The organism is Streptomyces sp. NPDC050997, from assembly GCF_040660135.1.
Taxonomy (GTDB): Bacteria; Actinomycetota; Actinomycetes; order Streptomycetales; family Streptomycetaceae; genus Streptomyces.
Genome location: NZ_JBFAGK010000012.1, coordinates 114,849 through 172,519, shown reverse-complemented (window position 1 = coordinate 172,519; position 57,671 = coordinate 114,849). Strand labels below are relative to the sequence as shown.

Here is a 57,671-nt window from a genome sequence, read left to right as displayed (position 1 = left end):
GGTTGCCCCAGCCACCCGCCACCTCACGGATGGCCAGCCCCGCAAGGTCTGGATGTTGCTCCTGCAGCAGGTCGCGGACCAGGTCTGCGGTGATCTCGATCTCGGTGTCGGTCATGCGAAGTCACAGTACTGAGACGGCAGGGGCGTAGTGGAACGCACACTCCCGCCACAACCAGCGCAGCGCCGCCAGTTTCCCGTGACCGACCACCAGTCTGGTCGCCGACAGAGTCGAAGCCGATGCCCGGTGCCAGCCGCGTTGCCGGGGTGGATCAGTGTCAGCACGCGGCTGGAGGCCGCACGGATCCGCACGGCAACGGCCCCGGCCCTTCAGAGTGCCTGCAGGAGCGCGTGCTTGAGTGCCTCAGCCGATGTGCCGGGCAGGCGCGGACTGTCCACCAGCGTGGCGTCGATCACCGCGGCGAGCCCGGGTGGGATCGAGGAGAGGCGTTCACGGATCGGCACCGAGGGCTCGCGCAGCACCACGGCGACCGGGTCCGAGCCGACCGGGAAGTCCCGCGGGGCATGTCCGGTGAGCATCCAGTAGAGCGACGCCGCGGTCGCCCAGATGTCGACCTCGGGCCTGGCGAACTTGTAGTTCACGATCTGGGCACGCGGCATGAAGGCGACACTGCCACCCACTGCCCCGGTACGGGTGAGGCCTGAGAATCCGGCCCGGTCGAACGCCTTCGCGAGACCGAAGTCCGCGAGTTTCACCACCGGCGCGTCGCCCGGCCCGGACAGCAGGATGTTCTGCGGTTTGATGTCCCGGTGCACCAGTCCACGGCCGGAATCCACGGAACCGTCCGCCAGTTGAACGCTGGGGATCGCGGCGTGGTGCGCGTACACGAGCGCGTCGAGCACCTGGGTGGCGATCGCGACGGCTTCCCCGGGCGGCAACGGGGTGCCTCGCCGCGCGATCAGCCGGTCGACACTGCCGCCCTCGCAGTACTCGCAGCAGAAGAACAGTGCCTCTCCGGTGGTGCCGCTGCCACGGAACTCGACCACGTTCGGGTGCCGGAGGGCCCTGGTGTTCTCTATCTCACGCAGGAACTCCCGTCTGGCCTCCGGCTCCGTGGCGACCTCGGCGGTCAGCAGCTTCACGGCGATGAGCTCCCCGGTGTTCTTGTGGCGCGCCAGGTGGACGACGCCCTGCCCCCCGCGGCCCAGCTCCCTGAGCAACTCGTAGTCGTGGACGGCGAAAGGCGCGTCGTCGCCAGGCGCTGTGACGGACACGAGCAGCTCCATGCGGCCGACGCGCACCACGTCGCCGTCGGACAGCACCACGTCGCCGTCGAACAGCGCCAATTCGCCCTCGGCCAGCGCCAGTTCGCCGTCGCCAAGCCGCGGCCCCGGCTGCCGGCCACCGATCTTCATGCCGTTGACGTAGGTGCCGTTGAGGCTCCCCAGGTCGCGGACCCGCACCTCGGGCGGATCGATGTCGAACCGGCAGTGTCTCCGCGAGACCCGCACGTCGTCATCCGGCATTCGCAGCTCGCAGTCACGCGCCCGGCCCGCGACGAGCGTCGTCGGGCGCGTGTACTCGTACGTCTTCCCAGCGGTGGGGACAGCCCCCCTCACCGTCAGTATCACCGTCGTCGGCATGGTCTCCGCTACTCCCCCTCACGCCGCCGGGTGTCCTCGTAGAGGCGGCGGGCGATGCGGGCCTCCTCCAGGCGCCCCAGCCGTTCGAGGGCGTAGGCCTTGTTGTGGTAGTTGTGGGCGAGGTCGGGGCCGATGCTGATGGCTGTGTCGATGGCCGCCACCGCTTCCTCGTACCGGCCGAGCTTGATCAGCGCGGCCCCCCTCGCGGCGTGGGCGTAGCCGATGGCATCCGTGCCCCCGGCGGCCTCGTTCACGGCGTGCAGCCGGACGGCCTCGTCCAGGTCGGCGAGCGCCTCGGCAGGCCGGCCCAGGTCGGACAGGGTGACCCCTTTGTTGACGAGCGCGTTCACGTAGCGGGGCTCGATTCTGACGGCCTGGGCGTAGGCCTCAACAGCGTTCTCCGGCTGCCGGAGCTTCAAGAAGACGTTGCCGCGGTCGAACATCGCCTGGACGTGGGCCGGATCGCGACGATTGGCCTCCGCGAAGGCATCAAGGGCTTCCGCGAGTCTGCCCAGTTCCACCAGCGCGATTCCACGATGGAAGTGGGCGGCGGCATACCCCGGACGCAACCGCACCGCCTCGTCGAACGCGGTCAGTGCCCTGTCGGCTCGGCCCGCCTCGCCAAGCGCCTTCCCCCGGCGGTAGTAGGCGGTGGCGTCGGAGACGGGACGGTCGGAGGCCTGCTGTCCGGGGCGAGCCCTGTCCAGCCTGCCGCCGCAGGAGCCGCAGCTCTTCACGACGGCGAATGTGCGCCCGCGTCGATTCGCGGCACACCGGTCACAGAAGGCCTCACCGCACTCCCTGCAGAAGAAGTATTCCGTCGACCAGTATTCCGGCTCCGCCGCGGCGACAGGATTGCCGCCGGGAAGACCGGACACCGAGATCAGCCGCTCGCAGGCCCAACCGGAGCAACCAAGTACGGCCACAGGTGTTCCCCCCGCTCATCGCATCCTCCGGGGCAGCCCCGGCCGGGGCTGCCCGCTGTCGCTGCCGGGCCCTCGCATCCGCTGCAGCTGCGCGCGTACGCCGTCGGGCCGCAGCCATCCGAAGCCCGCATCCGCCAGTGTGTCCAGCAGTCGTCGGAAGTCCTCCTCCGTCCACGCCGGTCCACCGCGCACGCCGGGCGTCAGGAAGACGTCCAGGTAGGGGCGTGCGCCCTCGTCCCAGTCAGCGGGCGCGGGGAAGTCGTACTCCCAGTCGAGCTCCCAGACCCGCATGATCTTGTCGGCGCCGCAGGTCAGCAGGGTGCGGCCGTCGGAGCTCAGCCCAGCCAGCCGGGTTGTCGCCTTGCTCCCCTGGATGACGTGCCGGTATGTGCCCGACGACAGGTCCCATGCCCGGACCACGCGGTCCTCGCCGGTGGACAGCAGGAAGCGGCCGTCGCCGGTGGCGAGCGCCTGCTCGGCTCCGGCGTCGGTCAGCTCGTGCAGGCAGTCGCCGCTCCTCGGATCCCAGACGCGGATCACCCCTTCCACGTCGATCGCGAACGCGATACGCCCGTCAGGGGTCACCTCCAGCGAGGTGACGCGATCCAAGGTGATGTGACCGGTGGCGGCACTTCTCAGCAGTGGTCCATCCCGGCCCGTCGTCAAGTCCCACGTGGGGATCACGCTGTTCACACACACCAGCCCTGTGCGGCCGTCGATGCTCATCGCGCACAGGAAGGCACTGTCGGTGCATCCCATCAGGGTGTGCGGGCTGCGCCCGGTCGCCAGATCCCACACCCGAATGTGGTTGTCGGCTTGGCCGGACACGGCGATCCGGCCGTTGGTCCGCAACGTCACCGGCCTGAGGCTCTGCGGGCGCCGCCAGGTCCGCGGTCCCAGCCTGCGCAGGCAGCGGCCTTCGAGGAGGTCCCACACGCGCAGTTCCCGGTCCCCGCTGCCGGAGACCGCGATCCGTCCGTCAGGGCTCACCTCCACCGCCTGCACCTCATGGCGGTGACCGGTCAGAGTATGGAGGCAGGCACCGGTCCCCGTGTCCCACACCCGGACCGTCCTGTCATCACTGGCCGTCACCGCACGTCGGCCGTCGGGGCTGAACACGAAAGCGTTGACGGTGCGTATGTGGCCGTCCAGCGTGTGCAGTGGGCGCCCGGTCCGTACGTCCCATATCCGCAGGCCCTCGATGCGGTGGTCGGACAGCGCGAGGCGGCCGTCGGGGCTCAGGACCGCGTTCTCCGCGTCGATGGCGACTTCGAGGATCTCCCAGGCGGCCCGCAGGCCGCTGCGCCGGCCGCGGCGGCCGACCCGGGCCCACTGGTCGAGTACATCGCGGTTGCGCTCGTGGCCGGGTACCCTCCGGGCGGCACGGAGTTCCTCGGCGGCGGCGTCCGGCTGACCGTTTCCGAGGAACCGGGCCGCCCGTTCCAGGGCCAGTCCCACGACGTCCGCTTCCCTGACCAGTTCGACGGCGGTCCTCGGCCTGGGATGGCTCCACGGCGACGGCGGACCACCGGGCACCAGGTCGAGCACCTGCACGGTCCCCTCGGTGGTGGCGATGACTCCGGTACGGCCGTCGCTGCTCAACGCGGTTCCATGCGCGAACCGCGGACCGCCCAGCGTGCGCAGGCTGCGTCCGGTCCGCGGTTCCCACAACCGCATGACGTGGTCGGAACCCTGAGACAGCACCCGGCTGCCGTCACCACTGACCGCGAGATAGCTGCCCAGGCGCGCCCGCCCGTTCGCCACACTCCGCGGGCGGCCCCTCTCCAGGTCCCAGACCTCGGTCATCCCGCCGTCCTGAACGGTCAGGGCGACCCGCCCGTCGGCGCTGAAGACCGCGCGAGCGCGCCGTAACTGTACGGAGTGCAACAGATGACCGGTGGCGGCTTCCCACACGCGCAGTCGCTGCGTCGCCGCCTCGAAACGCAGCACTCGCAGACCGTCGGGGCTGACGGCGACGGCCCCGCCAAAGCCCTCTGACCGGTCGTGCCGACCCTCCTGCAAGGTCCGGGCCAGGCGCCCGGTGCCGGTCTCCCAGACCAGCACCGCCCCGTCGGGGCTCGCCGACACCAGCAGACGGCCGTCCGGGCTCAGGGCGACCGACTCGATCTTCGCCGCGTGATCCGCGAGCCGGTGCAGACGGCGTCCGGTGGCCACCTCCCACACGAGTACGGATCCGTCCGGGCCGCCGGAGGCGACCAGCCGGCCGTCCGGGCTCAGCGCGACCGCGTCGGTTCTTCGTTCGTGGCCCCGCAGGGTGCGCAGGCAGTGTCCCGTGGCCAGGTCCCACACCCGTACGGTGCCGCCTTCGCTGCCCGGCGGCGACGGGCTCCTGTTGTCGGAGCCCCCTGACACGGCCAGCCGCCCGTCCGGGGTCAGCGCCACGGCTTCCACCCAATTGAGGTGGCCTTTCAGTTCCAGGGGCGGGCGGGGCCCGGGCATGCGCTGGGCGAGTGCCAGGGCTTCGGCGACTCCCGGCTCATGTCCTGCCTGCCTGACCACTCCCCGAAGGGTCGTCAGGGCGGCTTCCGGATCGCCGCGTTCAAGGTGGACCAGGCCGAGGAGGTACTCGTCGGTCCAGTCGTGGTCGTGGCCGGCCTGGATGTCCCGCAGTTCGGTGATGAGCTGTTCGTCGGTCAGCCCGCCCTCGCGCCAGCGGTACAGACCGCGGTTGTAGACCGTGTGCGGGTGGTGCGGATCGGCACGCAGGGCCCGCTCCCACAGGGCTGCCGCGCGCTCCGGGTGCCCGAGGTCGAGCATCGACAGCGCCTGGTTGGACAGTCCGTCGGCGAGCAGCGTCGCCGCCGTCGGCCGCTCACGGGGGTAGGGTTCGCCGGTTTCCCGGGCATAGACGCCCATCAGCTCGTCGGCCAGTTCGTCCATCCCGGCGGAACGGGCGGCCGGATCCTGGCGAAAGCACCGTCTCAGCAGCTCCACCAGCCCGGCGGGCATCGGCGGAGCCGACAGACCGTCAGTCCCTGCCCGGTCCCGGTCCCGGTCGATTAACTCCTCGAACACCTCGGCGGCGGCCTGGCCGTAGCGAGTCGGCGGATGCCCGGCGAAGAGCTCCAGCACGCTCACCGCCCAGGACCACACATCCGTGGCACGCGTGAGGCGCACGGGCGCTCTCCTGGCGGCCAGTGCCTGTTCGGGTGAGCAGTACGCGGCGGTCATCCCGGCGAAGCTGACCGTGGGTTCAGCCGACGGTCGGGAGGCGGTGGGCTCTCCCGCCGCGGCCCGGACCTTGGCCAGACCGAAGTCGGTGACCTTGACCGTCCCGTCCCGGGTCAGCATCACATTGGCGGGTTTGACGTCCTGGTGCACCAGCCCTTGCCGGTGCGCGTGATCGAGTCCCCAGGCGAACTGGATCGCTATGTCGAGAATCCCGCCTAGCATGCGCCGCGGGCCGCCCCGGTAGATACGGCGGCTCCGGACCGCCTCCGCGAGACTGCCGCCGTCAACCCACTCGGCGAATACCCGGGGCACGTCGTCGAGCCGGCGAACGTACGCGCAGTGCACGGTGTGCGGATGGAGGCCGAGGTCGACCCATGACTGGGCCTCGGCCTCGAAGTGCCGCAGCCTCTCCGGTGACGAGACCAGTTCCTTTCGAGGCACCTTGACGGCCAGATCCACGTTCCAGCCCCGGTGGCGGACCCGGTAGACCAGTCCCATTCCTCCGCTGCGTACGACGTCGAGAACCTCGTAGAGCCCGAGGATCACCTCGCCGCGCTGCCATTCGTCAACGACGCCCCGCTCGCCGTCCATCCGGCGCCCTCAGTCCACGAGCGCGACGTACAGCGGGGACCCCAGCAGCACCGTCATGCCGTCATGGGAACCGGATTCGGAGGAGGGGATCGGCCCGTGCAGCAGCCGTTTGGCGAGGAACTCGACTTTCTGCGCGGGCGCTCTCAGCAGGGTGGTCGCCCGTTGAACGGCCCTCAGCGGGACCAGATTCGGGTCGAGGGGCGCCTGACCGGCGTCCTCGAAAAGTTCCTCGATCTCCGGGTGCTCGGCGAGCCCGTCGAGGAGCGAGGGCATGAGGGAACGCGCGAGAACCGCGTTGTCGCCGTCCGGTGCGGAGAGCGGCGAGCCCAGGACATGCCGGCTGGAGCCGCCCAGCCCGAGGACGGTGCGTTCGGTGCGGCCGCCGAAGTAGACCAGTGACGACCCGGCGCCGGTGGCGAACGGCCCCCACCGCATGTCCATCAGGCCCCTGAAGAACTGTCCCGGCTCGTCGACCGTGCCCACATCGCCGACTTCGTCGAGATGACGGACGACGCGCTCCAGCCGGGTGATCGGGTCGGTGCCTTCGGACACCTCCGTGCCCCGCTTGGCGCCGACGACCTTGAGACCGACGCTGACCTCCGACGTCCGCTTCCGGGTGAACGCGGGATCGATCTGCTGGAGCAGCATGTCGACCTTGGTGTCGCTTACGTAGAGGTAAAAACGAAAGGACAACAGACTCCCCCGAATCAGCTCTCGCCCGTGCGCAATCCGCGGCCGCCCGGATGCGCGCCCCGCCGCCCGCACGTCCGCCCCTCGGGCGGTCTGGCCGCGTGAACGCCGGTATCCATGAGGCTACACCGCGCCTCAGAGCCGGGAGTAGGGAAGAAAGGCCAAATTCAGAGGGCGAGAAACGACCGCCGCCGTGAGCTTGGAGGCGGGTCCGCGCGGCGATGTGCCACGTTCCGACGTGGGTGTTGGAGACCGGCCGAGGATGACCTGGTGCCCCGTACGTACGAGCGAGTGGCAGCGGACTGGGCTGCCACACGCGCATGGTGGCTGCGGACTTCGAGGCGGAGGCCGCCCTGCGCAACCTCTTCCACCGGATGCTCGGCCAGCTCTGTCGCTGCCTGCGGGAGCACGAGCTGTTCGCTGAACAGACGGCATTCCCTGTCGAAGCACGTCACGTGCAGCGAGTCATCGGACTCCCGCAGCCGCTGGACCGTCGACGCCGGCCCAGCATCACGGATGATCGCAGTTGTGCGGCTACCAGTTGTGCGCCACGTCCACCACCAACCGGTCGGGAAGCACCATCACCCGGAACGGCAACGTGGCCCGGACACCGAGTCCGATGTGGGTCCCCCCGTCGTAGTGGCCGCCGAACTTCGCGTCCCGGAAGGTCCGGTATCCGCTGAAGTCCAGTCCCGGCAGCGGATCCGCGAGCCCGACGTCGTACTGCGAGTCGTCGACCGGCGCGGTGAACTCGATCTCGATGACCGCCCCTCCCGCGACCGGGATACCGGTCTGGGACGGGGGATGGGCGAAACCCGGGACGTACTGGACCCAGTACAGGGCCGGGTCTGCCGTCGTCATACCCGGAATATCCAAAACCATCCGGTCGTAGCAGGCGTGCCGGCCGGTCCTGACATCCGTCAGGGAACCGGTCATCGCCATCGATCCCGGCGCGGCCTTCGCCATACTCCCCCAGCCCGTCTCGCAAGCTGTGGTCTGCGGCGCGGCAGCGGCAGTCGACACTGTGCCCGCTCCCGTCAGTACCAGCGCCAGCACTGCCAGCACGGTTGCCCAGCGTCTCATCGGCGAGCAACTCCCTTCCATTTTCTGCGAATTGCGCATCTACGCCATGTGAGACAAAGGGGAAAGGGAAATGGTTGGAGACGACGACAGTCACGTTTCGGACATTCCCGCCGGACTGCCGGAGGTTGAGACGCTCAGCGCCCGCGGCGCACAGTCGGCCACCATGGCCCTGCTCGTCGAACGCGGCTTCGTCTTGCGAGGGCGATCAGCAGCGGTCCCACCACCACTCATCTCTGCTCCTTCACCGGCATGCGGCAGAAACCCGCCCTTGGTGGCGAGCGGGTCATCTGTCACGATCAAGCCGTGGTCAACCTTTCGAAGTTCGCGCGGCAGGCAGACATCCTCCTCGACCTGATGGGCGCGGCGGTTGGCGCGATGTTCTTGCTGGTGGGCATCGAGACCTACCGCGACGGTGGATCCTTGGGCTGGCTCATAGCCGGATCAGTGCTGTTCTTGATCAACCTCTGGGTGGCCTGGCGTCGATTCGCCCGGCGCAGGAAGCCGACTCCGTCGCAGTAGCGGCACACAGACAGTCGCCCGTGCCCCATAAGCGCCCGATGGGGCCGGAATCTCGTACGACTGCCGAATACCGCGACCTCACCCCGGAGAACTTGACTGCGGACTGCCCCCCCCTTCGGGCGCACGCCCTCACACGCGAATGGGCCGCCCGGGTGAATGTTCTACCGACGGGTCCCACTGGAAATCCTGTCGGCCAAGCGGATCGGCATACTGTGTGAATGCGGATGCAGAAGAAGATTCCCGCCTTGATTCACCAGACTTGGAAAGACGCTGATGTGCCCGACCAATGGAAAAAATGGGCCGATTCATGGCGTCTGCACCACCCCGGCTGGGGATACCGTTTGTGGACCGACTCCGACAATCGCGCTTTTCTCCAGGAGCACTATCCATGGTTCCTGCCGGTCTACGACGGCTATGCGGAACCAATCATGCGGGCCGACGCAATTCGCTATTTCCTGCTCGACCATTTCGGCGGGCTCTACGTGGACCTGGACTTCGAGTGCCTGAGTCCGGTCGACGGAATCCTTGAGGGTCGCGAACTCGTCCTCGGCTGCGAGCCCGAGGTGCACACGCAGATGCTGCTGGCCCGTCAGCGCGGATTCAGCCGTATCGTCGGCAACGCGTTCATCGCGTCACGGCCGGGCCACCCCTTCTGGGCCCATGTGCACCGACAGTTGGTCGGCGCCCACAGAATTCCTGGAGCTCTGGACGCCACAGGCCCCTTCTTCCTCAGCAGAGCGATCGACCGCGCCCCGGAGCCCGACTCGATGACGATCCTCGGACCGGAGATCCTGTACCCCGAGGTGAGCCCGTACGCGACAGAGCTGTTCGGCCCTCAGAAAGCCGACTACGAGCGCGCCTACGCCGTGCACCACTGGTCCGGCAGCTGGGTGCGCGACGCCCCCGGGACTCCGCGGACGTCGGTCGGCAAACGGCTTCCGTTCTGGGCGAGCCAGGAGCTGCAACCGCTCGCCGACGGCCTGCTCAACCTGGACGCGCAACGTCGCCGCTGGGCCACGGGCACGCCCGCGCCGATGGTGTCATGCCTGATGGTGACGAAGGACCGCTCGTCGACGGCCCGTCGCGCGATCACGTGCTTCCGTACGCAGACCTACCCTCGTCTGGAACTGGTCGTCGTGGAGGACGGCACGGACGACGCCCTTGAACAGCACATTCGCGAGCTGGACGACCCGAGGATCCGCCATCACCGACTCCCCCCGGAGGGGCGGCCGTTGGGCGAACTGCGCAACGAGGCGGTGGACCGGGCCACCGGGCCCTACGTATGCCAGTGGGACGACGATGACCTGTACGACCCGGAGCGGGTCGAGACACAGATGGCGGCGATTCTCGCGCTCGACGCCGAGGCCTGCTTCCTCGCACGCGAACGGCTGTGGTGGCCGGCTCGCCACAAGCTCGCGATCTCCTGCGCGCGTGTGTGGGAGGGGTCAATGGTGTGCGCCAAGGCCCGCCTCCCGCGCTACCCGGCACTGCGCCGGGGCGAGGACACCCCGGTTGCGGAAGAGGTGGTCCGCACCTGCCGGGTGGTGTCGCTCGACGCACCGGAGCTGTACACGTACGTGTGTCACGGCAGCAATACGTTCAACGAGGCCCATTTCGCGGAGCACTTCGACGTGGCGACCGAGATCTGGTCCGAACCCGGCGCATACGCCGAGCGGTTGCTCGCGATGGCGACCCGCCTGCCGATCGGGCCGGACGACATCGCCCACGCCGAGACCGGCGCTGCCGCCCGAGCCTCCGAGCGAAGACCACGGACGGCTCTTGAGCCCGCCCCGGGTCCGGCGAGTGAGCGACCCCTGGTGCTGGTGCTCACCCCTCTCAAGGACGCAGCGGCGTTCCTGCCGGGCTATCTGGAGAACCTTCGCGCCCTGGACTACCCGCGCGAGGCGATCTCACTGGGCCTGCTTGAGGGAGACAGCACGGACGCGACGCCGGAGCTGCTCCGACAGGTCCTGCCCGGCCTTGAGGCGGAGTACCGGCGGGTCACCCTCGTGCACCGTGACTTCGGCCTCCAGTTGGCCGGACCCCGTTGGGAGCCCGGCGTCCAGCGTGGGCGCCGATCGGTGCTGGCCAAGGTACGCAACCATCTGCTCTCCCAAACCCTCGCCGACGAGGAGTGGGTCCTGTGGCTCGACGCGGATGTCACCGGCTACCCGGCAGACCTCGTCCAGCGCCTGCTCGGAGCGCGCAAGGACATCGTCGTCCCGCACTGTGCCACAACGACCGGTGGACCCACCTACGACCTCAACACCTTCGTCCTGCACCCCAGGGCCGGCACGCTCAACTGGTCCCAATGGCTGCGCGACGGCATTCTGCAGCCGCCCAGGGGGTTCGGCCGGACGTACCTCGACGAGTTGCGCGGGCAAGGGCTCATCCGCGTCGACTCGGTCGGCGGCACCGCACTGCTGGTACGCGCCGACCTCCACCGGGACGGTCTGATCTTCCCCTCCTTCCCGTACCAGCACCTCATCGAGACCGAGGGTCTGGCCGCGATGGCCCGGGACATGGGCACGGCCTGCTGGGCGCTGCCCGACCTGGAAGTGCTGCACCCGCACCACGCCACGGATCTGGCGGACATCGGGGCCATGTCCCCGTCGTGACCGATCGGGGCCGGGCGTTGGGTGCCGGACCGCGAGTACACCACATGGAGTAATCACGATGGCACGGTGAGTAATGAAATCCTACGGTGGTGCCACTGCCCCTTCCGTGAAGTTCACCCACCGTAGTGGGGCAGCTCCCAGTCCCGAGAGAAAGGCATCACCGTGAAAGCCCGTGTCATGTCCTCCCTGGCCCTCCCTGCCGCACTGGCAACCGCCGGACTGCTCAATACCGCGGAGGCGGCCTACGCGACCGCCCTCGGTCCGGAGACGCTGACAGCGTCCGCACCATACGCGCACCAAGGACAGCTGATAGGCGGCGACGTCACCCTCGCCTCCGTGGACGGGCGCCCCTGCGCCCCCATCGGGAACGTCACCATCACCGACTACGGGCACTGCTGCACGCCCATCGGCAACATGACCATCACCGACTACGGGCACTGCTGCACGCCCATCAGCAACGTGACCATCTGCGACTACGGGCACCATCAGGAGCACGGGCACAACCACCACCACCTCGTGCCTGGGCGTCAAACGCTCTCCAGCTAGCACGCGGTCCGGCTGGTCCGCTGCGACGTGGTCCTCGAACAGGGCCGGGGGGGGCGTCGGCGCCCGACGTCGCGGAATCCTGCCGACCGTACCCGCGGATCCCCTCCATTCCATCCCGTTCCGTTCCGTTCCGAAGCGAAAGATGGCGCATGTCCCACAGATCCGACCCTGTGGTCTCGGTGGTCATCCCCTGCCACAATTACGCCCGCTATCTGCCCGAGGCGGTGTCCAGCGTCCTCGGCCAGACGTTCCGCGCCTGGGAACTCGTCATCGTCGACGACGGCAGCACCGACGACACCGTCGAGGTGGTCCAGGAATTGGTTGCCCGCCACCCCGACCGGCGCATCAGGCTGCTCCAACAGGCCAATGCCGGGGTCTCCGCCGCGCGCAACACCGGAATCGAGGCCAGTGCCGGCCGTTACATTCTTCCGCTGGACGCCGACGACGTGATTGCGCCCACGATGCTGGAGAAGACCGTCGAGGTACTGGAGAGTGACCCCGACATCGCCATCGCCTCAACCGATGTGTTCACCTTCACCGAAGACGATCTGCCCCCGCAGGCGATGCCCCTCCCCGCGTACAGCAGAGAACTGCTGCTCCAGCGACTGATCATGTTCTACTGCTCGCTGTACCGTCGCGAAGCGTGGCAGACCGTGGGCGGGTACGACGAGACCATGCGGGCGGGAGAGGACTGGGACTTCTGGATCGGCTGCGTCGAGCACGGCTTCGACGCCCACCACATCCATGAGCCGTTGTTCGGGGCGCGCAACAAGGACACCGGACTGCACCTGGAAGCCGCCGAGAACGACCTGGCCATCCGGGCCCGGATCGTGGCCAACCACCCGGACTTGTTCAAGCCGATCACCCGTGGCTGGGCACACGCCGTGCTCACCCAGGACGCGGAAGCCTGCCTGCGGGACGAGCACGTGCCCGACGACATCCTCACCCGGGCCACCGAGATGGACCAGTTCCTCACCGCGGTCATGGCCCTGCAGCGCACCACGCGGGTGCAGTACTACCACATCCAGCGACTGGAGAAGGCCCTGGCTGCTCAGAGCGGCATCGCCGACCCATCCGTCCCGGAGAGAGCGCCCGCCCCGACGGCTTCCTCCGTTTGACGCGGCGGCCCGGGGCAGTTCCGGGCCACCGCAGTTGAAATAACGGCTGCGGTTGCCGGTCGCGGAGGATGTGGTGGTGCGCCGCGTGTGGGCGGTCACGGGGTGGGTGTGCCGAACCAGCGGGTGGCGGTGTGCCGGAAAGCCTCGGGGTCGGGGGCATGGCCCTCGGCCCAAGCGACGACGCCGTCGGGGCGGATCAGCAGTGCGCCGAATCCGAGGTCCTCGCGTACCGGGCCGCCCGCGTAACGGAGTTGGCCCTCCCAGCTCTGGGCCGCGCCGCGCAGCGCGTGGTCGCCGCTGAAGTCGAGCACGACGCCCTGGCCCTTGCACAGAAGGTCCCCGAGGCGGGTGCCGTCGCCGAAACGGAAGTCGGGGGCGGTGCGGCCGACGAGCGGCTGCTCGCTGCCCAGGTCGTAGCGGTGGAACAGTCCCGTCGTCTGCCGGTACACGTGCGTGGTTCCCGAGGCGGTGCTCATCAGGTCGTGAACCAACTGCCGCAGCGCAGGAGCGTTGGGGCCCGGCTTCATGGTCGCCACCTGAGCACGTGACCAGTCGAGCACCGAGGCACCGACGGGGTGACGCTCGCTGGTGTAGGTGTCGAGCAGGCCCGCGGGCGCGGTGCCGTGTACGGTCGCCGCGAGCTTCCAGCCGAGGTTCACGGCATCACCGATGCCGAGGTTGAGGCCCTGACCGCCCAGCGGGGAGTGGATGTGCGCGGCGTCGCCCGCGAGCAGCACGCGTCCCTTGCGGTATGTCGTCACCTGCATCGCACGGTCCGTGAAGGTCGACGCCCGAAGAACACCGGTGAGCGTCACGTCGGTACCAGTGATGCGGCGCAGCACCTCCTGAAGGTGCTCGCGGGTGAGCGGCTGGGAACGGTCGAACGTGCCGCCGTCGAAGTCCATCATGCCCAGATGCCCCTCGATGGGCGTGCGCAGGTACATGCCGTTCGCCGTCAGGTTGAACCCGAACGGCAGCTTCGCCGGGTCGGGGTCGGTGAACTCGACCTGCGCGACATAGCCGGTGAACAGCGGCTCGGTACCCACGAAGTCGAAGTCCGTGAGAGCACGCACCGCGCTGCGCCCACCGTCGCACCCCACTAGCCAGCGTGCCCGGTACTCCTTGCCGCCCGCCGTCGCGAGGACGCACTCGTCGTCCTGCGTCACCACCGTGACCGCAGCGCCCCGCACGATCTGGACGCCGAGCGAGGTGGCGCGCTCGGCCAGGACCGAGCCGACCGCTTCGAGGCTCGTCATGAACCCCTCCATCGCCGGGCTGGGAAGCCTGAACGGGAGCGCGGAGACATCGATGTCGACCGCGTCCAGTCCCATGCCCGCGAAATGACTCACGTCACGGGGGGCGGGTGCCTCGACCGCGTCGGGGGCCGCGCCGACCCTCTTCTCGTCGGCGCCCGAAGCGCTGATTAACGCTTCGAGCAGTCCGCGGCGGTAGAACGTCTCGGCCGACCCGGTGTTCAGGCCCCGCAGCCCCAGCGGCAGCGCCTTCCACGGCGAGGTGACGTCCTCATCGCGCTCAAGGACCAGGACGGAACAGCCACCCAGAGCGAGCTCGCCGGCCAGGAACAGGCCCACCGGGCCGGCGCCCACGATCACTACGTCTCGCATGAGAGATTCCCTTCTGAAACACACGCGCGAAGAAACCCGACCCGCAAGGACGGTCAGCCCAGACGGGTCAGGCCGTCCAGGACGATGGCGATGCCGGTGAGGAACTGCTCGCGGTCATCGTGCTCGCCGAGCTGGCCGACGATGGCGTGCATGAACGGGTAGTCCTCGGGATCGAGCTCCTGCCAGGCCGTCACCGACGCGTCCAGGAACTCGGCGCGGTCCGGCTCGACGGCCGAGGAGTCACCATCGATGTGCGCGTTCTGACTGACAGCCCCGAGGATGTAATGCACTAGCGTCGAGGCAGCGTCGAACCAGGAACCCTGCGGCACACCCAGGGCCTCCACCTGCCGGCCGATCCTCTCGAAGATCCCCACCGTCACCGGGCCGACCGGATTCCGCACGACCTGCAGGATCAGCCGCGTAGCGAGCCACGGGTGCTCGGCGATCGCATCGAACAGCGCCAGCGCGACGACACGGATCTCGTCCCCGGGCGTGGCCTCCGCCCCGGTGGGCCTCGCCGCCAAAGCGGCAGTGACGACCGTCTCCGTCACTGTGTCCAGCAACTCGCCCCGGGACCCCACGTGGTAGTAGATCGCCCCGGACCCGGTGGCCAGGCGCTCGGTCAGCGCGCGACTGGTCAGCGCGCCCTCGCCCCCCGCGTCGAGCAGCTCGATCGCGGTGTCGATGATCTGCTCCCGGGAGAGCACTTGGTTACGCCGCTGAGGCCGGCGAGTCCTCGATGCCATGCCACCATCGTGACACATTTGGAGCAGCGCACCAAATTGGTGCGCTGCTCCAAATGGCCATGGTGGCCATTGTGGTGCGGCGCACCACAATGGGAGACCGGCGCCCTTCAGTCGAGGTGGCGGACGAAGGCGTCGGCGGTGTCGTTGGTGTCCCCGGGTACGAGGTTGTCCCCCGGTGAGCTGAAGGCCACGGTCCGGCCGAAGGCGTCGACAACAGGGGACGAGCGTTGGGCTTTGTCGCTCTGTGTCCCGTCCTCCGCGACATTGACCCGCTGGACCTCGCCTGTGACCAGGTCGCGCACGAAGGCGTCCGGGTCGCCGTTCGTGTCGCCCGGCACCAGGTTGTCGGCGTACGAAGTGAAGACCACATGCCGATTGTCGGCACTGAGAGCAGGCCCGCCGAAGAAGTTGGCAGTCCCGCCGGCCGAGTGGTCGTTCGGCTCCGACCCGTCGTACGCGAGGGTGAGGCGCTGGGTGGCTCCGGTGGCCAGGTCCTTGGCGAAGACGTCCCGTTTGTCGTTGGTGTCGCCCGGCACGATCTCCGACCACTCGCTGGCGTAGAGGGCGTAGCGCCCGTCCGGGCTGAGCCCGATGTTGCCTCGGGCGGCCACGGGCACGCCGTCGCGGGTGTGCGCCGCCAGGACCGTCCGCCCCGTGCGGGTGTCGTGCACGTAGAAGATGAAGGCTTCCGGCCGTCTGACCCCGGAGGCGTCCGGCCGCGTCCCCGCTTCGTCGCCCGCCTCGAGGGAGAACTGGGTCCGGAAGCCGACCCGGGTCCCGTCCGCGCTGATCGCCGCGCCCTCCGAGAACCCGTCGCTCTGGCTGCCGTCGTCGGCCACGCTGACCCGCTTGGTGGTCTTCTTCCAGCGGTCGCGGACGAAGACGTCCCCACGGTCGTTGGTGTCCCCGGGGACCAGATCGCTCCTGCTCGAAGTGAAGGCGACGTAGCGGCCGTTGGCGCTGATGGACGGTTCGTACGTCTGAGCCCCGTCGGCCCCGGCCTGCACGAGGACCTCTGTCCGCCCCGTCAGGCGGTCGTGGACGAAGACGTCCTGGGCGTCGAGGGTGTCACCAGGCGCCAGGTTGTCGGCGTAGGAACTGAAGGCGATGTAGCGGCCGTTCGCGCTCAACGAGTACGTCACCCACTCGTTGTCGGCCTGGGTGCCGTCGTCGGCCACGTTGACCCGCTTGATCGTTCCCGTGTGCAGATCCTTGACGAAGATGTCGGAAAACCCGTTGGTGTCACCGGGCACCAGATTGGTCGCCGCGGAATCGAAGGCGATGTAGCGGCCGTTGGCGCTGATCCCGCCCACGTCGGAGTAGTCGTTCGCCTGGGTGCCCTCGGCCGTGACATTGACCCGTTCCGTGCGCGGCCGCTGTTCGCGACCGGACGCCGCCGCCGTGGTCACAGGCAGCGCGGTCGCGCAGCTGCCCACTAAGGCCGCCAGCACGGCGACCTGTCTCAGACAACGCATTGCTCCCCCTTCGACAAGCTCCCTGGGCCTTGGACGTACGGGCCAAGCGAAGCCAATACCGGGAACCGGCCGCGGACAACGGGGCGGGAGGACAAACAAGCCGTTTTTGCGCAGCTGCTCGCAAGCCGAATGTGTGCGCGGACTTCCGGGGCTTCGTCGCGTCCCTGAGCCACAGCACGGTCGTTGGGTCAGCTGCCAAGCGGTGCGCTGAGGCATCCCGCCGGCGGGCGGCGGGTGCTCTTGAAGTCGAGCAGCAGGCCGTTGACGGCGAGGTCGGCGTCGGCGGTGCTGCGGTTGTCGGCGAACGTCGGCTCGCCGGTGCAGTCCTCGGGAATGAAACACCCGCATTTTCGCGAATAGGGGCGCACGCAGGTGCTCTTGAAGCCCGGTGGGGGGCCGTACCGCTTTGACACTGTCCCCGCGCCCCGCCATGCGGGTGACGTTTCGTCAGTTCTCTTGTCACCCCATCACCCGTATGGATCAATGGAGATACCGGTGGGTGGCCCATCCCATTCGGGGTAGCGGGTATCGCTGATGCTCGCGACCTGTCTGATGCGCGTCAGTCGCACATGCAGCTGCGCCGCAGCCCACACCGAGAGCTGAACGACAGGTCTTCGACGGCTCGTCGAAGGCCGTCACCATCGCCCCATGACCGTGGCCTCTGGCCCGGCACTGTGATCGTCCAGCGCCCCACCCGAGCCCTCTCCCCCGCCCATGCAGCCGTGCCGACTCTGCACCGAGCCACGCAGGCACCCGCGGGGAGCGGCTGATGCATCTCGCACAACAACAACCCGGTCCAGGAGGACACTCATGTCTGAAACCACCCTGCTCCCCGCCCTGACGCAGCCGACGCTGATCGCCGCGGTCCCCGGCTTCGGGCCGATCGCCGGCGGCAACTCCGTCCTGCTCATCGGCACCAACCTCGGCGGTGCGACCTCGGTCACCTTCGGAGGCACGCCCGCGGCCATCGTCTCCCAGGACCTCTTCGGATTCCTGATCACCGTGGTCGCACCGCCGCACGCCGCCGGCAACGTGCCCGTCGTGGTGACCACCGCGGCCGGCACCAGCACCCCCGCGAACTACACCTACGTCGGCCCCATCGTGCCGCCGCCCCCGACCATCCTCGGCTTCACCCCGCCCACCGGCCCGACAACCGGCGGCACCCCCTTCACGATCGTGGGGACCAACCTCACCGGCGCGAGCGTCACCTTCGGCGGCGTACCTGCCGTCGGGGTGAACGTCATCGCGGGCGTGGTGCTGACCGGTGTCACTCCGCCGCACGCCGCCGGCAACGTGCCCGTCGTGGTGACCACCGGGGCCGGCAGCGCCTCTGTCGCAGGCGGATTCACCTACGTCGGGCTGCCGCTGCCCACGGCGATCTCCATCACCCCGGCTGTCGGCGCTGTCATCGGTGGCACGCCGATCGCCATCATCGGCACCAACCTCGCCGGGGCGAGCGTGACCATCGGAGGTGTCCCGGCGACCAGCGTGGTCGTCGACGCCACCGGCACAGTGCTGGTAGCCGTCACCCCCGCCGGAGTGGCCGGAAACGCGGCGGTCGTTGTGACGACCCCCGCCGGCAGTGTGACCGTCACAGGCGGATTCACCTACGTCTGACAGATGCGTGTGTGGGCCGGACCGCGATCTGCGTCCGGCCCACACACATGCATTGATCAGACAGTGATCTGATCCCGACCGTGATCCGCAAACCCCCGGTCGAACTGGCCGACTCTGCCCAGGTGCCGATGGCCACCGGCGTTCCCATGGCCGCGGCCATGGGCAGAGGCAGAGGCAGAGGCATGGTGGCCTGGCGCGACCAGACCTGAGGGCCGCCTCAAACAACCGGCGGTGCTCAACAGCGGGTTCCTGCTCGCCCCGGGACCAGGCGATGCGGGCTTCACAGCGCGGCGAGGGCTTGATCGGCACGGTCAACTGCAGCCTCGACGCCGGTAGTCGGCAGGTTCCCGATCATCCAGGGAAGGCACTGGACCGGGATCTGCAGGGCGGCCCACCGGTAGCCGAGTTCGGCCGAACCGATGTCCAGGGAGCTCCCGGTGACCTCCTCCCAGGTCTGACGGTAAACGGCGAACCCGTCGGAGTCGAGGGACACCAGGTTGGCCAGGTCAAGCATGGCTGGGCCGACCCGGCAGCTACCCCAGTCGATCAGCCAGGCGTGTTGGCCATCGATCAGCACGTTGCCGGAGTGGACGTCGCCATGCAGCAACGTGGGAGTCAGCCGAGGGAGAGTGCGCCCCACGGCAGGATGATCGGCAACCCGGTTGATCAGCACCCTGGCCCGCGTGATGGTGCTCGCGGGATGCCTGCCGCGATGGCGGTCAATCTGCGGTAGAACCCAGTCGTGGCACAACTGCTGCCACCACTGGGGGTCCACGCGGGGCATGCCCGCCGGCACGTTCGTCGCACCGTGGAAGTGGGCGTGCAAGCGTGCCAGCGAATCGAAGAGGTTGGCGGGCACCGGGGCGCCCCGGTCTGGCAGGGGCGAGCCCGGCAGGAAGGGGCTGATGAGCCACGCCCCCTTCGCGCTCTCGCCCCAGGCGATCAACTCCGGTACGGCAGTTGCGGCGGGCCGGATCGCCTGCACCGCTTCCAGCCCGCCCGCCTCATGCGGGAAGGCGCGCTTGCGCACCACCTGGACCTCCTGAATGCGCCGTCCGCCAGACAGGTGCAGCGTGATCCGCTCCACCAGGCCGGACACCGCGCCGCCAGGCATGGGATCTACGGTGCAACGCTCAAGACGCGCTCCTGTCGTCTCGGACACCCACGCCAACAGGGCGGGCGGCAGAGAGAAGCCGGTCACGGTACGCGCCCCGCTTCGCGCGGCGCTCGATGATTGCCAAGCACCGTCGGAGTATCACGGACTGCCGGACGCGTCGGCATCTGCTTTTCTTCCTGCCCCCGCAAGACCCGGATGGGCAGCGCACGAATGCGACAAACCGAATGTGCGGCACAGAGCCTGCAGACCTCCCATACGGTTAACGAAGGCCGATCGCCACGGCTCCGACGTCGAACGCGACCCGCTGTACGGGCGCGCCCGGTCCTGGGTCCGCCCCCGCGCGAAGGCGTGGCCGATAGCGGAGGAGCTGCTCGCCACCGCCACCGCCCCCGCCCGCGTAAGCGACAAGCAAGACGCCAACTTCGACAGGGAGTGGCAGGCCATTCTCATCGACTCAGCCACGCAACTCCCGCTCGTCTGAAGCCACTTCCCCCTCCCCTCTCTGGAAGGACTCGCCGTGCAGTTGCGCGCGTACCGTGCGGGCGATCCGTGCAGGACGTCGTACTGATCGGCGACGTGGTCTGGCTTCTGGCCGGGCTGCCGACCTCGGTGCCGGCCACCACCGTCAACCGGCTCTGCGGTTCCTCGCTCGACGCGGCGATCATCGGCTCGCGTGCCGTCGAGAGCGGGAACGCTGACATCGTCCTCACCCCCCTCGGAATCGAACATCTAGGCTGGCGCGGTGACTGATGAGCAGGAGCGGGTGCGGCCGTCGGGAGTGTGGGCCACGGCGGTGGGGGTGGCCAGGGTGCGGGCGCTGGAGACCGAGCGGGAGAACGCGCTGTTCCGCGACCCAATGGCACAGGCCTTCGCCACCGCCGGCGGCCTGCTGGGGCCCTCCTCGCCGCCGCTGCCCGGTGACGAGGCCGCGCGCCGCCGCCGGCTGGCCGTGTCGTTCTCCATCGTCATCAGGACGAAGTTCCTCGACGACCTGTTGCAGCAGGCCTCCGCGTCCGGGGTCCGGCAGGTTGTGCTGCTCGGCGCCGGCATGGACAGCCGGGCCTTCCGGATCGACTGGCCCGAGGACACCCGGCTGTTCGAGGTCGACACCGCCGCGCCACTGGACTTCAAGGCTTCGGTACTGCGCCAGGAGCGGGCCGTCGCACGCTGCGAGCGGATCACCGTCGCGGTGGATCTGCGTGAGGACTGGCCAGCCGCGCTGGCCGCCGCAGGGCACGACCCGGCGGTGCCGACCGTGTGGATCGCCGAAGGACTGCTGATCTATCTGCCCGAGGACGCGGTGGAGTTGCTGCTGGCCCGGATCAGCGCGCAGTCGGCGCCAGGCAGTCGGATGGGGCTGACGTTGGGCTCACGCGGCGTGATCGAGCGCTTCGGCGCGGACGCCGAGCCGGGCTCGGCGGCGTCCATGTGGGTCTCGGAGATGCCCGACGACCCGGTGGGCTGGCTGGCCGGGCACGGCTGGGAGGCCGGCAGCCACACCCTGCGCGAGCGCGCTGCCGCCTACGGCCGCCCGATCAGCACCCCGCCGCAGCGCGAGGAGCGGCCCGGCGGACTGATCTCGGCGGTCCGCCGGTAGAGCGCCTCCCGGTTCGGTAGCTGAGTCGCTGAACTCACCACCTCGACGCCGGTCGCCGGCGTGAGCACAACGTCCTCCGCCCGGCTCGGCCCTGTTGCCGCTGCGGAGCCGACCTCCTGTTGCAAAGACCTCCCCGAAGAGCAGTCGCACCGCCTCTTCTTACAGGACCTGTGACAGCTCGATGCCGGGCATGAACCCCGCGTCAGCGATCGTCATGGCTCAGCTGTGCTGTACGCGTTGGTGGCGAGGCCGTCGGTGAACGTAGCGCTTCGCGCAGGAGCGTGACGGCCGGGGGTATCTCCGTGTCGCTGATGTTGCCGTACCCGAGGACGAGCGCGCGCTTCGCCGACGGCTCAGTGCGGTAGTCGTCGAGGTCCGCCAGGCGCAGCCCGACGGCGGTCGCGGCCCGGAGCGCCCCGCGGGTGTCGGCGCCGTCCGGCAGGTGGAGCAGGATGTGCAGCCCGGCGGCGGTGCCGGCGACCCGGCCCTCAGGTACCTGGGCGTCGAGCGTTCGGACCAGCAGGTCGCGGCGGGAGCGGAACCGCCGCCGCGATGCGCGCAGGTGGGCGTCGTACCATCCGCGGTCGATGAAGGTGGCGAGCGCGAGTTGGTCCAGCACCGGTGGCGCGGCGGCGACGAGGTTCGCTGCCCGGAGCGCCGGGGTCATCGCGGCAGGCGCTACCAGCCAGCCCAGTCCGAGTGCCGGCGACAGCGTCTTGCTGACCGAGCCGAGGAGGAAGACCCGGCTCGGATCCATCCCCTGCATGACCGCGACCGGGTGGTGGTCGTAGCGGAATTCGGCGTCGTAGTCGTCCTCGATGACGAAGCCGTCCACCTCGCGGGCCCAGCGCACCAGACGGGCCCTGCGTGCCGGGGAGAGCACCGTGCCGGTGGGGAATTGGTGTGCCGCGCCGACGACGACGGCCCGGGCCGGCGTACGGGCCAGGTCGTCGACGCGGAGGCCGTCATGGTCCACCGGCACCGGGTGCACGCGCAGGCCGCCGCTCGTCGCAGCGTCCCGCAGCCGCCCCCAGCCCGGGTCTTCCACGGCCAGATCGGTGATCCCCTCGGCGCGCAGCGCTCGGCACGTGCGGAGCAGACCCTCGGTGACGCCGGCGCACACGGACACGGACTCGATGTTGGTGTCCGCGCCGCGCGAGCGCCGCAGGTACTGCGCGACGGTGGTGCGCAGCACCGAGTGTCCGGCGGGGTCGGGCAGGCCGAGGTCATAGTGGACGGCCGCGCCGGTGACCGTTCGGACGGCGTCCGCCCAGCGACGGCGCGGAAACGCCCGCAGGTCGGGCAGGCCGGGCGCGAGGTCGTACCGGATCGGTGTCCGCGCCGGTGCGCGCCGCACGCGAGAGAGCGGCGGCGCGGTGTCCGGTGACCACGAAACCCGCGTGGCCGAGCCCACTCGGGCGGAGAGGTAGCCCTCCGCGATGAGCTGCCCGTACGCCTCCGTCACGACCCAACGGGAGCAGCCGAGCTCGTCGGCGAGCGCTCGGCTCGGTGGCACGGCGGCGCCCTCCGCCAGTCGGCCGGTACGGATCGAGGTGCGCAGCGCGTGAGCCAGGCGATCGTGCAGGCGCCGCCTGCCGCGCTCCGGCGGACTGACGTCCAGCAGCGTCGCCCACGCGAGATTGGTCTGGGAATCAGTCACGAGATTGGAGCGTACCGCCGAGCCGAATCTGCCTACCGTGATGAGCATGATTGAAAACCTGGCTCTTGGCGCCATGCTGTTCGGCACGGTTCAGGACGAGCGCCGATCGTACGAACTCCTCGACCGTTTTGTGGACGCCGGTGGCGTCTGGATCGACACCGCCAACTGCTACTCGTTCTGGGCGGACCCGTCCGGTTTCGGCGGGCAGAGCGAGACGTTGCTCGGGCGCTGGCTGGCAAGCCGCCCGGGCGTCCGTGACCGCGTCAGGATCAGCACCAAGGTGGGCTGCGAGCCGACCGAGGCCGGCAGGTTCCCGGAGACGGCCGAAGGGCTCTCGGCCGGGGCCGTCAAGAGCGGGATCGAGGGCAGCCTCAGGCGACTCGGCACGGACCACGTCGAGCTGTACTGGGCCCACAAGCCGGATCCGGTCGCACCACTGGAAGACACGGTCGCCGCCTTCGACGAGCTGGTGTCCGCGGGCACGGTCGGTCGCCTCGGCTGCTCCAACTACCCTGCCTGGCAGATCGATCGGGCCCGTCAGATCGCGCGGGCCCACGGCAGCGCCGGCTTCACAGCGGTGCAGCAGCACCACACGTACCTGCAACCGCGCCCCGCGACCCGGCCCACCGTGGTGCACCGGTTCGGTGCGGTCACCGACGAGGTGCTCCACTACCTGGAGCACCACCCGGACATGGCTCTGTGGGCCTACACGCCGCTGCTGAGCGGCCGCTACACCCGCGCGGACAAGCCGCTGCCGACGGAGTACGACCACCCCGGCACCGCCCGCCGCCTCGCGGCGCTCGACGAGATCGCCGACGAGACCGGCACGAACCGCAACCGGGTGGTGTTGGCGTGGCTGACCGGAGGAAACCCGGCTGCCACACCGATCGTCGGCGTCAGCACGGTCCAGCAACTGGACGAGGCGCTCGCGGGAGTGTCACTGGAGTTGACCGCCGAGCAGCGCGAACGCCTGGACTCCGCGGCATGACCTGCGAGACGAGTTGATGCGAGGAGTTGTTGTGACGGTTCTGGTGACTGGTGGGCGTGGGCATGTGGCGCGGGCGGTGGTTGACCGACTGCTGGCTGACGGGCGGAAGGTGCGGGTGGCGAGCCGCAGGCCGGAGGAGGCGGTGCTGCCGGCAGGGGTGGAGGTGGTGAAAGCGGACCTGTCCGACCCGGACACCCTGCCGGGCTTACTGGACGGTGTCAGCAAGGTGTTCCTGTACGCGGAACCGAAGGGGATAGACGGGTTCGTCGCTGCCGCCGAGGAGTCCGGCTCACCTCACATCGTCGTGCTGTCCGCGAGCGGGGTGGAGGCGGGCGACCCCGCGACCGACCCCATCGTGCGGATGCACCGTGCCGCCGAGAATGCCCTGCGCGAGTCCCGGCTTTCGTGGACGTTTCTGCGTCCGGGGGCATTCTCGACGAACACGTTGCAGTGGGCGTACGAGATCCGCGGCACGGGGGTGGTCAAGGCCCCGTTCCCGGACGCCCACGCCTCCGCGATCCATGAGAGCGACATCGCGGACATCGCTGTGCTGGCCATGACCGAGCCGGGCCATGAGGGCAAGGCGTATCCACTGAGCGGTCCGGAGTCGGTGACGCAGCGGGAGCAGGTCGAGTGCATCTCCGAAGCCATCGGCCGCAAGGTCGTCCTGGAGGAGATCACCGCCGAGGAGTACCGGGACGCACTCGGCCGCTGGGGCGACGCGGAGTTGGTCGACACCCTGGTCAGGCATCTGGTCGAGGCCGTTGGGCGCCCGGCTCCGGTGTTCACCACGTACCAGGACCTGACAGGGGAGCCGGGGCGCACCTACGCCGACTGGACGGTGGACCACGCCGACGACTTCCGCTGACTCTCGCCGTATGTCGTTGATCGGCAGAACGAAGCTTTGAGCAGGTTCAGTCCCTCGTCTCTTTGGCCAGGAAGGCGCTCAGGCCGTCGAGGAGCATGGTGCTTCCCTGTTCGGCCATGTCGCGTTCCTCGGCGGTGTCGCAGGTCTGGCGGAGCACGATCTGTGTGTGTTGACCGTCCCGTTCGTCGAGTTCCATGGTCATGGCTGCGGGCTCTGGTTTGCCGGGTACGTCCATGCCGACGACCAAGAGGCGGTTCTCGGTGACCTCGAGATAGGAGCCGGTCAGCGGGAACTGCCCGCCGTCGGGGGTGACCATCGTGGCCTTCCATGCCCCACCCGGCCGTACGTCCATCTCGACGGAACCGGCAGCGGCGTAGGCCCACTGGTCGTACTGCTCGGGGGTGGTCCATGCCCGCCATACCCTCGCCGCGGGGGCGTCCAGCGTTCGGGTCAGCGTATAGGCGAAGCCGTTGTCCGCGGTGGTCTGCTCCATGCTCATGTCTCGTCTCCTCGTCTCGCACAGGGTGGGACTGTCGCATCTGTAGACGCTCGCGGGCGCGGAAAGTCATCGGTCTTCCGCGGCTTCCTTGAACGGGTTCACCGCCGGGTCTCGCGGTGTGCGGGTGTCTCGCCCGCCATCGACGGATCGTCAAGTGGCCTTGGGTGCTCGAGCGGTGTGGATCTCGGCGAAGGACAGGAGGAGTGCGGCGGTCCGCGGCGGATCCTCCAGAATGGGTGTGTGTCCGGCACCGGGCAGCAACGCGACTTCCGCGCCCGGAACGACGCGGTAGTCGGCCGCGGACGAGGGTCGCCATCTGCGGTCCTGGTCGCCGAAGATCACCTGTAGTGGCTTGCCGAGGGTCATCAGCCGATCCGGGAGCGCACGCTGGTTCAGATAGGCGGTGGATGCATGCATCGCTGTGGTGACGGCGCGGTAGGTCATGCCGCGCAGTTCGTCGACGAGTTCTTGTGGAACCTGGTAGCCCGCGCGGAATGCGGTGCTCGCGAACTGGCGGATCTGCTCGTCGGTCGGTGGCCACTGCGCGGGGTCGATCGCGGTGGGCCCCGGTGCGATGAAGGCATCCATGCTGGGGCCGGTGTTGATGAGCGCGAGCGCGGTCACCAGGTCGGGTCGTTGCTCGGCGAGAGCGGTGGCGGAATAGCCACCGCTGGAGTGGCCGACGACCATGGCGCGCTCGACGCCGAGCCGGTCAAGTGCCGTGCCGATCCTGCGTCCCTGCTCCGGGACCGCGTAGTCGCCGCCGATCGGTTCGGCCGAGCGGCCGTGCCCCGGCAGGTCGATCCGGATGACGTGATGGAGCGTGGTCAGCAGCGGAACCAGCATGTCCCACGAACGGCTCGAGGCGGCGGATCCATGGATGAGCAGGAGCACGGGGGCGTCGCGAGGGCCGTCCTGGCACACGTAGATGTCGCCGTGCTCCAGGCGGAGGATTGAATCCTCGGTGGCGCCGGCGTCGCCGTTCGTATGAAGGTGCCCGTCGGAAGGAGTCATGAGTCCACTGTCGGCGCCGGTGCGCACCGGCGGCTTGGACAAATGTTCCCTCCTTGGCCCGCGTAGCATTTGGTGATGGGGTCCACCACGAGTGAATGTGACGATCCCGCTGTGTGGGACATCGCACGTCCGCAGCGGCCCAGCCGGGTGGCTGGTGTCGACATGGCCGGGTTCCGGGTCCCCGGCCCGCTGTTCGGTGGCCTGCGGGTGGTTCCGCACCCGTCCGTGATGCTGATTTTGGAGTTCGGGGCGAGTTCGCCCACCGTGGAGGATGGCGCTGGGCGGCGACATCGGGGAAGTCTCGTCGCCGGGCCCGGGTTCGGCTCCGGAGGCGGGGTCCGGGCGTGGGGCGAACATGTCGAGTGTGTGCAGGTGCGCCTGTCCCCCGTGGTCGCAGGCGCCGTTCTGGGCGCCGGTCCGGCCGATCTGGCCGGTTCCGTGGTGTCCCTCGACGACCTGTGGGGCAGGGAGGCGTCACGGATTCGTGAGCAACTGGGCGAAATCCTCTCGTGGGAGGACCGCTTCGCGTTCACAGACGCGTTGCTCGCCCGCCGGCTTGAGGCACGGTCGCCGGTGGACCCGGCGGTGGCCTGGGCCTGGAACCGGATCGTCGTCGGCAGGGGCCTTGTCCGGGTCGACCGCCTGGCGGCCGAACTCGGATGGACCCGCAAGCGTCTGTGGTCCCGGTTCCACTCTCATATCGGCATTCCACCGAAGAGTGCCGCGAAGCTGGTCCGCTTCGACCATGCCGTGCACCGTCTCGTTGCGGGTGAAAGTGCGGCCCAAGTCGCGGCGGACGGCGGCTACTTCGACCAGTCCCATCTGCATCGGGACGTCATGGCGTTCACCGGTACAACCCCGGCGACCGTGCTGGGCGAGCCATTCCTGACGGTGGACGACCGCGCATGGCCAACCGCGGAACACCCACCCAGGACCTACGTTCCACGACCCTCGGCACGGTCGTAGTACCGACATCGGCTCACGAGGGTCGGCCGGTGGAGTGGTGGCGGGCATTCCACCTCGCCCGCTGCGACTGGACGAAGCCGGTGCATTGCCGACCGAGCCGGGCGTGGTCATGCGCCAGGGCGAGGACCTCAGCTGGTGGGTGCGCGCCCAGCGTCTGGGCCGGGACAAGCTCACCGGGGGTGCAGCAGTGGATGCTGGAGCAGGTCCTCGGGATCGAGCCCGCGACCGAGGACGAGAAGCCGAAGCAGCGCCGCGAGGCCGTCACTTCAGCCGGCCACGCCCCGGGACGGACCTCGGCTGACCGGGGTTTCTGTACCTGACCCGCGCCCTGGCGGCTAGGCCTTGAGGGCAGCGCGGAATGCCATGTCTCTTCCCTGGCACACTTGCCCGCAGCCACACACAGGGGGAACACATGAGTGAGCGGGATGTCGACAAGCGGGTCGAAGAGCTGACCCGGGGGTTGCGGCGGATGGCCGCAGCGCTGTTGGAGGCGGCGGCCGACCATCCGGATGCCATACGGGCGCGGGAGTTGTCGGCGGCTGCCCGGGTGCTGACGAACGATGTGCTGGCGCGTCTGGACGGGGAAGCGGTCGAGGACTCCCCGGCGCACCGGAGCGAGCCCGGATTGCAGGACACCGTACCGCTGGCGAAGAGGGTGGCCTCGGAGTCCGGGGAAGCGCTCGAAGAGCTGGTGGAGCTGTATCTGACGGACTTCGCACGGCGCCTGGACGACGATCCCGTGATGATTGACCCGGACCTGTCCTACGAGCGTCGGAACCATCTGCGCCGGGTCCGGTACGGGCGCGGCAAGCCTTTCGAGGACGCTCCGCTGTGGAACGACGCCGTGCCCAGCCGGGGGAAGGCAGTGATGCGCGGCACGACCTCCAAGGCGGAGGTACTGCGCCGTCTGCACCACAGCTACGTGATCCGGCGAGACCTGGACAGCCCGGAGGGCGAGCTGGCGGTTCAGGTGCTGCAGGGATGCAAGGCGATCCGCCGCTCCCGCGCGATCGACGACGGCGGCTTCGTCGACAAGTCGGAGCTGGAGCAGAAGCTGGAGGCCCTGCAGTGGCGCGCCCTGGTGATCGCCGCCGGTCGGGGCAAGCACGCCCGCGCCCAACTCCTCACCCATCTACGGCAGCTGGAGGTGCTTGCCGCCGTAGTCCTGGAGCTGGACACGGCGTTCCGGCAGCGCAACAGCAATCCATCCCTTGGCGCCCGGATCGCCGGGGCCGCGCACGGCGTGAAGGCGGTGCTCCAGCACTGGCCGCCGAAGATCGAGCAGGTTGATACGCAATGAGGTCATACGACGCCGTAACCCCCGGGCCCACAAGCACTTCGGTATCCGAACTCCCCGCCCACAGCTGACGAACTCCCGTATGCGCGGCGCCACTTCCTGCGGCGATGCAGATCTCAGCGAGCTGATGGACCGAGCCGCCCACAACAAGCTGCGGACACAGTCGACGAGGCCGTGGCGCGCCGTCACGAAGGCAGGCGACGCCTACACGCCCGCCGTGGGCGACGCCGTGGTGGAGGTCGTCGCGGGCACGACCCGGCACACGGTCGTCACCGTGGTCCGCCTGCGCTGACCGCGATCGTGGCCGAACCGATCACATCCGGACCTCCGGGCCGTTGCCGACCGCGAGGACGACCACACCGAACTGGCCCTCGATGCCTGGCACCTGCAGCGCGGCCGCGCACGGCGCGGGCACCGATATCACCGGCGGTGCGACTGGCCCCACCCTTTCGCCGAAATGTTCTCGGCGTCTCATCGGACAGGCCGTTCGGGGATCCTCGGAAGAACCTTCTCAGCGATGTCGAGGAGAACGCTGTCGCCCGGGAGGGCTCCGGACGTGCTCCACACGGTGATGTCGCAGTAGCCGCCTCGGTCATTGCGGTCCAGGGCCACGGACAGCGTCCTGGCCAAGGGGCCTTGTTCGACCGGTCCGCCGGATCCGCCACTCCCGAGATCGATCTCGAGCTTCATGGTGTGATCCGAGGCGAGGACCGCGGGCCGACCGAGGACCGTAAGCGTCTTGATGTCCTGCTCATTCCCGAACTTCATCAGCTTCACGTACTGGTCGGTCGACAGCTCGTTGTAAGTGGCCGAGACATTCACGGTGTACGTCTCGAACGTGACCTCGGCCTCCGGTTGGGCGACCTTCCCATCAGTCAGGGGAGCGGTGTTGTTGGTGCTGGAAACAGTGGTCGCGGTCTCTTCAGGCGTTCCAAGGAGCTTGGCCAGGTCTGGCCGGTTGAGCGCCTTGCACAGCTCTTCACCGGTCACAGGCTGGGGCGTGTCCTTGTAGGCCTTCGGAAGCTCCTCGTGCGCGCCGTCCGAACACGAGGCGGGCTGCGGGGCGTTGTCGTCGGAGGGCATGAAGCGTGGGGCCACCCACAGCGCGACCGCGAGTGCCCCGAACACGGCCACGGCCGCGAAGGCCTGGCCCCATGCGTTGGGCTCCTTCTCCGGGGTGTCCGGACCGGGACGCGGCCCGGCTCCGGCCTGGGGCTGAGGCTGGGGCTGGGGCTGGGGCTGGGGCTGGGGCTGGGCGGCAGCATCGACTGCCGCCCCGTCCGCGGAGGCTGCCGGACTCGGGTTCCGGCGTGCGCGCAGGGCCTGGACCACCGCGTAGACGCGTATTGCGGTGAACACGAGGAACACCACGCCGAGACCGGCCGCGACCCGATCGTGATCGCGGACGGCGAGATACATGATGCGTACGCCGAGGACGGACCCGACCGCTATGAGCAGGGGCTCGCGGACCCAGAACGGCAGGAGACGGAGGAGGAAACCAAGCATCCTGTGATCTCACCAGGACAAGACCACATTTGCCGTGGTGGAAGCCACAGTTCCAGTACCGTGCAGGGCCTGCCGAAGCAAAGACGCCAAGCACCGACGATCCTGAGATCGCCAGCGGGACGGCAGCGGATGCAGCGATGGTTCGTCCAGGGTGGCTAGGGCGGCGGCTCAGCGGCCCACCAAGGCGACTCCAACTGGCCCCAGTTCGCGGGTGGTTGGTGAAGATCAGGCCTGGTGAAGTGGCTCCGGGCAGCGGGGGGATTCCGCGATCGTCTCCTGGTTCACCATCCGCCGAACGGCGCGATGCGGCGGATTTCGGGAAGAGCGGCGTCCAGCACCGTCCGGAACCACGCCGAGAAGGGCTTCTCCTCGTACAGCGTCTCCAGCTCGTCCCGGTTCACGAACAGTGTGTCGGCCACCTCGTTCGGATCCGGGTTCACGGGCTGGTCGGCCGGGCCGACGAAGAGGTGGTTGTATTCCTGCTCCACCAGTCCCGAGATGTCGTCGGGGTGGCGGTAGCTCACGGTACCGGCCGGCACAAGCAGGGTCGGAGTGAAGCCCAGCTCCTCACGGCTCCGCCGGGCAGCGGCATCCTCGGGCGCTTCCCCGGGGTAGGGGTGCCCGCAGCAGGTGTTGGACCACACGCCCGGCGAGTGGTACTTGGTCAGGGCACGGCGTTGCAGCAGGACCCGTCCGGTCCGGTCGAGGAGGAAGACCGAGAAGGCGCGGTGGAGCTTGCCCGGAGCCTGGTGGGCGGAGAGCTTCTCCGCGGTGCCGATGGTGACCCCGTCCGGACTGACCAGTTCCAGCAGCGTAACGGGCTCGTGTGCGGCCTCGCGGGTCATGCCTCTCCTCTGGTCGAGCGCAGGTAGGTCGGAATGCGTTCACAGGGCGGACGGTCGGGACGATCACGGCGTCGCCGGACAGGCACCCATCGGTCCGCGCAGCACCGGACATTGATCGACCGCGGTGCCGGACACCGGTGCATCCTCAATTCCACGCATTCCAGCATCCCCTCTCGATCGGCATGGTCGGACGCCGTGCACGGAACAATCCAGCACGTATGAGGGGCCAGGAAAACAGCCGCTCAACTCGGCGTCAATGGTGAACAAGCTCGGCAGTTACACAGTCGAACACCCATTGCGCCTGTCGATATACATTCCGGGAAAGCGTGCGCGGGAGTACCGCTCATCGCTGACGCACCCAGGATTTCCCCGACTTCGAGGAGAGCGTGTGACCCGCACTGGAAACCCCTGGACGGCGCTCGGCGCGCTCTGCCTCGGCTTCTTCGTGATCATGGTGGATACGACGATTGTGAACATCGCCGTACCGGTCATTCTCGAGGACCTGCACGTCGGCCTCGACGAGGTTCTGTGGGTGGTGAACGCCTACGTACTGGTGTATGCGGCGCTCCTGGTGGCCGGCGGCCGGCTGGGGGATCTGTTCGGCCAGAAGCGTGTGTATCTCGCGGGGCTCATCGTCTTCACCGCCGCCTCCGCCTGGTGCGGGCTGGGCGGGGACGTCGACTCGCTGATCACGGCGCGGGCGGTGCAAGGTCTCGGAGCCGCGCTGCTCACTCCGCAGACGACGGCCTTCATCGCGCTGCTCTTTCCAGCTGAACGGCGGGGCGCCGCCTACGGGATGTGGAGCGGCGTGGCGGGCCTGGCCACGATCGTCGGACCGCTACTGGGCGGTCTGGTCGTCACGCGGTACGGGTGGGAGTGGCTGTTCTTCATCAACGTGCCCGTGGGCGTGGTCTGCCTGGTCCTGGTCGGCGTCCTGGTGCCCGGTCAGCGGAACCCGCAGCGTACGGGGCTTGACCTGCCCGGCGTCGTGCTCATCTCTGCGAGCCTGTTCGCGCTGGCCTTCGGCCTTCTGGAGGGCGAGCGGTACGACTGGGGAACCGTAGTCGGGCCGGTGACGATCCCGGAGGTGCTGGCGGCAGCGGTGGTGCTGCTCGGTCTGTTCGCGCTCCAGCAGCGGCGCAGCCGCCACCCGCTGATACCGGCGGGCCTGTTGGCGTACCGCAACTTCGCCCTGGCCAATGCCGTGGTGAGCCTGGTCACCTTGGCCATGGCCGGCAGCCTGCTGTTGCTGACCCTCTACCTCCAGACGGCGCTGGGTCTGTCTCCGTTGCGCGCCGGACTGACGACCGCACCCCTGTCGGCGGCCTTCGGCGTGATCGGCATCGTCGTCGGTCGGCGGTCCGACGCCGAGAACAGCAAGTCCCTGCTGGTCCGGGGCCTGTGGGTGTACGTCGTCGGGCTGGCCGCGACAGCGTACACGGCACGGCCCGGGACCTCCGCGTGGGCGATGCTGCTTCCCATGCTGGTGTGCGGTGTCGGCCTGGGGTGTGTGTTCGCCCCCATGTCCAACCTCGCCCTGGGGCAGCTGGACCGCTCACTCGCCGGCGCTGCTTCCGGCGTCTACAACACGACCCGGCAGGTGGGGAACGTGCTGGGCAGCGCGGTGTTCGGCGCGCTGGTCCAGGCCCTGTCCGCCGGCCGAGGACTGGGAGAAGCGTTACGGCTGTCCATGATGGGCCCGATCGCCGTGGTGGTGTGCGCGATCCTGTGCTGTGCGGGACTGCGCCGGGGCAGTCCCGGGCCGGAGCTCAACGGAGGAACTTCCGCGGTTGCACGTCCTCGTGAGTCCGCCGACGGCAACGGCGGCTCGCTCTGACGCGGTGACAACGACACCGTGAACGCGACGACCCGGGCGGCCTGCGTCCGCGGTGGGCGTCAGTAACTGTGGAACCCCACGCGGACATCACCCGATCCAGGCGCCGGATGTCTTTCGTCGGAGTGGGATGAACACTTACTTCCACACCTCTCGGAACAGCGGGCAGGCACGAAAAGGGAACGTATTGTTTCCCCACTGCCTTCCGTCAACCGCGTGTGCGACTGTGGAACCGACGGCCTCGCCTCGTGCAATTCGGGGGCACTTGAAAACGGCAGGGCGTCGCACGATCATGAGCTCCTTCAGGATCCCGGACCGGCGCCCTTTCCGATTCTCCGTTTCGAGGGCGGGCCGTGTTCGTTCCCCCTTTTTTCGCACCCTCGCCGAGCCGCGGATCCGGCCGAGCCGCGGATCCGGCCGAGCCGCGGATCCGACCGAGCCGACCGATCCGACCGATCCGACCGATCAGGAATACCGTCGCACCGAAGGTGAGTTCGCATGTCTGCTCTGGACACGTTGGGTGTGCCCACGGGAGCACCCGTCGATCTTCAGTGGTCCACCGGCGCCGGAGTGGAGGTGAGGCTGCGGGCCGACCAGGCCGGGAGCGCTCAGGCCGCGCGTGCCAGGCTGGAGACCGCGCTCGACGATCGGCGGGGCATGCTGCTCTTCCGGGGCCATGACCGGGTGCTCGGCTATGTCGACCCTCCCCTCGAACTGGTCGTCCGTGGGCCTGAGTTGATGGTCCGGGCCCTCAACGACCGGGGCCGGGTTCTGATCCCCGCCCTGCGCGAGATGCTCGCGCCGAGCCTCCGGCTGGAGGAGGGCACGGAGGACACCTCGCTCCGAGGCCGGGCGCGCACCGCGAAGGGTGTCTTCGCCGAGGAGGACCGCACCCGCAACGCGGGCGTGTTCGCCGCCGTACGTGCCGTCCTGCGCGGCCTGTCGGCGCCCGAGGACCCGCTGCTGGGTCTGTACGGCGCTTTCGGGTACGACCTGATCTTCCAGGTGGACCCGGTCGAGCGGCACCAGGAGCGCCCGGCGGCGGACCGGGACCTGGTGCTTCATCTCCCGGACGACATATGGGAGTTGGATCTACGGCAGGACCTGGCCCTGCGCCGCCGGTACGACTTCGCGTTCGAGGGTGCGGACACCGCTGGGCTGACCCGTACGACCCCCGTGGAGCCGTTCGTCGCCGGCGGGCCCGCGGTGGCGCGCGACCACGCTCCCGGTGAGTACGCGCAGGTGGTGGCCAAGGCCATGCCGCTGTTCCGCTCGGGGGACCTGTTCGAGGTGGTGCCGAGCCAGGTCTTCCGCCGGGCCTGCCCGACCCCGCCGTCCGACGTCTTCCGTCGGTTGCGCCGGCGCAACCCGGCCCCGCACAGCCTGCTCATGAACCTAGGCGAACGGGAGTACCTGGTGGGCGCGTCCCCGGAGACGTTCGTCCGAGTGCGGCATGAACCCAGCGCGGAGGGCGACCAGTTGGTGGTGGAGACGTCGCCGATCAGCGGCACCGTCGCACGCGGGCGGGACGCGCTGGAGGACGCGCGGCGCGTCCGCGAGCTGCTCGGTTCCGTGAAGGAGGAGTCGGAGCTGACCATGTGCACCGACGTGGACCGCAACGACAAGGCGCGGGTCTGCGTTCCGGGGTCCGTGGAGGTGGTGGATCGCCGGCGCATCGAGATGTACTCGGCGCTCATCCACACCGTGGACCGCGTCCGGGGCACGCTGCGGCCCGACCGGGACGCCTTGGACGGCTTCCTCGCGCACCTGTGGGCGGTCACCGTCACCGGCGCGCCGAAGCTGGCGGCCGTGGGCTTCATCGAGCGCCAGGAGCGGTCGCCGCGGCGCTGGTACGGGGGTGCGGTGGGGCGGCTGGGCTTCGACGGCACCCTCGACACCGTGCTGACCCTGCGCACGGTGCAGATCCGGGATGGGGTCGCCTCGGTGCGGGCGGGGGCGACGCTGCTGTACGACTCCTCGCCCGAGGCCGAGGAGGCCGAGACCGAGCTGAAGGCGCGGGCGCTGCTGGAGGTCCTGGAGGAGAAGCCCGTACGGCCCGCCGCCCCGGCAGTGGTCCGCGACCGCGGTGTCGGTGCCGGTGTGCGCGTGCTGATGGTGGATCACCGCGACTCCTTCGCGCACTGCCTCGCCGACTATCTGCGGCAGACGGGCGCGGAGGTCATCACCTTCCGCAGCGGCAGCCATCTGCCTGTGCTGCGGGAGCAACGGCCGGATCTGCTGGTGCTGTCGCCGGGCCCCGGGCGCCCCGAGGACTTCGGGATGGCAGAGACGCTGGCCGAGGCCGAGCGGCTGGGTGTCTCGGTGTTCGGCGTGTGCCTGGGGCTCCAGGGCATGGTCGAGTACTGCGGCGGCACGCTGGACGTGCTGGCGCGCCCGGTGCACGGCAAGCCGTCGACCGTACGGGTCACCGACCCCGAGACGCGCCTGCTGGCCGGGCTGCCGACGCGGTTCGAAGTGGGCCGCTACCACTCGCTGTACGCCCCGGTCGACGCGGTGCCCCGGCAGCTGCGGGTCACCGCGGCCACCGAGGACGGGGTGACGATGGCCGTGGAGCACCGTGACCGGCGGTGGGCCGCCGTGCAGTTCCACCCGGAGTCGATCATGAGCGCCCAGAGCAGGACCGGGCGGCGGATCGTCGACAACGCGGTCTCGTCGCTGACCGCACCGGCACGACGGCAGGCGGGCGCCGGCCGCCCCTGACCCCTCCCCCGCCCGGCACTGCTCCGGGCACCCCACTCGGCCCTGCCGGCACCCGTCCGGCGGGGCCGAGTGCCGTCCCGACGGGACGGGACTCCCACACGACGAAGTCGGCCTCGGCATCGACGACGCCGCGCTGGACCGGCTCCGCCCGCGCCTGCGGTGATCGCATGAGCGAAGAGGTGCGTACGGAGAAGCGCCCTGCCCCGAGGGATGTAGGGGCAGGGCACTGATCGGGGCGGCGATTACTGCTCGTGGATCTCCACGACGCCGCTCACACCGTCGACGGTGACGAGCATGCCGTCCTTGAGGACCTCGGTGGCGTTGCCGGTGGCCAGCGCGGCCGGGATGCCGTATTCGCGTGCGATGATCGCGGCGTGCGACAGCGCACCGCCCGTGTCGGTCACCAGCGCGCCGATGCTCGGGAAGACCACCGACCAGACCGGCGAGGTGATCGGGCAGACCAGGACGTCACCAGCCCGGATCTTGTCGAACTCGCCCTCGCTGAGCACGACACGGACCACCCCGGTGTAGCGTCCTGCCGAACCCGGCACACCGCGCAGCCGACCGCTCTCGCCCTGCTGGGGCGCGGGAGAGACGCCGCCCATGTGCTGCATCGTCCACGCGAAGCCGCCCATGGTCTCGCGGACCTCGGCCGGCAGCGCGTCCATGGACGGCGGCGGGCCGGGCCGCTCGCCGTATCCGGCCGGGCCGGGGTTCTGCAGCGCCCACCGGTGTTCGCCCCGGCGCTCGGCGACGACCTCCCGGACGTCCCGGGCCTCGAGCAGGGCCTGCGAGACCTCCCGGACTTCCAGGAAGAACACGTGTTCGGCACGCTCCAGGAGACCGCGCTCCACGAGCCGTCCGGCCGCCTCCAGAACGGCCCAGCGCAGAAGGGCGTCGGGTGCGCTGACGGTCCAGTACTCGTTGTCCTCGCGGACCGGGTAGGCGCGTTCGGCGCCGGAGAGCAGGGTGGCGAAGGGCTCGGCCTCGGGCCGGCCAGCGAGTTCCGCGTGGGCCTTGGCCACCGCCTCATGCCGGGCCTGCTCGGCCGACGCGCCGGCCTCGCCGAGGTCGGCGTCCTGGGCGAGCTGGTCGCGCAGCAGGGAGAGAATCAGCTCGGGCCGCTCCGCCAGGGTGGGGTGGGCCAGCTCGTACTGGAGCGCACGGCAGCCGTACTGCGCGCGGTAGGTCTCGAACGCGGCGGCGAACTCCGTGTCCGTCTCCAGCAGGGTGCGCAGGGCGGCAAGGTCGGCCGGCCCGTCGAGGCGCCCCTCGGCGGCGCGGGCCAGTTCGGCCATCGCCAGCGCGGGTCCCGTGCTCTCCGTGGACAGGCCGGTGAGCAGTTCGAAGACCCGGCCATGGTCCCAGCCCAGCACGCCCGTCGTGAACAGGCCGTACCGGCCCAGCGCGATGGACACCGCGCCCAGCAGCCGGAAGTGGACCTCGGTGCCGTCCCGGTGCAGCGCAAGGGTCTCGGCGATGTGCTCGGCGAGCTCCTGGTCGGACAGCGCGGGCAGGTCGGGCCGGCGCAGCCGGTCGATGCGGTCGGCGAAGCGCGGCCGGATCTCCCGCAGCCACTCGTCGATCACCTGGCCGGTCAGGTCCTGACGTACGGCGTCCACGCAGGTGCCGATCCGGGCGGGCGCGTCGGCCGGGTTCAGCGGCAGGGTGCACTGGTAGCGCCAGCCGCCGATGGTGGCGAAGGCCAGCCCCTTGAGCAGCAGGCCGAACTGGGCGCACACCTGCTCGAGGACGGTGTTGTTGTAGTCCAGCAGCTCCCGGGTCATCGGCAGCAGCGGAAGAGGCGCGTGGGTGGTGTCCTTGGCCCAGAAGCCCTGGGGCGCCTCGATGCGGATGGGCACCGGCTCGGGCTCGGCGTCGGCGATCGCGGTGACCGGCCGGGCCTGCAGGAGATGGAGGCGGCCGGCGGCACGGGCCCACTCGATGTCCGTCGGGCCACCCATGACCTCGGCGACCCGCTCCGCCAGCGTGGCGATCTCCTGCGCCTGTGCGGCCGTCAGCGCGCCGTGCCGCCCGGCAGTGTTCACCGGCTCGCCGCCCCCGCCCGCGGGAACGGTCCAGTCGTCGGGGGAGACCTCGCCGGAGACCAGCTGCTCGCCGATACCGCGGACGGCACTGACCAGGACCTCGTCGCGGGAGCCGGTCACGGGGTTGACGGTGAAGGCCACCCCCGCGGTCTCGGCGGGCACCAGCTTCTGCACCAGGACGGCGAGCGGCGCGTCGCCCTCCGCTCCGGTGGCCTCGCGGTAGCCGCGCACCACCGTGGAGAAGCCGGAGGCCCAGCATTCACGGACGGCCGCGTCGAGGTCCTCCGCCCCTTCGACGTCGAGGATCGTCGTGTACTGCCCGGCGTGGGAGGCGTGGGTGCCGTCCTCGTCGATGCCGGAGGACCGGACCGCGAGGGAGCCGCTGAGGTTGTGGGCCACCTCCTCGACCGCGGCGCGGGTGCCGTCGTCGAGCGGGCGTTCGCGGACCGTGTCGGCGGTCACCTCACCGAGCTCCCCCACGTGCCGGACCATCGCCCGTGCCGTGAAGACGAATCCGTCGGGTACGGGGAAGCCGGCCCGGCGCATCTGGGCCAGTACGGCGGCCTTCGCGCCGACCTCGGCGCGATCCAGCGCCCGGGGGTCGTCGAGCGATACCACGAGCGGTGCCGCACTTCCCTTGTCGTTACTCACTCGGCTCTCCTAGCAAGGATGTCAACCATGGTTCTTCCACCCGCGGCCGTCGGCTCGGGCGCTGAGGGGGGACGGTCCACGGACCGTCCGCCGCGGCCGCTCGGCTTCGACGCGGTACGTCGGGCACAGCCGTACGAGGCGACGCTGTGGCGGCTCCGGACTGCGCGGGTGGCGCGGGTGGCAGCGTACAAAGCCGGTCCGCCGCTCGGACAGGACCGCAACTTGCACACCGCGGCGGCACGTGGGTCATCCCGCGGCGGCCGCCACATCGGGCCGCACCGCGTCCTGTTGGCTGATCTCGACCAGTGCCCGCGCGGTCTCGGCGGGCCGTTCGAGGACGTACATGTGCCCGCCCTCCACCAGCCGGACCGACCGGGGCGCGAGCGCGTCGCCCAGCCGCGCCAGGTCGGCGGGCGGGCAGGCCACGTCCTCGGTCCCGCCGAGCAGGTGCGGCGGGGTGTCGAGCGGCTCGGGCGTCCAGCCCCGCTCGCCCAGGTAACCAAGGTCGTGGCGGAGGTTGGGAAGCAGGAACCGCAGCGCGAAGTCCTCGGCCACGTCCAGGTCGGGCAGCATGCCCTGGCGCGTGGCCTCCCGGAACAGCGCGCGGTCGTCCAGGCCCAGCAGCGCGGCCGGGGAATGGTGAGGGCGCGGCGGGGCGGACAGTACCAGGTGCGGGCCCTCGGACGGCAGTGAGCGCAGCTGGGCCATGCGGTGGGCCACCGCGGCACCCAGGCTGTGCCCGAGCACCAGGCCCGGCACCCGCAGGTCTTCCGCCAGCAGGCCGAGGTAGAAGGAGGCCAGACCGTCGAGGCCGGCGGCCCCGTGGGCGGACCCCGCCGGCGGCTGGACGGCGGTGACCTGCCAGTCGGGCGGGGTGTACCGGGCCAGCCGGACGAACGAGCGTGCCGAGCCGCCCGCGAAGGGCAGGCAGATCAGATGGAAGCCGCGCCCCTCCTTCAGTACGACGCGTTCGGGACCGCCTCTCATGTCTGCGCCTCCCTCATGCCTGGCTCTCTCGTCTGTGTGCCTGTCATCGCTGTCGTTCCATCTCCCGCTGCCGTATGAGGAATCGGGCCGTCTTCCCGGTGGACGTGGTGGGCAGGGCGTCGGCCAGACGGACGATGTGCGGGCGTTTGAAGGGCGGCAAGCTGCGGCGCAGCGCTGCCAGCACCTGTCCTCTCAGCGCCTCACCGACGCCGTCCTCGGGCACCACGTGGGCCACGATGCGGACGACGTCGTCCTCGTCGGGCACACCGACCACCGCGCAGGAGTCGACGCCGGGGACGGCGAGGATCGCGTCCTCCACCTCGGTGGGGAGGATCTTCATGCCGCCGACGTTGAGGATGTTGTCGGAGCGGCCGAGGTAGGCCCACCCGTGGGTGGGGTCGTACGTCATGGTGTCGCCGGTGTGCACCCAGCCGTCCCGGAAGGTCTCGGCGGTGAGGTCCGGGCGGTTCCAGTAGCGGTCGGCGACGCTCGGGCCGCGCACCCGCAGATGGCCGATGCCTCCCGCCTCCAACGCGCGCCCGTCGTCGTCGCAGACCTCGGCCGCGAAGCCTGGTACGGGCACCCCGGTGCTGCCGGCCGGGGAGACCCCGGGCACGGTCGCCAGGAAGATGTGCAGGCACTCGGTGGAGCCGAGGCCGTTGACGACGGTGAGTCCGAAGGTCTCCGTGAGCCGGGTGCTCAGCTGAGGGCCCAGGTGCTCCCCGGCCGACACGGCGAGGCGTACGGAGGAGAAGTCGAGGCGCCGGGCGGCCTCGGGCATGGACAGCAAGGCCGCGTACAGCGTCGGCACGGCGAACAGCAGCGTCGGCCGGGTGCGGGCCAACAGGGCGGCCACGGCGTGCGGTTCGGACCGGCCGGCGAACAGTACGGCGCTGGCGCCGACCGAGAAGGGCAGCAGCAGGGAGTTGCCGAAGCCGTAGCCGAACGGCAGCTTCGCCGTGGACAGCACGCGATCCTCGCGGGTGATCCCCAGGTGCCGGCCGAAGCCTTGCGGGAAGGCCAGCAGGCCCCGGTGCAGGTGCACCACGCCCTTCGGGCGGCCGGTGCTGCCGGAGGTGTACTGGATCAGTGCGGGATCCGCGCCGTCGCGTGCGCACACCGTCTCCAGGGGCGTGGCCCCGGCGACGGCCGCGACCATGCTGGTGACCGGCCCGGCGCCCGGTCCGGCGCTCCACACGGTCACCTCCGGGGACCGGGCGGTCAGCTCCCGTGCCAGTTCGCCCTCGGCGTCCTCCACGACGACCACATGGGGGCGGCAATCGGCCACGACGTACCGCTGGTCGTCGACCGGCAGCATCGGGCTCACCGGGACGGGGACGGCGCCCAGCCGCATCGCGGCGAGCGCGCACGCCACCGCGTCGAGGCCGTCCCGCAGCACGATCACCACGCGTTGGCCGGGGCCCGCACCGGCCTCGGCCAGGGCGCCGGCCGTGCCGCAGACCCGCGCGTGCAGCTGACGGTAGGTCAGCTCGCTCTCCTCGGTGACCAGGCAGACCCGGTCACCGGCGTCGTCGCTCAGATGACGGTCCAGGTACCACCAGGCGGCGTTCACCGCCATGTCCTGTGTGTTCACGTGGCCTCCTTGAGATTCGGGGTCGGTGGGGCGAGCAGCACGGCGGTGGCACTTCCGCCCGGGTCCACGCCCAGGCACAGCGCGAGCGGTCCCACCGGGGCCACAGGCGCGCCGCGGTCCTGGTCCGACGGCACGACACCGCGGGCGAGCGCCTCCACGGCCACGACCACGGCCAGCGCCCCGTCGGCGCCGCCGGTGCGTCCGGTGGTCGCCGTGGCGTCGCAGACGGGCACCTTGGGGCCGAACGCGGCCTGCAACGCGACGTGTCCCGGGCCCTCGACGGCCCGGTCGCCGCCCCGGACGGTGACGGCGAAACCCACGTCGGCCGGGAGCCGACCGGCCGCGCGCAGCGCGTCGCGGATTGCCGTGTCAGCGGCCCGGACCAGCTCCCGCATCACGTCCGCGTCGGTGTCGCCGTCGGCGCCTGCGGCGGTGGCACGGCCGGTGCCCAGCACCCGGGCGAGGACGCGGTCGGCGGTGTGCTCGTCCCGCAGGACGACGACGGCCGCCGCCTCTCCTTCCGGCACGTCGTCCGCCCCGGCGCCGTTTGTGCCGGGCACGGCGGGCGACAGGGTGTCCACGCCCCCGGCGACGACGGTGTCGCAGACACTCGAGGTCACCTGCTGGACGCCCACGGCCACCGCGTCCAGGCCGGCCGTCGCCCCGGAGGACAGGGTCAGGTTCGGCCCCCGGGCGGGCAGGTGGATGGACAGCTGGGCGGCCGGGGCGTTGTAGCCGGACTGCGGGCCCCACACGGGGTTGACCGGTCCGCCGACGACCTGGGAAGCGTTGTGGATGGCGAGGTACTCGTTACGGCCGGCGCGCAGGGTGCCCAGGACCACGCCCGTACGGTCGGGGTCCGCGCCCGTGCCCAGGCCGGCTCCGGCGGCGTGCGCGGCGTACAGCAGGAGGCGGCCGTCGCGGCTCATGGCCCGGGCCGCGCGGGCGCCGACCAGGTCGGTGAGGTCGAGCGGGGTCTGGACGTGGGCCGCGAACACCTCGGTGTCGTCCGTCTCCCCCGGTTCCGAGTGGGCGGCGGCCGGAAGGGGGTTGCTGACGAGCGGGATGCTCCGGGTGGTGAAGGGGCGCCGGCCGGCCAGCAGATCCTCGAAGAGCTCGGCGACCGAGGTGCCGGAAGCGGTCACCGCTCCGGCAGCGGTGACCGCGGCGCCGGTCGGGGGCAGTGACGGATTCGGTGTACGCACATCAATCCCTTAGGCAGGTATGACGAGTTGGCGAGAGCGTCGGAGCCTCAGCCGGAGTACCGGGCGAGCACGATCGCCGAGGTGTTCCCGCCGAACCCGAAGGCGTTGCTGAGGGCGACCCGCACGGGCATGTCCCGCGCGGGCCCCCGGACGATGTCCACGCCCGCGCAGCTGTCGTCGACCTCCCGCAGCGTGGGGTTGCCGGGGACGCGGCCTCGCTGGATGGCGAGGACGCAGGCGATGGCCTCCACGGCACTGGCCCCGCCCTGGGAGTGGCCGAGCATGCCCTTGATGGACGACACGGCAGGCCGGGCGCCCCGGGGCCCGAAGTACTCGGACAGACAGGCCGCTTCCAGGGAGTCGTTGGCTGGGGTGCCGGTCCCGTGCGCACTGACGTAGTCGACATCGCGCGGGTCGATCCCGGCCTGCGCGAGGCTCTCCTCCACGCAGCGCAGCATGCCGAGCCCTTGTGGGTGCGGGGCCGTCATGTGGTGGGCGTCGGCCGCGAGCGCGTAGCCCGGCAATTCGGCAAGGACGGTGGCGCCACGCCGTACGGCGTGGTCCAGGGACTCCAGCACGAGGATGCCCGCGCCTTCGGAGGGCATCATTCCGCGCCGGTCGCGGTCGAAGGGCCGTACGACGTCGGCGGCGAGCGCACGCAGCGTGGTGAAGAGCCGGAACACGGCTTCCGAGAGCTCGTCCACGCCGCCGGCCACCATGGCGTCGGCCTGTCCGAAGCGAATGCAGTCGGCGGCCATCGCCAAGGCGGTGTTGCCCGCCGCGCAGCCGGCCGCGACGACATGCAGCGGGCCGCGCAGACCGAAGGCGCGCCCGGGTTCCTGGGCCAGTATCTGCGGTGAGTCCCAGGCCGGGTCGGCGTCGAGAGGGCGGCCCTGGCGGCGCAGTTCCTCCAGGTGCGGGCGGGTGCCCATGACCGTTCCCACGACGATCCCGGTCCGCTCCAGGCCATGGTGGTCCAGCAGCTTGGCGTCGCGCAGGGCGGCCTCGACCGAGTGGTGGACGTAGCGCAGGGAGCGTGGGGTGCGGCGGCCGTCCGGGGTCAGCGGGGCCGTCAGAGACGGGTCACTGACCTCGGCGGCGTGGTGGGTGGGGTAGCCGTCGGTGGGGAAACGGGTGACGGGTGCGGTGGCGACCGTGCCGACGGTGACGTTGTGCCAGAACTCCTCGACGTCGGTCCCGAGCGGTGTGGCGAGCCCCATGCCCGTCACCACGACACGGTGGCGGCCTCGGGCGTCACGAAACATGTTGGGCGACCTGACGGGTGAAGTCCTCGACTGTGTCGCTGACGGCGACCTGCTCGTGCGTGAGCGAGCAGGTGAACCGAGCCTCGAGGTGGGCGACTATCTCCAGCTTCTGCAGCGAGTCGCCGCCGAGATCGTCGTAGAAACGCGCCCGCGGGGACACCTCCTCGGCGGGCAGGGTCAGGACGCTCGCGACGACGTCAGTGACCACGGCGCGGATGTCGGTCTCGTTCATGAGTGCTCCTTGACGGTGGAAGCCGGGATCAACAGCCGGACCCAGCGGCGCAGTTGGGTCAGCGTCAGGCCGCCGGACCAGTGCAGGGCCTTGCTCGCCACGAGCCAGTAGGCGACGCCCGCGGTGACCGCGACGGCCGTGGCCCGAGTCGGGGCGCAGGCCAGCAGGCACAGCGCCAGGAAGTAGAAGGTGTACTGGTGCATCACCTCACGGGCCGCCTCGCGGTCGGGCGCGGCATGGGCCCGGGACGCGGCGGCGACCACGAGCACCGACACCACCACGAGCGGAAGGGACGCCAGGGCGGACGCCGGCAGGTGGCCCAGGGCGACGTAGAGCGCCAGCAGGAGGAACGGTGCCCCGATGAAGGCGTACACGGCGGCGCCCCGGCCGATCCTGGCCAGCGCGAGCCACAGGCTGGAATAGCCCAGCCGCCGGTCGCCCTCGACGTCGGTGATGTCCTTGATGCCGGACAGGCCCAGGCTGAAGGCGGCGAGCACGGAGACGGCCGGCAGCACCGGCGACAGCAGGACGTCCCGCCCGCCGTACACCGCCCAGCCCGTGAGCAGCGGCGTGATGAGGGGCGCGGTCAGCGCGAGCAGGGACAGCACGCGGTGGCGTTTGAAGGCCGGGCCGATCGAGTAGCCGATCGCCACCCCGATGTCGACGAGCAGCAGGGCGGGTAGGCCTAGGCCGGGGTGCCACCAGGTCAGGGCCGCGCCGATGAGCACGAACACCCCCCAGGACAGCACGGCCACCGCGGTGAGCCGAGACCATCCGAACTCCTCGCACAACCGGGTGCGTTCGGGCCGGTTGACCTCGTCGGCCGCCCGGTCCGCGATGCGGTTCACCGACTCGGTGCCCAGGCAGTAGGCCAGCCACATGGGCACGCCGAGGAGAGCCAGGCCCACACCGAGGCGACCGCACGCGGCGAGGCCGACGGCGAAGCCCACCCAGTAGTAGGCGGTGAAGCGGACGCTGCAGCTGCGCAACAGGAGCAGCAGCGCCCGGCCCGCGGTCGGCCGCCCCGTGCGGTGGGCCCGGGCGGTCAGTGGTGGGCCCACGTCAACTCACCCGCTTCCGCACCATGACCGGCAGGCGCGCCGGACCGCGCAGTCCCATGCCGGGCTTGTACGCGACGGTCTCCTCGGCCAGGGCGAGCGAGGTGATGCGCGCCGTCAGGCCGCGCAGGGCCTCTTCGGCCATCATCGTGGCCAGCGGGGCGCCCAGGCAGTAGTGGATCCCCCGACCGAACGACAGGTGATTCGGGCCCTTCCGCTCGATGTCCAGGGTGTCGGGCTCGGGGAAGACCCGCTCGTCCCGGTTGGCAGAGGCGACCAACAGGATCACCGCGTCGCCCGGCTCGATGACATGGCCGTGCAGCTCCATGCGTTCCAGGGCGATACGGCCGACCTGATGGGCCGGCGGCTCCAGCCGCATGACCTCGTCGAGCGTGGCGTCCGTCGTCTCCGGCTGCTCGGCGAGCCGGGTGAACGCCTTCGGCTGCCGGGCGAAGACGACGGCGGCGTTGCCCAACAGGTTGGAGAAGGTCTCCTGCGCGGCGACCACCAGCAGCACACAGGTTGCGGCGATCTCCTGGGTGGTCAGCATGCTGCCCTGGTCGCGGGCCCGGACCAGTTGGGAGACGAGGTCCTGGCCGTCGCCGTCGGCGCGCTCCTCGGCCAGCTTCAGGAAGTACGAGGTGCACGCGGCGACGGCGGTACGGCGGGCCTCGGCGACCTCGGGAGGCAGCGCGACGTCCAGGTCCAGCAGCCCGGCGATCTCGACCGACCACCGGGTGAACTGCGCCTGCTCCTCGGCCGGGATACCCAGCATCGTGCCGAGCACGCGGATCGGCATCGGGGTGGCCAGCCGCTCCATGAGGTCGAAGCGCTCGGGCAGTTCGCCGAGCAGCTCCTCCACGGTGGCGGCGACCGAGACGCGCAGGTCCTTGATCATGGCCGGAGTGAAGGCCTGGGACACCAGACCGCGCAGCCGGGTGTGCTCCGGCGGATCGGTCAGCATGAACAGCTTGGCGTCCCAGTCGTCCAGGCCGAGGCCCAGGAAGGGCGGCGGGTTGTCCCCGGCCTCGCCCATGATCTGCTGGAAGAACTTGGAGTTGGCGAAGTCCTTTCCCATACGTCGGTCCCGCAGGAGGAGTTCGCAGTCCTCGTAGCGGCTCACCAGAAACGCGCCGAGCGGGCCGCGCAGCACCGGGAACTGGTCCCGGAGCCTGCCGTACGCGGGAAACGGGTCGGCCTGGAAGGCCCCATCGGCGGGATTGAAGGGCAATTCGGCGCCTCCCGCCACGAAAGACGGCGAACCCGCGCTCTCAGTCATTTCAGATGCCTTTCCGTCACGAGCAGCCAAGGGAAACAGCAGGGGAACGGGACGTCAACTGCGGTCGACCGTCTGAAATCAAACGGCCGACCGCAGTTGAACAAGGCAGTTGAACAAGGCGGTTGTGCAGGCGGTCACCGAAATGGAAAGAGACGCAGCCGAGCAAGCGGGGATTTTCCTCGGTTGCACAGCGGCACGGCTCAGCCCCTGAGCATCTGGGCCAGGAGGAAGGCCAGTTCCAGCGACTGGCGGTGGTTCAGGCGCGGGTCGCACGCCGTCTCGTACCGTCGGTGCAGGTCCCGGACGAACAACCCGTCGCCACCACCCAGGCACTCTGTGACGTCGTCGCCGGTGAACTCCACGTGGACGCCGCCGGCGTGCGTGCCCGGCGTCCGGTGCACCTGGAAGAAGCCGCGGACCTCGTCCAGGATGTCGTCGAAGCGGCGGGTCTTGTGGCCGCCGGCGGCCTCGAAGGTGTTGCCGTGCATCGGATCGCACACCCAGGTCACGGCGACGCCGTTGGCCGTCACCTTCTCCACCAGGGCGGGCAGCAGGTCGCGGATGCGTTCCGCGCCCATGCGGGTCACGAACGTCAGACGGCCCGGCAGGTTGCCGGGTTGAGCCGGTCGGCGTACGCGAGGGCCTCGTCGGCGGTGACGGTCGGCCCGAGCTTGACCCCGACGGATTTGCGGACGCGGGAGAAGTACTCGACGTGCGCTCCGCCAGGTCGCGGGTGCGCTCCCCGATCCACAGGAAACGGCCGCTGCCGGCGTACGGCAGTCCGGTGCGCCGGTCGATGCGGGTCATGGCGTCCTCATAGTCCAGTAGCAGCCCCTCGTGCCCGGTGAAGAACTCCGCGCCACGCAGGGCGTCCGGGGCCGCGCCACGCACCGTCACCTGCCGCACACCGGACGACCAGCCGTTGTGCAGTCGCTGCACGTCGAAGAGGAGGGGTCGGCCCGGGCCCCGCCGCGCAGGAGGGCCTGCGCGAGTAGTTGACCGCCGAAGACGCGGGGCGGGGACGCCACGGGCCTCCTTCCGCGGAAGAGGAACGGACCGATTTCCTCCAGGTTCAGCACCCCCCCATGAGCGGGCCCATCACGAGTGTGCCTTTCCGACGGCTTGCATTTCTGGCATGGGATGAAGATTCCAATCCGCACTCAAGTGGAAAACGCTCGGCTGGAAAACACGAGTGCACCTGACTGGTCCGGATCGGAAGTCCGGGCGAAAAACTTCCGGCAGCCTAGCCCTTTCAGTGATTGTGCGAACTACCGTGTTTGCGGGGCCTATTTCCCGGTTGCACAGGGAATTCAATCGGCCGAGCCACGTCAGTTCCTCGGGCGACAGCACCAGATGGGCGGTTTCGAGAGGTAGTTGACGCGGCTCCAGATCGACTCCCACCGTACGGAAGGCGGCCCACTCCCCGGCGAGGGCGAGCGCCACCCACGGGAGTGGCTCAGCGGGGCGACGGCACCGTCAGGCACCCTCGGCCGCCGCCCCTCGTACCGGATAGCGGCCGCACAGCACCCAACGGCCCGCAGCGCCCGCCGCAGCACCCACCGCCCGGCCAGGAACTCCTGCCGCCGCGCCCTCCCCATCCCCCGGCCGGCCCGAGGGCGAGGCCCTGTTCACGGAGAGCGGCCGCAGAGCGAGGCGTACGGACGGGCCCAGCCTCTCCCAGCAGCGTCCTGATCAGCCGGACGCGAAACATTCCCAACGGGCGGCCCGTCCAAGGAAGGCCGGCGGCCGGCATGCCGGCCTGCCGGGGCACGACGGTGCGGGCGGGGCCTCAGGCCGCGGGGACCACGGCCACCTCGTCGGCCTCGACGCGGGCGGCGAAGCGCTGCCACTGCAAAGCGCACTCCATGGCCAGCGCCGAGATGACCTCCGCGCGATGGCGCGGGACCGATCGGGCGATATTGTCCCAGCGTTGCGGGTGCAGGACGTGCATCTCCATCATGCGCAGCAGTTGCCTGCCGTCCTCGCTCAGCCGCAGCGAGGGGTCACGGCACATGCTGCGGAAAATGTCGACGCGGTCGAAGTCGTCCGCGGGGCACTCCGGACGGTCGTCCGCCGCCCAGTCCGGTAACCCGGCCCGTCGCGGCTCCAGCCACGATGCGGCCTCCGCAGCCAGCGGCGCGGGGGGCTTCTCGCCGCGCCGGCGGTCGGGCACGATGTCCTCGCCCCGGTCGAGGCGGGCGCGGACGTCGCGGACGGTGCCCGGTGAGACGCCGGCCTGCTTCGCGATGGCACGCAGCGAGGCGTGTGGGGACTCGAGGATGAGCTGTCCGGCGATACGACGGCCCTCCGCGCTGTTCAGCGGGCGCGCCCGGCCGTCCCGCCCGATCCGGGTGGCGGCCTCGCCGACACCGCCGAGCTTCTTGCGCTGGGCGCCCACGGTCTTGGACGTCAGCCCGGTGACCAGGGCGATGGACCGGTCGGACCATCCGGGGTGCGAGCCGAGGATGCGGATGGCCGCGGCCCTGCGTTCGGCGAGGGAGAGCGGCAGACCGTGCCGAACGTTCGCCTCGACGGCGAGGACGAAGGCGTCCTCCACGGGCCCGTCGAAGAACCGGACCGCGACCTCTGTCTCGCCGCGCACGACCGCGGCTTTCAGGCGGTGCAGCCCGTCGACGATCTGCATCGTGGCACGGTGTACGACGAGAGGCGGCAGGTCCGCGTCGGACTCCGCCAGCAGACGCACGTGCTCCTCGTCCTGCGTCTTGCGGCGAGGCGAGTCCCCGGGCAGAAGCGAAGCGACCGGGACGTGGTGCACCTCCGAAAGCGGCGGCTCGGCAGCGCTGACTCTTGGGCGGTCCGCCTCGTGCGTGGGCGCCTGCTGTCCGTGGTCGCCAAATGTCATATCGCTGACACCTTCCCCGCTGGCTACGTGTTACATCGACGCGGGAGATTACAAACCAGACGTCTTGTTTTCAATGCAGCCCGAAAGGAAGTGCGCAACTGAGGAAGTTCCTCAGTTGCCGCCCATCCTGACGGGCAATTAAGTATAGAACTGATAAATCACCCAGCATTGCAGGTCACAAGGCGCCGAAAACGGACCACCCGATCCACAGGTTGGCCCGACGGAGGAGCAAGCTAACGGCACGGATGGCCTGTTACCACCCGTCTCTTTTACCTTCCCTTGACCTTTCTCCGAGGAGCCGCACATGCAGCCCCAAGCGGCTGCGGGCGACCTGCCGAACCGCGCGGCCCGCCGCGCAGGGCAGCTTCCAGGCGCTCATCGACTCCTCGCACGCCATCGCCGCGCCGCTGAGAGAGAACGTCGTCGCGCGCGCGGGCTTCCTTCTCGGCCAGGAGCCCACCCGGAAATCGGAGTTGCCTCTGCATCACGGTGATGGCCGCCGCCGTGGGGTTCGAGGCGCTCGGCCGGAGCAACGACCGCCGACTGTCCCGGCAGACGCTCACCTCGTTCTGGCGCCTGCTGTTGCCACGCATCTGCCTGCCGGGCCGGGCGTGCGAGCTCGATCCGGCCGGCACAGCACCACACCGGGTTGATGGCACCAGTCGATATTCCATATCCATGATGGCTATCGATTAGTCAGAACAACGTCAGAACGACTCACAGGAAATGGCACGTCCCTCACTCGCTCGAGCGCGTTGCGGGCCGGCTCACGCTCGCCTTGTACCGCGGCGGGCTCATCGCCGACGCCCTGACGCACTATCAGACGGCCCCGGGACGCCTGGTGGAGGTGCTGGGCACCGACCCCCGACCGGCACTTCACGCCGGTGGCCTTCGTCGGACGCGACCGCGAACTCGACTTGCTGGAAGGTGAGTTGAAGGAGCCGACGCACGATAGACCCGGTGGGTCATGTCCCGGGCGAGACCGGCGACCTCCTCCTCCGTGACCCAGGTGGTCATCCGTACGCCGCCCATGGCCAGGCCGTCGTACAGCGAGTCGACGACGACCCAGCCCGTGAGGGGGCCGCCTCTGACCGAAGCGGCCCCCGACTCCCCCGCCGGCGGGTGGAGCAGTCACGACGGGCTTCCACCGGGCGCCGAGGATACGCACTGCGTCTGTAGGCGCAGGCGGGGACAGCGCGGTCGGATCAGTGTGACGACAAGGCCTGCGTGTCGTCCGTGTGGGTGGGAACGGCGCCGATCTCGTTCAGTTCGCGGTCTCGGCGGTCGGGGGCGAACGCGATCGCCGCCATCGCGATCAGAGTCGTCACGATCACGAAACCGATCACCATCCACAGGCTGCCGTCGGCCCATAGAACCATCGCGCTGGCCAGTGCCGGGGTGAAGCTTGCGAGCAGGATCGATGCCATCTGGTACCCGATCGAGATGCCGGAGTACCGCACCGAGGTGGGGAACATCTCGCAGTACAGCGCGGGCAGCGGCGCGTAGACCATGGCGTGCCCGAGGGCGAGGAACAGCACCACCCCAGCCACGATCGCCCACAGGTGTCCGGTGTGGACCAGCGCGAAGCTGGGCCACGTGGTGGCCACGATCAGCGCGCCGCCGATGAGGAAGGTCCGCACCCGTCCGATGCGATCGGACAGGGCTCCGAACACGGGGATCATGACGATGTTCACCGCCGCACCGATCATCGACGCCGTCAGGCCGTAGCTCCTCGGCGCACCGAGCGTGGTGGTGACGTAGGACAGGATGAAGGTGGTGAACAGGTAGTAGTTCCCGGCCTCGGCGAACCGGCCGAAGATGGTGATCAGCAGCGGCTTGCGGTGATCGCGGAAGAGAATCGCCGCGGGCGCCTTGCGGCGTTCGAGCTCAGCGTCCATCTTGGCCTTCTCGGCGAGGAAGGCCGGGCTTTCGGTGGCGCGCAGCCGGATGAAGAAGCCGATGCCGGCCAGCACGACGCTGAACAGGAACGGCAGCCGCCAGCCCCACACCTCGAAGGCGTCGCCGGAGATCCACGATGCGAACGACACCGCGGCAGTGCCGAGCAGCAGTCCCGAGGAGACCCCGATCTGCGGCCAGGAGCCGAAGTACCCGCGCCGGCCCTGCGGCGCGCTCTCCACCGCGACGATGGCCGCCCCGCCCCACTCGCCGCCGACGGCGAAGCCCTGTGCCAGCCGCAGCACGCACAGCAGCAGCGGCGCCGCCACCCCGATCTGCTGATAGGTCGGCACGAAGCCGATCGCCGCGGTCGCCACCGTCATGATCGAGAAAGTGAGGATCAGCGTGGACTTGCGTCCGATCCGGTCCCCGAGATGCCCGGCGACGAACGCGCCGATCGGGCGGGCCAGGAAACCGACGCCGAACGTGGCGAGCGAGACGATCTGGCCGACACCGGGGGCGAAGTTCGGGAAAAACAGATGCCCGAACACCAGTGCGGCGGCGACTCCGTAAATCGTGTACTCGTACCACTCGACGATCGCGCCGATGGTGCCGGACTGCAGTGATCGACGACGGATCTGCTCCGGCGTCGGAGGGGTGGCGGTGGGCATGGGATCTCCGTTGATCGAGGGCGAGCGGGACAGGGTGAGCGGGAGAGGGCGGGGTGTCAGGCGCGGACGGTCTCGAAGTGGTCGGTCCACGGCAGCGTGACACCGGCGTACTTGGCAGCCCGGACGTCGCCGGAGCGGGCGTGACCCTCGAACAGTTCGACTCGGGCAGCCCGGCCGCAGAGCACGCCGAGGTCGGCCGACGCCTTCGGGTCGCGCACCTCCTGGTAGGTGGCGGTGCGCAGGTACATGCCCACCCACAGTCCGCCGGTGTAGCGGGCCGCGCCACGGGTCGGCAGCACGTGGTTGGTGCCGATCACCTTGTCGCCGTAGGAGACGCAGGTGCCCTCGCCGAGGAACAGGGCGCCGTAGGCGTGCATCTTGTCCAGTGCCTCGCGGGGGTTCCCGGTGAGGACCTGGACGTGCTCGAAGGCGAATTCGTCGGCGATCCGGTAGGCCTCCTCCAGGTCGTCGGCGAGGAGGATCTGGCCGTGGTCGCGCCAGGCCTGGCCGGCGATGTCGCCGGTCTGCAGGCCGGGCAGGATGTCGGCGATGTGCCGCTGCACCTCGTCGGCGACGCGCTCACTGGTCGTCACCAGCACGGCGGGTGAGTCCGGGCCGTGCTCCGCCTGCGAGAGCAGGTCGACGGCGACGACGAACGGGTCGGCGGCGTCATCGGCCACGATCAGGATCTCCGTGGGGCCGGCGAACAGGTCGATACCGACCTCGCCGAACAGCTGGCGCTTGGCCTCGGCCACGTAGGCGTTGCCGGGCCCGGCCAGCATGTCCACCGGCGTCACCGTCTCGGTTCCCACGCTCATCGCGGCGATCGCCTGGACGCCGCCGAGGATGTAGATCTCGTCCGCGCCGGCAAGGTACATCGCGGCGACGGTCGCGGCGGGGATCTCGCCCCGGATCGGCGGAGTGCAGGCGACCACGCGCGGCACACCAGCGGCCTTGGCGGTCACGATCGTCATGTGCGCGGAAGCCGTCAGCGGGTAGCGGCCGCCGGGGATGTACGCACCGACGGACTGGATCGGCACGTGCCGGTGGCCGAGAAACACACCCGGCGCGGTCTCGACCTCGATCTCCGCCATCGACTCCCGCTGCGCCTCGGCGAAGCGGCGGACGTTGGCCTGGACGGTCTTGATGTCCTCGATGACCTGAGGGTCGAGCGTGCCGATGATCTCGGCGAGCCGTTCGTCGCTCAGGCGGAAGGACTCCGGCTCCCAGCCGTCGAAACGCGCCGACAGCTCGCGGACTGCTTCGTCGCCGCGGCTGCGCACTTCGGCGATCAGCTCGCGGACGGCCTGGCCGACGGTGTCGTTACCGGACGGTGCGGTGGACGAGGTGACGGCGGCCTTGAGGGTGCGGGGCACATCCAGCTCCATTTCTCGCTGTGGATACGTATCCATTGGATACGTATCCACAGCATGAGAGACGAAGGGCGGATGGTCAAGAGGTGTCTCACGCGTGATTCGGGGGTGGTTCAGACGTGTTTCACGCGTGACTCAGGGGTGCTTCGGGGGTGGTTCACGCCGGAGCGGTGGTGGAACGCCCCACGAACTCCACCGGCAGCACTTCGTGCCGGTGCGGCCGGTCCGGATGCTCCAGCCGGTCCAGCAACAGTTCCACGCCGACCTGGGCGATCCGCTCCAACGGCTGGCGCACCGTCGTCAGATCGATGCGTTCCCACGCCGACAACGGCACATCGTCGCAACCCACCACGCTCAGCTCGCGCGGCACCGAAACACCCGCCGCCGCGGCCGCGTTGAGCGCCGCGTACGCCATGATGTCGTTGTGGCAGAACAGCGCCGTGGGCGGCTCGCCACCGGCGAGCAGCGCGCGCACCGCCCCATAGGCGGTGGCGTAGTCGTAGCCCCCCTCGACCTCGGCCAGGGCGACGCCCCCGTGGGCCCGCACCCGCTCACGGAAGGCACGGCCCCGCTGCTCGGCCGTGCTTGCCCCGGCCAGGCCGCACACCATCGCGATACGGCGATGCCCCAGACCCAGCAGATGCTCGGCCGCCAGCCGGCCGGCCGTGTGGTTGTCGGCCTCGACCTGGTCGGCCGGGAAGTCTTCAAGCGTGCGGTGACACAGCACAACGGGGATGCCATGCCCGACCATGCGCTGCGCCAGCGGCTCGTCGCGCACCGCCGAGGTGAACACCACCCCGTCCACGCCCTCGCGCCGCAGCAGCGCCAGGCCCTCCTCCGCGGTCATCACATCCGTGACCAGCGACAGCCGCAGCCCCTGCTCGTGCAGGACCCGCTCCATCGCCTTCACCATCACCGGATAGAACGGGTTCGTCAGATCCCGGATGACCACCCCGATCAGCCCCGAAGTGGCACCCACCAGACTGCGCGCCGCCTGACTGGGCTGGAAGTCGTACTTGGCCAGCACCTCGAGCACCCGCTGCCGGGTCTCGGGGGCCACGCTTCCACCGTTGAGAACGCGGGAGACCGTCGACTGCGCCACTCCCGCCTCGCGCGCAATCTGCACGCTCGTGACAGTCGGCCGCCGCGCCATGGGTCCCTACCTCCCGGTTGTGTCGAAGCAAGGATACGGATCGCCGGCTCAGCCTGGACACCGGCGTGATCTCCTGGGCCGCCGCTGGAGGGCCACGGGGCCACGCCGCGTCCCACGCGCCCCTCCTTTACTCCTCGGCCGTTCCGGCTCGAACAGCCCGGTGGCTAGGCGGACTTCAGCGCGCACCGCGTCCGCGCCGAACGGGGCCGCCTCCCGCACACACCGGCAAAGGCCCTTTCCCTGCGGCGAGTTCGAGCCTGCCACAGCGGACCGGGCAGCACGGGTGAACACTCTGATCTTCAAAGCCGCGCCGTTTCCGCGCATGCCATCGGCCGCGCTCTCCTGCCACCAGAAAGACGCCGGGTGCTGCCGTGTATCCAGGGCGGCGGGTTCGCCGCTCGTACGCCGCCTCACGATCTCCACATGTACGCGCTGACGCCCCCGGCCACGCTCGTCACATCCGTCCCGGGCGCGCCGCCGGCCGGCGAGAGGCCACCCACCGGTCAGCCGCGTGAACAACGCTTCAGGTCGATACATCCAGGCCCTCAACGCAGCGGGTCGTAAGGCGTCAGGTCGATCCCCGGATCGACCCGGCGGGCCAACCGCGCCGCGACCAAACCCGCGTAGGGGCCGACCGTCAGACCGGACGCTCCCAGGCCGTTGGCCACGACCAGCCCTGCGACCTGCGGAACCGCGCCGAGCAGCGGCCGGATGTCGGGACCCACCGGGCGGAACCCGATGCGGGTCTCCACGTGCGTGGCACCGGCCAGCCCGGGGGCCACCGACAGCGCTTCGCGAAGCACCTCCGCCATCCCGGCCGCGGTCACCCGGTGGTCGAAGCCGGCGTCGTCCTCGCGGGTCGCGCCGACCACGACCCGCGAGTCGTCGAAGGCCAGGAGGTAGTGCTGCGACCCCGGCAGCACTACCGGCCAGTTCGCGGTGTCCACACCCGGCAGCCTCAGGTGCATGATCTGGCCGCGCTGCGGCGCGACGCGCACGTGGATGCCGATCGGTTCGAGCAGCCGCGGCGACCATGCACCGGCCGCCGCGATGACGGCGTCGGCGCCGATGAACTCGTCGTCCACCTGCACTCCGCGGACTGCGCTGTCGGCGACGATCGCGGCCGTGCCGCTGACGGTCCGGGCGCCGCGCCGGACCGCGGCGCGACGCATCGCGTCGCGGACAGAGCGGCCGTCCAGGCGCGCTGCTCCCGGGATGTGGATCGCCGGGCCGTCGTGTTCGAGGGGTGGGAAGAGTTCGCCGGCCCGGCGAGCGCTGATCAGCTCGACCTCGCCGGCCATCGGGGACTTCGCGGCGCGCTCGACCACGCGCTGCAGCGCCTCCTCGGAATCGGCCTCGGAGACCAGCCGCAGCGCGCCAACCCGCCGGTAGCCGAAATCGGTCTCCCCGTCAGCGGCCAACGTCGGCAGCAGCTCCTGGTAGTGCTCCGCCCCGGCGACCGCGAGCCGGTACCAGTCCGGATCGTCCACGCGGGTGGACCACGGGCAGATGATGCCCGCCCCGGCCGACGTAGCGCTGCCCGGGGCCGGCGAGTCCACCAGGACCACGTCCACCCCGGCCCGGGCCAGTTCGTAACCGGCTGCCGCACCGACGATGCCGCTGCCGACGACCACCACTCTCATCTCCTGCGCCTCCTGATCCAGCCGACTTGTCCTCACCGCGTACCGCCCATGCGCCGCCGCACCCATGACGCAAGCAAGTACATGACAATTCTGGCGCGATCACCGCCGCATTACTCCTCGGCCAGACAGGTAGTGGGGCGGCCGTCTCTCGAGCCGCTGCCCGCACCGCGCTCCCGAACGTCCTGGCTCTTGTCCACCCCGACCACCGCGGTCGTTACGCCGCGGTCCTCGCGCCCGACTGGCACCCCGATCAGGCGACCGAGTTCAACGGTGCCGTCCGGCCCTGCCTGGGCTCCGCCACCTGGGCCCTGCGCACCACCACCGGCTTCGAAGACGCGATACGCGCGGCGATCGACCTCGGCGGTGACACGGACACCGTCGCCGCCGTGACCGGAGGCCGCGCGGGGGCGCAGGTAGATCGCCGAGCGGCTGAGTGTTTCACGAGCGACCACCTGTGAAACGCTGCCGCCGATCCTTGACGGCACCGCGGCTCACGCCGGAGCCCACCGCGACGTCGGAGCCGTCAGTGGAACGGATTCACTGGCACAAGCGCTGTTGTGCCTGTTCTTCGGCGGCGTCGAGTGCGGGTTCGAGTGTGGCGAGCGCGGAGCGGAGCAGGTCTGGTAGCGAGCCGGACGGCACGACAAGCCCACCGGTTGTGAGTGGGGCGGTCGGAGGTTGGAGCCACTGCTGGAGTGCGACCCGAACCGCGGCGGCCACGCTCGCCGCGAGCACGCGAGGAGCAGGCGTGCCGGTGTGGCCGAGGCGCTGGTCGATCGCGGCGGCGAGGGGGTGTTCGATCGCTGCGGCGGCGTCGAGGAACGTGTCACGCAGCGCGGGACTGGCGGTGATCAGCAGCAGCTCGTCGTGGTCACGCGGTTCGGTGTAGTGCTCCAGGATCGCTTCGACCAAGGCGTCGGCGAGGCGGACCTGGGCGGGCCTGGCTGCCACCGCCGCGGCGACCCGGGATTCCCGTTCGGCGGTGACGGCGGCGACGATCGCCTGCTCGCGACTGGAGAAGTAGTTGTTGTAGGTCCTCGGCGAGACCCCGGCCGCCTCGGCGATGTCGTCGACGCGGACGTTGTCGGACCCTCGCTGGAGGGCCAGCCGAAGTGCCGCCTCACGCAATGCCACTCGGGTGGCCTGCTTCTTCTCCTCGCGCAGCCCGGTCCGCCTTGTCGTCACCCTCGGAGTATCCCAGCTTGAGTGCGTGCCCGCAAACTTGCGGTCGCGCAATCTTGCGTGCACGCAAGACTTTCTTCTACTCTCGAGCCCCCTACAGAAAGGTCAGACGCATGCGAGCCAAGGGCATCTGCTACGACACCGGCTTCCTCCGCAACGGCGGCAGCTCCCGGGAGCACTTCGACCCCGACCTGGTCAGGAAGGAGCTGACCATCATCCGCGACGATCTCCACTGCACCGCTGTCCACATCACCGGCGGCGACCCGGGCCGCCTGGAGCTCGCCGCCCGTCACGCGGCCGAGCTCGGACTGGAGATCTGGTTCTCGCCCTACCCTCTGGAGCTGACGACCGACGAAATCCTCATCCTGATCGCTGACTGCGCAGAGCGGGCCGAGCGACTCCGGACGCAAGGGGCCGAGGTCGTGTTCGTCACCGGCGCTGAGCTGAGCGTCATGAACCATGGGTTCCTCGAAGGCGACAGCGTCGAAGAACGACTCAATCGGCTACTGAGCGACCCGGCCCGTCGGCCCGAGAGAATCGCCGCAGTCGGCACCCGTCTCAACGCCTTCCTCCGCGAAGCCGTGGCGGTGGTCCGCGAGCGCTTCCACGGCAAGGTCACCTACGCCGCTATCCAGTTCGAGGGCATCGACTGGGACCTGTTCGACTTCACGACCTTCGAACTCATCCGGTCCGCGGAGGTGGCCGACCGATTCCGAGACGCCGTGCGCAGCCTCGTCGCACAGCCCAAACCGCTCGCCATCACCGGCTTCGGCACCGCCACCTGGCGCGGCGCGGGTGACGTCGCACCCCGCAGCATGGAAATCCTCGAAACCGACAAAGCCACCGGGGCGCCGCTCCGGCTGACCGGGGAATACGAGCGCGACGAGGCCGGCCAAGCGGCATACCTGAGCGAACTGCTGGAGATCTTCGACAGCGAGGGCGTCGACAGCGCCTTCGTGTTCCTCTTCGCGCTGTACAACCTGCCCCACCGCCCCGACGGCGATCCTCGCGACGACCTCGACCTCGCCAGTCTCGGCATCGTCAAGGTCCTCGAAGACCGCCACGGCGACACTTACCCCGGCCTGCCCTGGGAGCCCAAGGCCGCCTTCGCCGCGATCGCCGACCACTACCGCGACTGAGTCCGCTCGGGAGCAAGACGTGAGGGCCGGATGAAGTCCGTTTCTCCGTGCTCGATGGGTCGGCAGTGTCTGCCGGGACCCGGGGACGGGGCACAGCGGCGGCCGGCGTTGCGAAGCCGCCTTGCTCATCGGTCCGTTGCTCGGTCACGGCCGGCCGATGGTCTACGCCCGC

48 protein-coding genes and 5 pseudogenes (1 of these 53 only partly in view) are annotated in these 57,671 nt (G+C 70.0%); 20 read left to right on the top strand and 33 right to left on the bottom strand.

What is annotated here, in order from left to right; genetic code table 11:
• The 6 genes from AB0H86_RS26605 to AB0H86_RS26580 all read right to left on the bottom strand — a co-directional run.
• A protein-coding gene (locus tag AB0H86_RS26605) for an aminoglycoside phosphotransferase family protein (RefSeq protein WP_362443678.1) crosses the window boundary here: on the bottom strand, positions 1–115 show its 5' end (the start). Its footprint begins 782 nt before the window's first position; 115 of the gene's 897 nt are visible here — the first part of the coding sequence; the start codon lies at positions 113–115; its stop codon lies off the left edge, out of view.
• Between the two features lie 212 nt (positions 116–327).
• Entirely contained in the window at positions 328–1,602 is a 1,275-nt protein-coding gene (locus AB0H86_RS26600; RefSeq protein WP_362443675.1) for a protein kinase, read from the bottom strand.
• A gap of 8 nt (positions 1,603–1,610) precedes the next feature.
• Positions 1,611–2,339, bottom strand: a complete 729-nt coding sequence (locus AB0H86_RS26595) for a tetratricopeptide repeat protein (RefSeq protein WP_362443672.1) — start codon at positions 2,337–2,339, stop codon at positions 1,611–1,613.
• Positions 2,340–2,543: 204 nt separating this feature from the next.
• Complete coding sequence (locus AB0H86_RS26590; RefSeq protein ID WP_362443669.1) at positions 2,544–6,311, bottom strand: protein kinase; 3,768 nt, start codon at positions 6,309–6,311, stop codon at positions 2,544–2,546.
• A 9-nt stretch (positions 6,312–6,320) separates the two neighbouring features.
• A complete protein-coding gene (locus AB0H86_RS26585) occupies positions 6,321–7,004 on the bottom strand; it encodes an SAVMC3_10250 family protein (protein ID WP_362443666.1) in 684 nt (227 codons plus the stop codon).
• 531 nt (positions 7,005–7,535) lie between these two features.
• The gene (locus AB0H86_RS26580; protein ID WP_362443664.1) at positions 7,536–8,084 is read right to left on the bottom strand and encodes a hypothetical protein; all 549 of its coding nucleotides are present in this window, start codon (positions 8,082–8,084) and stop codon (positions 7,536–7,538) included.
• Positions 8,085–8,333: 249 nt separating this feature from the next.
• Here AB0H86_RS26580 and AB0H86_RS26575 point away from each other — a divergent pair, with 249 nt between their 5' ends.
• The 4 genes from AB0H86_RS26575 (at position 8,334) to AB0H86_RS26560 (ending at position 12,885) form a co-directional block, all read left to right on the top strand.
• The gene (locus AB0H86_RS26575) at positions 8,334–8,603 is read left to right on the top strand and encodes a hypothetical protein (RefSeq protein WP_362443662.1); all 270 of its coding nucleotides are present in this window, start codon (positions 8,334–8,336) and stop codon (positions 8,601–8,603) included.
• 218 nt (positions 8,604–8,821) lie between these two features.
• Positions 8,822–11,221, top strand: a complete 2,400-nt coding sequence (locus tag AB0H86_RS26570; protein WP_362443659.1) for a glycosyltransferase — start codon at positions 8,822–8,824, stop codon at positions 11,219–11,221.
• Between the two features lie 162 nt (positions 11,222–11,383).
• A complete protein-coding gene (locus AB0H86_RS26565) occupies positions 11,384–11,767 on the top strand; it encodes a hypothetical protein (RefSeq protein WP_362443656.1) in 384 nt (127 codons plus the stop codon).
• 149 nt (positions 11,768–11,916) lie between these two features.
• Positions 11,917–12,885, top strand: a complete 969-nt coding sequence (locus AB0H86_RS26560; protein WP_362443653.1) for a glycosyltransferase family A protein — start codon at positions 11,917–11,919, stop codon at positions 12,883–12,885.
• Between the two features lie 95 nt (positions 12,886–12,980).
• On the opposite strand, the gene AB0H86_RS26555 is transcribed toward AB0H86_RS26560, so the two are convergent.
• The 4 genes from AB0H86_RS26555 to AB0H86_RS26540 form a co-directional block, all read right to left on the bottom strand.
• A complete protein-coding gene (locus AB0H86_RS26555; RefSeq protein WP_362443650.1) occupies positions 12,981–14,510 on the bottom strand; it encodes an FAD-dependent monooxygenase in 1,530 nt (509 codons plus the stop codon).
• Between the two features lie 53 nt (positions 14,511–14,563).
• Entirely contained in the window at positions 14,564–15,256 is a 693-nt protein-coding gene (locus AB0H86_RS26550; protein ID WP_362443648.1) for a TetR/AcrR family transcriptional regulator, read from the bottom strand.
• A 107-nt stretch (positions 15,257–15,363) separates the two neighbouring features.
• Positions 15,364–16,731, bottom strand: a complete 1,368-nt coding sequence (locus tag AB0H86_RS26545; RefSeq protein WP_362443645.1) for a hypothetical protein — start codon at positions 16,729–16,731, stop codon at positions 15,364–15,366.
• A 188-nt stretch (positions 16,732–16,919) separates the two neighbouring features.
• Complete coding sequence (locus AB0H86_RS26540) at positions 16,920–17,099, bottom strand: hypothetical protein (RefSeq protein WP_362443642.1); 180 nt, start codon at positions 17,097–17,099, stop codon at positions 16,920–16,922.
• Positions 17,100–17,541: 442 nt separating this feature from the next.
• Between AB0H86_RS26540 and AB0H86_RS26535 the strand changes: the two genes are divergently transcribed.
• On the top strand, positions 17,542–18,348 hold the full coding sequence (locus AB0H86_RS26535) for an IPT/TIG domain-containing protein (RefSeq protein WP_362443639.1): 807 nt from the start codon (positions 17,542–17,544) through the stop codon (positions 18,346–18,348).
• 80 nt (positions 18,349–18,428) lie between these two features.
• Complete coding sequence (locus tag AB0H86_RS26530; RefSeq protein WP_362443637.1) at positions 18,429–18,557, top strand: hypothetical protein; 129 nt, start codon at positions 18,429–18,431, stop codon at positions 18,555–18,557.
• 71 nt (positions 18,558–18,628) lie between these two features.
• Here the strand turns inward: AB0H86_RS26530 and AB0H86_RS26525 are convergent, their stop codons facing one another.
• On the bottom strand, positions 18,629–19,462 hold the full coding sequence (locus tag AB0H86_RS26525; RefSeq protein WP_362443634.1) for a phosphotransferase: 834 nt from the start codon (positions 19,460–19,462) through the stop codon (positions 18,629–18,631).
• A 588-nt stretch (positions 19,463–20,050) separates the two neighbouring features.
• On the opposite strand from AB0H86_RS26525, the pseudogene AB0H86_RS26520 reads away from it, so the two are divergent.
• Positions 20,051–20,197, top strand: a pseudogene (locus AB0H86_RS26520) (3-oxoadipyl-CoA thiolase); the annotation flags it as partial.
• A gap of 10 nt (positions 20,198–20,207) precedes the next feature.
• On the top strand, positions 20,208–21,062 hold the full coding sequence (locus tag AB0H86_RS26515; protein WP_362443631.1) for a class I SAM-dependent methyltransferase: 855 nt from the start codon (positions 20,208–20,210) through the stop codon (positions 21,060–21,062).
• Between the two features lie 202 nt (positions 21,063–21,264).
• Here the strand turns inward: AB0H86_RS26515 and AB0H86_RS26510 are convergent, their stop codons facing one another.
• Positions 21,265–22,722: a PLP-dependent aminotransferase family protein gene (locus tag AB0H86_RS26510; protein WP_362443628.1), complete on the bottom strand. Its 1,458-nt coding sequence runs from the start codon at positions 22,720–22,722 to the stop codon at positions 21,265–21,267.
• Between the two features lie 40 nt (positions 22,723–22,762).
• Here AB0H86_RS26510 and AB0H86_RS26505 point away from each other — a divergent pair, with 40 nt between their 5' ends.
• On the top strand, positions 22,763–23,710 hold the full coding sequence (locus AB0H86_RS26505) for an aldo/keto reductase (protein ID WP_362443625.1): 948 nt from the start codon (positions 22,763–22,765) through the stop codon (positions 23,708–23,710).
• Positions 23,711–23,741: 31 nt separating this feature from the next.
• Entirely contained in the window at positions 23,742–24,578 is an 837-nt protein-coding gene (locus AB0H86_RS26500; RefSeq protein ID WP_362443622.1) for an NAD(P)H-binding protein, read from the top strand.
• 46 nt (positions 24,579–24,624) lie between these two features.
• Here the strand turns inward: AB0H86_RS26500 and AB0H86_RS26495 are convergent, their stop codons facing one another.
• On the bottom strand, positions 24,625–25,077 hold the full coding sequence (locus AB0H86_RS26495) for an SRPBCC domain-containing protein (RefSeq protein ID WP_362443619.1): 453 nt from the start codon (positions 25,075–25,077) through the stop codon (positions 24,625–24,627).
• A 150-nt stretch (positions 25,078–25,227) separates the two neighbouring features.
• A complete protein-coding gene (locus tag AB0H86_RS26490; protein ID WP_362443922.1) occupies positions 25,228–26,091 on the bottom strand; it encodes an alpha/beta fold hydrolase in 864 nt (287 codons plus the stop codon).
• A gap of 162 nt (positions 26,092–26,253) precedes the next feature.
• Between AB0H86_RS26490 and AB0H86_RS26485 the strand changes: the two genes are divergently transcribed.
• The 4 genes and pseudogenes from AB0H86_RS26485 (at position 26,254) to AB0H86_RS26470 (ending at position 28,646) form a co-directional block, all read left to right on the top strand.
• The gene (locus AB0H86_RS26485; protein WP_362443919.1) at positions 26,254–27,057 is read left to right on the top strand and encodes a helix-turn-helix domain-containing protein; all 804 of its coding nucleotides are present in this window, start codon (positions 26,254–26,256) and stop codon (positions 27,055–27,057) included.
• Between the two features lie 26 nt (positions 27,058–27,083).
• Positions 27,084–27,299, top strand: a pseudogene (locus AB0H86_RS26480) (helicase); the annotation flags it as partial.
• Positions 27,300–27,469: 170 nt separating this feature from the next.
• Positions 27,470–28,357, top strand: coding sequence for a hypothetical protein (locus tag AB0H86_RS26475; protein WP_362443616.1), 888 nt, complete (start codon positions 27,470–27,472; stop codon positions 28,355–28,357).
• 79 nt (positions 28,358–28,436) lie between these two features.
• A complete protein-coding gene (locus AB0H86_RS26470; RefSeq protein WP_362443613.1) occupies positions 28,437–28,646 on the top strand; it encodes a hypothetical protein in 210 nt (69 codons plus the stop codon).
• Positions 28,647–28,825: 179 nt separating this feature from the next.
• Here AB0H86_RS26470 and AB0H86_RS26465 read toward each other — a convergent pair whose 3' ends face one another.
• Both AB0H86_RS26465 and idi read right to left on the bottom strand, forming a co-directional pair.
• On the bottom strand, positions 28,826–29,860 hold the full coding sequence (locus tag AB0H86_RS26465; protein ID WP_362443610.1) for a DUF6215 domain-containing protein: 1,035 nt from the start codon (positions 29,858–29,860) through the stop codon (positions 28,826–28,828).
• 281 nt (positions 29,861–30,141) lie between these two features.
• Complete coding sequence (gene idi, locus AB0H86_RS26460; RefSeq protein ID WP_362443607.1) at positions 30,142–30,705, bottom strand: isopentenyl-diphosphate Delta-isomerase; 564 nt, start codon at positions 30,703–30,705, stop codon at positions 30,142–30,144.
• A gap of 388 nt (positions 30,706–31,093) precedes the next feature.
• On the opposite strand from idi, the gene AB0H86_RS26455 reads away from it, so the two are divergent.
• Together AB0H86_RS26455 and AB0H86_RS26450 are read left to right on the top strand one after the other, a co-directional pair.
• Complete coding sequence (locus AB0H86_RS26455) at positions 31,094–32,542, top strand: DHA2 family efflux MFS transporter permease subunit (RefSeq protein WP_362443604.1); 1,449 nt, start codon at positions 31,094–31,096, stop codon at positions 32,540–32,542.
• A gap of 495 nt (positions 32,543–33,037) precedes the next feature.
• Positions 33,038–35,260: an anthranilate synthase component I gene (locus tag AB0H86_RS26450; RefSeq protein WP_362443601.1), complete on the top strand. Its 2,223-nt coding sequence runs from the start codon at positions 33,038–33,040 to the stop codon at positions 35,258–35,260.
• Between the two features lie 242 nt (positions 35,261–35,502).
• On the opposite strand, the gene AB0H86_RS26445 is transcribed toward AB0H86_RS26450, so the two are convergent.
• From AB0H86_RS26445 to AB0H86_RS26395, 11 genes and pseudogenes are all read right to left on the bottom strand, one after another.
• Entirely contained in the window at positions 35,503–37,959 is a 2,457-nt protein-coding gene (locus AB0H86_RS26445) for a PEP/pyruvate-binding domain-containing protein (RefSeq protein WP_362443598.1), read from the bottom strand.
• 246 nt (positions 37,960–38,205) lie between these two features.
• Positions 38,206–38,946 carry an alpha/beta fold hydrolase gene (locus AB0H86_RS26440; protein WP_362443595.1) on the bottom strand — a complete coding sequence of 247 codons (741 nt, stop codon included), beginning with the start codon at positions 38,944–38,946 and terminating at the stop codon, positions 38,206–38,208.
• 43 nt (positions 38,947–38,989) lie between these two features.
• Positions 38,990–40,540: a benzoate-CoA ligase family protein gene (locus AB0H86_RS26435; protein WP_362443592.1), complete on the bottom strand. Its 1,551-nt coding sequence runs from the start codon at positions 40,538–40,540 to the stop codon at positions 38,990–38,992.
• Positions 40,537–41,745: a beta-ketoacyl synthase N-terminal-like domain-containing protein gene (locus AB0H86_RS26430; protein WP_362443589.1), complete on the bottom strand. Its 1,209-nt coding sequence runs from the start codon at positions 41,743–41,745 to the stop codon at positions 40,537–40,539. Before AB0H86_RS26430 ends, AB0H86_RS26435 begins: the two co-directional genes overlap by 4 nt.
• A 47-nt stretch (positions 41,746–41,792) precedes the next feature.
• A complete protein-coding gene (locus tag AB0H86_RS26425) occupies positions 41,793–43,010 on the bottom strand; it encodes a beta-ketoacyl-[acyl-carrier-protein] synthase family protein (protein ID WP_362443586.1) in 1,218 nt (405 codons plus the stop codon).
• Positions 43,000–43,242, bottom strand: coding sequence for an acyl carrier protein (locus tag AB0H86_RS26420; RefSeq protein WP_362443583.1), 243 nt, complete (start codon positions 43,240–43,242; stop codon positions 43,000–43,002). Before AB0H86_RS26420 ends, AB0H86_RS26425 begins: the two co-directional genes overlap by 11 nt.
• Positions 43,239–44,303 carry a UbiA family prenyltransferase gene (locus tag AB0H86_RS26415; protein ID WP_362443580.1) on the bottom strand — a complete coding sequence of 355 codons (1,065 nt, stop codon included), beginning with the start codon at positions 44,301–44,303 and terminating at the stop codon, positions 43,239–43,241. The genes AB0H86_RS26420 and AB0H86_RS26415 overlap by 4 nt, the downstream gene beginning before the upstream one ends.
• Before the next feature lies 1 nt (position 44,304).
• Positions 44,305–45,579: a cytochrome P450 gene (locus tag AB0H86_RS26410; RefSeq protein WP_362443577.1), complete on the bottom strand. Its 1,275-nt coding sequence runs from the start codon at positions 45,577–45,579 to the stop codon at positions 44,305–44,307.
• 200 nt (positions 45,580–45,779) lie between these two features.
• Positions 45,780–46,434: pseudogene (locus tag AB0H86_RS26405) on the bottom strand (3-deoxy-7-phosphoheptulonate synthase); the annotation flags it as partial.
• 473 nt (positions 46,435–46,907) lie between these two features.
• Positions 46,908–47,177 carry a hypothetical protein gene (locus AB0H86_RS26400; protein WP_362443574.1) on the bottom strand — a complete coding sequence of 90 codons (270 nt, stop codon included), beginning with the start codon at positions 47,175–47,177 and terminating at the stop codon, positions 46,908–46,910.
• Positions 47,178–47,368: 191 nt separating this feature from the next.
• Positions 47,369–48,442, bottom strand: coding sequence for a ParB N-terminal domain-containing protein (locus AB0H86_RS26395; protein ID WP_362443571.1), 1,074 nt, complete (start codon positions 48,440–48,442; stop codon positions 47,369–47,371).
• A 492-nt stretch (positions 48,443–48,934) separates the two neighbouring features.
• Here AB0H86_RS26395 and AB0H86_RS26390 point away from each other — a divergent pair, with 492 nt between their 5' ends.
• Together AB0H86_RS26390 and AB0H86_RS26385 are read left to right on the top strand one after the other, a co-directional pair.
• On the top strand, positions 48,935–49,138 hold the full coding sequence (locus AB0H86_RS26390; RefSeq protein ID WP_362443568.1) for a hypothetical protein: 204 nt from the start codon (positions 48,935–48,937) through the stop codon (positions 49,136–49,138).
• On the top strand, positions 49,134–49,373 hold the full coding sequence (locus tag AB0H86_RS26385) for a BTAD domain-containing putative transcriptional regulator (RefSeq protein ID WP_362443916.1): 240 nt from the start codon (positions 49,134–49,136) through the stop codon (positions 49,371–49,373). Before AB0H86_RS26390 ends, AB0H86_RS26385 begins: the two co-directional genes overlap by 5 nt.
• Before the next feature lie 26 nt (positions 49,374–49,399).
• Here the strand turns inward: AB0H86_RS26385 and AB0H86_RS26380 are convergent.
• From AB0H86_RS26380 to AB0H86_RS26360, 5 genes and pseudogenes are all read right to left on the bottom strand, one after another.
• Positions 49,400–49,573 (bottom strand): annotated as a pseudogene (locus AB0H86_RS26380) (Glu/Leu/Phe/Val dehydrogenase); the annotation flags it as partial.
• 74 nt (positions 49,574–49,647) lie between these two features.
• The gene (locus tag AB0H86_RS26375; RefSeq protein ID WP_362443565.1) at positions 49,648–51,009 is read right to left on the bottom strand and encodes an MFS transporter; all 1,362 of its coding nucleotides are present in this window, start codon (positions 51,007–51,009) and stop codon (positions 49,648–49,650) included.
• Between the two features lie 56 nt (positions 51,010–51,065).
• On the bottom strand, positions 51,066–52,385 hold the full coding sequence (gene hisD / locus AB0H86_RS26370) for a histidinol dehydrogenase (protein ID WP_362443562.1): 1,320 nt from the start codon (positions 52,383–52,385) through the stop codon (positions 51,066–51,068).
• A gap of 154 nt (positions 52,386–52,539) precedes the next feature.
• Positions 52,540–53,508, bottom strand: a complete 969-nt coding sequence (locus AB0H86_RS26365) for a LacI family DNA-binding transcriptional regulator (RefSeq protein WP_362443559.1) — start codon at positions 53,506–53,508, stop codon at positions 52,540–52,542.
• A 572-nt stretch (positions 53,509–54,080) separates the two neighbouring features.
• Entirely contained in the window at positions 54,081–55,178 is a 1,098-nt protein-coding gene (locus AB0H86_RS26360) for an FAD-dependent oxidoreductase (protein WP_362443552.1), read from the bottom strand.
• A gap of 167 nt (positions 55,179–55,345) precedes the next feature.
• Here AB0H86_RS26360 and AB0H86_RS26355 point away from each other — a divergent pair.
• Positions 55,346–55,588: pseudogene (locus AB0H86_RS26355) on the top strand (ADP-ribosylglycohydrolase family protein); the annotation flags it as partial.
• Positions 55,589–55,715: 127 nt separating this feature from the next.
• Here AB0H86_RS26355 and AB0H86_RS26350 read toward each other — a convergent pair.
• Complete coding sequence (locus AB0H86_RS26350) at positions 55,716–56,363, bottom strand: TetR/AcrR family transcriptional regulator (RefSeq protein WP_362443549.1); 648 nt, start codon at positions 56,361–56,363, stop codon at positions 55,716–55,718.
• Positions 56,364–56,473: 110 nt separating this feature from the next.
• On the opposite strand from AB0H86_RS26350, the gene AB0H86_RS26345 reads away from it, so the two are divergent.
• On the top strand, positions 56,474–57,499 hold the full coding sequence (locus tag AB0H86_RS26345; RefSeq protein WP_362443546.1) for a hypothetical protein: 1,026 nt from the start codon (positions 56,474–56,476) through the stop codon (positions 57,497–57,499).
• Positions 57,500–57,671 lie beyond the last annotated feature (172 nt).

Coding starts and splice junctions, on each gene's coding strand:
- AB0H86_RS26470 (WP_362443613.1), top strand. CDS start 28,437: ATGCGCGGCGCCACTTCCTGCGGCGATGCAGATCTCAGCGAGCTGATG.
- AB0H86_RS26475 (WP_362443616.1), top strand. CDS start 27,470: ATGAGTGAGCGGGATGTCGACAAGCGGGTCGAAGAGCTGACCCGGGGG.
- AB0H86_RS26390 (WP_362443568.1), top strand. CDS start 48,935: ATGGCCGCCGCCGTGGGGTTCGAGGCGCTCGGCCGGAGCAACGACCGC.
- AB0H86_RS26345 (WP_362443546.1), top strand. CDS start 56,474: ATGCGAGCCAAGGGCATCTGCTACGACACCGGCTTCCTCCGCAACGGC.
- AB0H86_RS26600 (WP_362443675.1), bottom strand. CDS start 1,602: ATGCCGACGACGGTGATACTGACGGTGAGGGGGGCTGTCCCCACCGCT.
- AB0H86_RS26360 (WP_362443552.1), bottom strand. CDS start 55,178: ATGAGAGTGGTGGTCGTCGGCAGCGGCATCGTCGGTGCGGCAGCCGGT.
- AB0H86_RS26420 (WP_362443583.1), bottom strand. CDS start 43,242: ATGAACGAGACCGACATCCGCGCCGTGGTCACTGACGTCGTCGCGAGC.
- AB0H86_RS26570 (WP_362443659.1), top strand. CDS start 8,822: ATGCGGATGCAGAAGAAGATTCCCGCCTTGATTCACCAGACTTGGAAA.
- AB0H86_RS26495 (WP_362443619.1), bottom strand. CDS start 25,077: ATGAGCATGGAGCAGACCACCGCGGACAACGGCTTCGCCTATACGCTG.
- AB0H86_RS26400 (WP_362443574.1), bottom strand. CDS start 47,177: ATGGGGAGGGCGCGGCGGCAGGAGTTCCTGGCCGGGCGGTGGGTGCTG.
- AB0H86_RS26580 (WP_362443664.1), bottom strand. CDS start 8,084: ATGAGACGCTGGGCAACCGTGCTGGCAGTGCTGGCGCTGGTACTGACG.
- AB0H86_RS26575 (WP_362443662.1), top strand. CDS start 8,334: ATGCGGCAGAAACCCGCCCTTGGTGGCGAGCGGGTCATCTGTCACGAT.
- AB0H86_RS26560 (WP_362443653.1), top strand. CDS start 11,917: ATGTCCCACAGATCCGACCCTGTGGTCTCGGTGGTCATCCCCTGCCAC.
- AB0H86_RS26525 (WP_362443634.1), bottom strand. CDS start 19,462: ATGCCTGGCGGCGCGGTGTCCGGCCTGGTGGAGCGGATCACGCTGCAC.
- AB0H86_RS26440 (WP_362443595.1), bottom strand. CDS start 38,946: ATGAGAGGCGGTCCCGAACGCGTCGTACTGAAGGAGGGGCGCGGCTTC.
- AB0H86_RS26465 (WP_362443610.1), bottom strand. CDS start 29,860: ATGCTTGGTTTCCTCCTCCGTCTCCTGCCGTTCTGGGTCCGCGAGCCC.
- AB0H86_RS26490 (WP_362443922.1), bottom strand. CDS start 26,091: ATGACTCCTTCCGACGGGCACCTTCATACGAACGGCGACGCCGGCGCC.
- AB0H86_RS26550 (WP_362443648.1), bottom strand. CDS start 15,256: ATGGCATCGAGGACTCGCCGGCCTCAGCGGCGTAACCAAGTGCTCTCC.
- AB0H86_RS26425 (WP_362443586.1), bottom strand. CDS start 43,010: ATGTTTCGTGACGCCCGAGGCCGCCACCGTGTCGTGGTGACGGGCATG.
- AB0H86_RS26450 (WP_362443601.1), top strand. CDS start 33,038: ATGTCTGCTCTGGACACGTTGGGTGTGCCCACGGGAGCACCCGTCGAT.
- AB0H86_RS26410 (WP_362443577.1), bottom strand. CDS start 45,579: ATGACTGAGAGCGCGGGTTCGCCGTCTTTCGTGGCGGGAGGCGCCGAA.
- AB0H86_RS26375 (WP_362443565.1), bottom strand. CDS start 51,009: ATGCCCACCGCCACCCCTCCGACGCCGGAGCAGATCCGTCGTCGATCA.
- AB0H86_RS26590 (WP_362443669.1), bottom strand. CDS start 6,311: ATGGACGGCGAGCGGGGCGTCGTTGACGAATGGCAGCGCGGCGAGGTG.
- AB0H86_RS26505 (WP_362443625.1), top strand. CDS start 22,763: ATGAGCATGATTGAAAACCTGGCTCTTGGCGCCATGCTGTTCGGCACG.
- AB0H86_RS26395 (WP_362443571.1), bottom strand. CDS start 48,442: ATGACATTTGGCGACCACGGACAGCAGGCGCCCACGCACGAGGCGGAC.
- AB0H86_RS26545 (WP_362443645.1), bottom strand. CDS start 16,731: ATGCGTTGTCTGAGACAGGTCGCCGTGCTGGCGGCCTTAGTGGGCAGC.
- idi (WP_362443607.1), bottom strand. CDS start 30,705: ATGACCCGCGAGGCCGCACACGAGCCCGTTACGCTGCTGGAACTGGTC.
- AB0H86_RS26485 (WP_362443919.1), top strand. CDS start 26,254: ATGGCCGGGTTCCGGGTCCCCGGCCCGCTGTTCGGTGGCCTGCGGGTG.
- AB0H86_RS26555 (WP_362443650.1), bottom strand. CDS start 14,510: ATGCGAGACGTAGTGATCGTGGGCGCCGGCCCGGTGGGCCTGTTCCTG.
- AB0H86_RS26535 (WP_362443639.1), top strand. CDS start 17,542: ATGTCTGAAACCACCCTGCTCCCCGCCCTGACGCAGCCGACGCTGATC.